This is a genomic window from Halomonas sp. M1 (assembly GCF_029581375.1).
GTDB lineage: Bacteria > Pseudomonadota > Gammaproteobacteria > Pseudomonadales > Halomonadaceae > Vreelandella.
Genome location: NZ_CP121119.1, coordinates 1,669,436 through 1,727,106 on the forward strand (window position 1 = coordinate 1,669,436; position 57,671 = coordinate 1,727,106).

Below are 57,671 nucleotides of genomic sequence, written 5' to 3' on the forward strand. Positions count from 1 at the left end.
TGGCTGGCTAATCGGCCCACGGGAGTTAGAAACCTGGCGGAAACCATTTTCGCCCCATGCAAGCGGCATCACACCGCGAGACTCAATCGCTTCAAAGACCATATCCCCCGCCTCACCGCCGGTAACTGCATCGACGGCGGCCTCATCGGGGATAAAGAACGGTAAAGAGAACAGGTTGAGTTCAGGCACCTGGGGGGACCAGTTGATGGTTGACCCTACCGCCGCATCAATCAACCCCGAGCGCATGGCGGAAAACTCGCGGGTTTGATCCCCCGATACCAGCTGAGAGTTCGGGTAGACCCGCAGGGTGAGGTCACCACCGCTACGCTCCTCAACCAGCTCGGCCCACTTTTCAGCGGCCTGCCCCCAAGGAAAAGCGTCAGACAAAACCGTGGAAACCGAGAGTTCACGAGCGTGGGCAGAAAGTGAGGCAGAAAGCAGTGCCACACCGGCCAAGCCAGCGGTGAAGCGAGCCATAGAGCGTGTCAGCGTCATTGTATTGATCCTTTTTTGATTTTTATGGGGCCTTGCTATTTTTTATCCTGCTCAGCTTACGTTAACAGGCATCGCCCGCTAACCCAGGAGCGCTCCATTGTAGGCACTCACGTGGTGAAAGAAAGCGCTTGATGCGCCTTTTAACCATCAACTTTTGGTGCAAAGGACGCCGAGCGTTACGGTGTCGAACGCTTGCTGCTAAGCTACGCGACTCACTTTTTATAACTACAGGGACATTAACGTGCCACTACGCGACCTGTTGCTCAGCCTGTTGGTTATCACTATTTGGGCGCTGAATATTATTGTCATTAAGGTGGGGGTGGCAGAACTTCCGCCACTATTAATGACCACATTGCGCTTTATGTTGGTCGCTGCGCTGCTGGTGCCCTTCTACCCCGTTGCCCGAGTTCAGCTGCCTTTTTTACTGCTCCTTTCGGTGACGTTTGGCACGTTTCACTTTGCACTTTTGTTTATTGGCCTGGGGCAGGCAGAAGCGGGCACAGGGGCGCTGCTGGTACAAATGGGCACGCCCTTTGCGACGCTGTTAGCGGTGGTCTTTCTTAAAGAGGCTCTGGGACCAAAACGTATCGCTGGGCTGCTGCTCTCGTTTTCGGGGATCGTTGTGCTGGCCGGCGGGCCCACGTTACCCACCCCCCTACCCTTGGCCATTTTACTGTTAAGTGCTTTTGGCTGGGCGGTATCGCAACTGTTGATCAAACGCGGGCCACCCATCGCACCGCTTGCATTGGCAGGCTGGGTGGCGCTGTTTGCAATACCCCAGGTAGCACTAGGGTCGTGGCTATTTGAAAGCAACCAGTGGCAGGCGATGCAGCAGGCAAGTTGGTTAGGCTGGGGAGCAATGATTTACACCGCCGTGATGTCGTCTATTGTGGCCTACGGGATTTGGTATGGGCTGCTGCGGCGTCATCCGGTTAATCGCGTGGTGCCGATGACACTGCTTATCCCCGTACTCGCAGTTGGCCTGGGTGCGCTACTCATGGGCGATAGCTTAGGGTTTCACAAACTTGCTGGCGGCGGTTTAGTGGTTGCCGGCATCGCGCTCATCGTGTTGAACATCGGTAAGCGCCACCCGGCCAAGGTGGCATAATCACCAGCGCCACTTAACTACTCAGGACGACAGAACCCTGCCAGGGCAGGTACGGACACACAGTCGCCCACTTGAATGCCGCGCTCGGCAAAGTAGCCTGCATTTACCTCAAGGGCAGAGTAATAGGCTGTCCCTGCTGGGTAGGTGGGGCACTCACGCGGCGCCTCAGACTCACAGGGCTGCATGGTGTTAATCGCCACAATGCGCCCTTCACCGTCTATATAAGCAATATCCAGCGGAATCAACGTGCGGTACATCCAGAATGCGTTGCCCGCTGGCTGTTCGCTCTCGAAGCGAAATAGCATACCCCGGGTTTCCGGCAAATGTTCACGCCCCATTAGGCCACGCTGGCGCTGGGCGGTGGTTTCCGCCACTTCCACATCCAAGCGGTGAGGGCCTTCCCGGCTATGAATAGCGAGCGGCAAGGTGGTGGCTTGGCTGTTTTCTGCCGCCCAAGCGGAAAGCAGCGGTAGCGGCAGGCTGGCGGCCAGAGAAACGCCGAGTGACGTTTTTAGCAACTGGCGACGAGTTAGGGTCATAACAGGTTCCTTTTGTTGTGCGGCGCCACGTGTGGACGATGTTCCGGCATAAGGTGTATCCCTTCCGCCAGGAGTGACACATGCACGTGCTCTTCCAGGGTTAGCTGGTTACGCCTGGCTGCATGCGTTGCGATGTCGAAACGTAGCATATCGCCGTTTGAAACTCTTAACGCTATCGACGTTATACCGCCAAGCACCACCATTTCACATACCGTCGCCGCAACGGGATTTTCACGCTCTCCATGGGATGGCCGTCCCCGCCGGTGCAGCACGATATCCGATGGCGGCAGGTACCAGGCAACACGCCTGCCCACGGCAAGCGACTGGAGCTCTTCGCCTACCTCCAGCAGCCATTCGCCCCACTTGAGACGGCGCTGACCATGCCAGTCCACGACCTCTCCCTCAAAGATATTATGACGATCAAGCAAACGCGCCACTAGCGGGGAGGCTGGCCGTCGGAAAAGCGTTTCAGGCGCGCCCTGCTGTAAGCTTGTGCCGTTGTGCAGCACGCAGATTTGGTCTGCTAGCGCCGCGGCTTCTTCTAAATCGTGCGTCACCAGCACAATGGGAATGGGTATTTGCTGGCGCAGCAGCGCCAGCTCTCGCTGCAGGCGGCGCCGCGTGACCTGATCTACGGCCGAAAAAGGCTCATCAAGCAGCAATGCCTGCGGCTCCCGGGCAAGCGCCCGGGCCAGCGCCACTCGCTGACGCTGGCCGCCGGAAAGTTCATTGGGAAAGCGTGCCTCCAACCCCTCTAAACGCACCTTGCTCAACCACTGTGTTGCATGAGCATAGCGCCGGGGCTGGGGCAGGTGGCCAAGGGCGAGTTGAACATTATCCAGCGCACTTAAATGAGGGAACAGCGCGTAATCTTGAAATACCATGCCGATCTGACGCTGCTGGGGGGGCAGCGAAATCCGCTTGCCGCCTACCCGCTCAGATGTTGAAAACCATGTACGCCCGGCGCAAGTCACCTGACCTTGTTTAGGCTGATAAAGCCCAGCAATGGTGCGCAGCAGCGTGGTTTTACCGCTGCCAGAGGGCCCTACCAGCGCCAGCAGTTCCCCGGGTTCGCAGCTAAACGTCGCATTGAGCGGTATTGGGCCGCTTTGTTGGGCAGTTACCGTTAGTTTAGCCACGCGCCCACCTACGCTTGCCTGCAAGGCCATACACCAAGCCCAAGGTGGTGAGGGACACGAACAATAACAGCGCCGACATACGCGCCGCGCCCTGCTCGTCAAATGCCTGCACACGGTCGTAGATAGCAATGGCTAAGGTGCGGGTTTCACCATCAATGGCGCCCCCGACCATCAAAATGACGCCGAACTCACCCAGCGTGTGGGCAAAGGTTAAGGCAGCGGCGGAGAGAATACCTGGCCACACTAACGGCAGCTCAATACGCCAGAGGGTTTGCCAGGGGCTAAGGCCGCTACACCAGGCAGCTTCGCGCAGATTAGCGGGCACGTGTTCAAAGGCTCGTTGAATAGGCTGAATGGCGAAGGGAAGATTAGCAATGAGCGACGCTAGCAGGATGCCGCTAAAGGTGAAGTTTAATCCGCCCCCGGTAAGCGTTGCCCATACGCTGCCTAATGGCGCGTCACGGCCAAACTGCTGCAGTAAATAGAACCCCAGCACCGTGGGTGGCAGCACCAGCGGCAGCGCGATAAGTGCTTCGCATAACCCTTTACCACGAAACCTAGCCGTTGCCAGGGCGCGACCTGCCCATATTCCGACGGGAAGTAAAAACAGGCACGTTAAGGCGGCCAAACGAAGCGAAACAGACAGTGCCGACCAATCCATTACTCGGTACTAAAGCCATGCTGCTTGAGAATCGCCAGCGCTTCGTCTTCTTGTAGCCAGGCATAAAAGGCTTTCGCCACCTCTCCCGCTTGGCGGGTTAGCACCATGCGTTGGCGTAACGGTGCATGCCACTCCTCAGGGATCAGTACGTACTCACTGCGCTGGGCAAGGGCTGGGGCTAACGCCAGCGAATAAGCCACCAAGCCACCTCGGGCATCGTCTGCCAGCGCAAACTGAGCCGCTTGCGAGACATTCTCACCCAATACGCGAAGTGGCGCGACCGGCTCCCATAACGAGGCATGGCTCAACGCCTGCTGGGCGGCAACGCCGTAAGGCGCATGTTCAGGGTTCGCCAAAGCGATACGCTCGCGCGTGCCGTTAGCACTGGCGGCTATGGCTTGCTCGACGCCTGCTAACGGGGCGGTTTCATCAGGCAAATCGCCACGCTGTGAACGCTGTAGCCATACTAGCCGGCCAATGGCGTAAATGGTGCCCTCATCCAGGGTATGTCCCTCCTGATGAAGCGCAAAGACATAGGCTTCATCAGCAGAAAGATAGAGTTCAAAGGGTGCCCCTTGGGCGATTTGACGACGGAAGTTACCCGAGGAGCCAAAGTTGAGCCTTACGTCTGCCCCGGTCTGCGCCTTAAACCGCTCCGCTGCTTCGGTGAGCGCAAACTGTAGATCAGATGCCGCCGCGATTATCGGCGGCTGCGCACCGGCCAATGCCGGTGTGCTAAAGAGCATAAAAAACGCCAGCAGGAGCGTGCGCATAAGATTACGCCTGCGCTTGCGCAACGTGGAACTCAGTGATGGCCATTACCTTCATGGTATTGGTTCCCCCATGGGCATTCATGTGGTCGCCACGGGTAAGAATCACGTAGTCACCGGACTTTGCCACCCCTTGTTTCACTAACAGGGTAAGCGCCTGGTCGTTGAGTTCCGTGGCACTCATTTCAGATGTATCAAAGGGAAGTGATACCACGCCCCGGTAGAGCGCCATACGCCGCTGGGCGATAGGGTTATGTGCCAAGCCAACAATGGGCAGGCCCGAGCGGATGCGGGAAGCAATGAGCGGCGTATAGCCAGACGAGGTCATACACGCAATGGCTGTGATGCCTTCCATGTGGTTCGCCGCGTACATCGCAGAGAGCGCGATGGTTTCATCAGGCCGAGAAAAGCCCTCATGCATACGGTGGCCCGATTCTTGAGCAGTTTTTTCACGCTCAGCACCTAAACATACCCGCGACATGGCTTCTACGGTTTCCAGCGGATAGTCACCGGCGGCCGTTTCCGCTGAGAGCATGACGGCATCGCTGCCGTCCAACACCGCATTGGCCACGTCAAACACTTCGGCGCGGGTGGGCAGCGGCGCTGAGATCATGCTTTCCATCATTTGCGTGGCGGTAATGACCGCGCGGTTCAGCGACCGCGCACGCTTGATCATGCGCTTTTGTACGCCGACCAGTTTGGCATCGCCAATTTCAACGCCTAGATCACCTCTCGCCACCATTACTGCCTCAGAGGCTTCAATAATGCCATCCAGGGTAGCGTCGTCTGCTACGGCCTCGGCGCGCTCTACTTTAGCCACTAAGCCAATCTCTTTGCCTTCTTCGCCCAGCAGGCGGCGCGCTTCGTGCATGTCTTCAGCGTGGCGCGGGAACGAGATAGCCAAGTAATCGACGCCAATTTCAACGGCGGTTTTTAAGTCGATTTTATCTTTTTCGGTTAATGCCGGCGCAGACAGCCCGCCACCCTGCTTATTGATGCCTTTATGGTTGGAGAGCTTGCCACCTACCACCACGCGGGTATGCACCTGCTGACCTTCAACGTGGGTCACGTCAAGCACCACACGCCCGTCATCTAACAGGAGGCGGTCACCGGCAGTAACATCTTGCGAAAGTGTTTTATAGTCACAGCCCACTTGGTGGATATCGCCAGCATCACTATCCAACGACATATCCAGAACAAACGGCTCGCCTTCTTTTAGCACTACCGCACCATCCCGAAAGCGTGCGATACGAATTTTAGGGCCTTGAAGGTCACCTAATGCGGCTACGCTACGGCCAAGTTGGGCGGCAATTTCTCGCACTCTCACCAAACGGCGGCGATGATCCTCGGCGGTGCCATGGGAGAAATTCAAACGCACAACATCCACACCCGCCGCGAGCATGGCCTCAAGCACTCCTTCACGGTCGCTTGCTGGGCCAAGGGTTGCGACAATTTTAGTGCGACGAATCGTAGAGAAGTGCAGTGCGTTCATAGCGTTCCAACCATGCAAATTAACGTTTAATGACCTTAGCTTATCAGTTTAACGCGCTATACATGACAGTTATGAAACATTCCCTAAGCGCTACACCTAGTGCTGGGCTACTCAGCCATATGCTGGTCGCTTAAGAGCGGTGCTCATTCTTTCCCAGGCACCGATGGTATTGCACTCTTCATCCACTATATTGGTCATGTTAACTACCGCGATAGGTAGAGTACCCATAAGGCGAGAGCAATAGCGGTACGTGGTAGTGTTGGCTGGCATCCACAACACCAAAACGCAGTGGAATAACATCCAAAAAGCGCGGTTCTTGAGCAGCGACCCCCTGGGTACGTAAATAGTCACCTGCGTGGAACACTAGCTCGTACTCACCCGATGTAAATGCATCGCCTTCAAGAATAGGCGTATCACAGCGGCCATCGTTGTTGGTAACCGCACTGCCTAGATGTTCGCGGCTATCGCCAAAAAGACGAAACACTTCAATCGTAATGCCCTGGCCAGGCTGCCCCTTAGCGGTATCAAGCACATGGGTGGTTAAACGTCCCATAAGCCACTCCTTTGAAATGAGTTATTAAGATTATTTACTAGTCTTGACCTATCGGTCAAAGAGTACAATTGCTACTATTTATTGTATACAGTAGCTCCATCATAAAACGCTTCGGAGAGTTTTTGTGCCTACATCCCCCTCGCCTACTCTTTCACCTGCGCCGAGCATCTGCAGCCTAGAAAACTTTACCTACCATTACGGCGATATTTATGAGCACTCACCGTGGGTGGCAGAAGCCGCATGGGCAAAGGGGCTAAGCGAGACGCATGATGCCCCCGACGCACTTGCAGATCTAATGGGACTGATGCTGCAGCAGGCTTCCCCTGAGCAGCAAATTGCTGTCATTCAAGCGCACCCAGATTTAGCCGGCAAAGCTGCACTGGCAGGGGAGCTGACCGAAGACTCCAGCCGGGAACAGGCAGGTGCCGGATTAGATCAGTGCACACCTGAAGAATTTGCTCGCTTTGAACAGCTCAACGCCGCGTATAAAGCTAAATTCGGCTTCCCGTTTGTTATCGCTGTTAAAGGGCTTGACCGCCATGCGATCTTGGCAGCGTTTGAGACTCGCTTACACAATAATTTAGCGCAGGAGCGAAAAACCGCCATTGAACAAATTATTCGTATCGCTCGTTTCCGGCTAAGAGCGCGAGCCGAGACAACGTAGCAACGCATTAAAGGGTAGAAAGCAAAATAGCGAACCGCCGCTTTGTAAAAGCAGTGTTGTAAGAACAGCGTTAAAAAAACGTATATCGGTAGGGCCTGCCGAGGTGTACTAAAAACTGTACTAAAATCACCACTGGTTATTAACACCTTTAACTATGCATACGCGCAGCTACTTTAAAATAGATTTATTCTATCCAAAAAAATACCGCGCCAAGGGCGCGGTATTTTCAGCTTAAAGCTGCGGCGGTTTACTGCTTAACAGCTTCAACCGCTTTTTTAGTATTCTCTTCAGTCATTTTCTTACTATCTTCCATAAAGCTTTGGCTGATAGAAGTGACTTTCTCAGAATCGCCTTTCATACGCTCCATCAGGTCAGAAGCCGTTTTTTGCTGGCTTTCCATGGCTTTCTTAAAGCCTTCCGCATCTTTAACGTCTAGCCAAGTGCGCGCCTGCGCGACCGTCATGTCTGAGTATGCACGCGCCGCATCTAACTGAGCATTGAGAAGCAACTCATAGTAATCAAGCGCTGCCAGAGTATAAGAGCGCATTGGCGTTAAGAATGCGGACTCAAGCTGCTGGTTAGTTTTTTCGACTGTTTTATTCATTAGGTAGTCTCCTTAAGCGTGTTAACGATTCAATGCGCCGTTGCAGGCGGTTTATGGTTAGGCGTTTGCCTTTACTACCTACAAAGCTAGCAGTGCTTTTTGTGCAGCGCAACATGATTTTTATCATGCGTTCACAAACTTGCCACTGCGAATCAAAAAGCTGCTCAATAACTACCTATTACCCACTATAAAACAGTACGTTAAAAAAACTTATCAATTAACCCAAAAAGAAGCATAGCGGGCTATCTTAAAACCCAACTCCCGCACTTTAGGTCGCCTAGTACAAGTCACGCACGGTTATGGCGTTACCCGCTATACCGTCGTGCACATTAAGCATGCGCGTAAACCACACATCCACCGGGTCACCGGTCTCAACCAACGCTTCTAATGAGACCGTGTAGGCCCACATCAAACTTCCAAATAACAAGTAGTCGGCTCCACTTGGGGCTTCACCGTCCAAATACGGGCTCTCTCTTAATAACTCGCGCACTGGGGCAAGCGCCTGTTTAAGCTGCTGGCACCCCTGCTCTGGCTGATGCACCTCTTCTAAACGCGCACCGAAACGGGCCTCACGAGTCTCGCGAAAATAGGCGCGGTCATCAGGGTGAATAGCGTTCAGTAAGTCCATCGCTACTATTCGGAACAGTGCCGGAGTAACGCTACGCTCAACGAAGAGTTTAAAAAACAGCACGCGCTGGAAACTAGCTCCTTCACCCAGCACAGGCGCTTCGGGATAAGTGCGGTCTAGGTAGCGCATAATTTCAAAGCTATCGGTAACCACCGTATCGCCATCGGTGAGGACAGGCACCTTGTCGTAATCAGCAAAAGCGAGCACGTCCTTTTCAAGAAACCGCCAGGCGACGGTCTCAAACGATAATCCTTTATGGGCTAGCGCCATACGCACCCGCCAGCAATACGGTGAAAACCGCAAACGCTCATCGCGGCCACATAAATCGTAAAAAGTAATTGCCACTGTCAGAAACTCCGTAAAGTTGGTTGTAGTTATTAAAAGTGCTACAGCTGATAACAATGAGCGTAAGCCACTCATGACGCAAGCAAGGCTATACTGATCTTTTAACTGGCAACTGTACTGTCTATTAGTCTAATGACCTTGTCAGAATTATTTTTTCTAAAAATAATTAAAAAAACAATTAAAACAACAGGATAGAAAAACAAAAGCGGTGCAAACCTTCATATAAAACACGCATCACTCTGGTAAGACCAATTTTCCAATGTAGTCATTCTCTCAACCTAAACGTATCTTTCACACTGACCCAACCAGTATTGCAGTGGCAGGCTGGTCGGCTACTGCGGAGCATACCAAATAAATAACAAGGGGCCGTTCCTCCCATGAATGAAACTACACTTGCACTCCTGGCATTTCTGCCGCTGTTGCTAGCAGGTATTTTGCTCATAGGCTTTAAAATACCTGCCAGAATAGCGATGCCGATTGTCTTCCTTACCGCTGCGATTATCGCTCTGACCGCTTGGGATATGTCGTTCAGCCGCGTGGCCGCTTCGACCGTCCAGGGTTTGATTCAGACCGCGGGCCTGCTGTGGATTATTTTTGGCGCTATTTTGCTGTTGAATACGCTAAAACATTCCGGTGGCATTACCGCTATTCGTAACGGTTTCTCGGGCATTAGCCCTGACCGCCGCGTGCAGGCGTTAATTGTTGCTTGGCTGTTTGGTTGCTTTATTGAAGGCGCTTCAGGCTTCGGCACACCAGCCGCCGTAGCAGCACCGCTTATGGTAGCGCTTGGCTTCCCCGCTTTAGCAGCGGTGGTTGTCGGCATGATGATCCAATCAACTCCGGTTTCATTTGGCGCCGTGGGCACTCCCGTTATAGTAGGGGTAGGCAGCGGGCTTGACCGTGCTGGCATTACCGCTCAGCTAGAAGCGACGGGGTCAAATTGGGAAGTGTATTTGCAAACGGTAACCAATGGCGTTGCTATTACTCACGGCATTGTGGGTATTTTGATGCCACTGATTCTCGTGCTGATTATGGTGCGCTTCTTTGGTGCTAATCGCTCGTGGAAAGAAGGTCTTTCCATTGTGCCTTTCGCTATCTTTACCGGTTTCGCTTTCGTTATACCCTACACGTTGGTTGGCGTTTTCTTAGGGCCAGAATTCCCGTCAATGATTGGCGCGATGGTGGGCTTAGCGATTGTGGTACCTGCAGCACGTAGAGGCTTCCTGCTGCCCAAAGATACGTGGGACTTCCCGGAATCTTCTTCTTGGCCCGATGAGTGGATCGGTAACCTGCAGATCAAGCTGGATGACGTAGCAGGCAAAGCGCCGATGTCTACGCTGAAAGGCTGGATTCCCTACGTACTCTTGGCGGTTTTCCTGGTGGCTTCACGCACCGTCGAGCCGCTGCGCAACGCGCTTACCTCTGTCAACCTGAACTGGGCTAACATCTTCGGTGAAACGGGCGTCAGCGGCGGCTTGCAGCCTCTGTACCTGCCAGGCGGCATCATCGTTGCTGTGGTCATAGTGACGTACTTCTTGCACAGAATGAATCCACGCCAAATGGGTGCAGCAGTATCAGAGTCCACCAAGACGATTCTCGGTGCTGGCTTTGTACTGATTTTCACCGTGCCAATGGTGCGCATCTTGATCAACTCTGGTGTTAATGGGGCTGACCTGGTTTCCATGCCAGTAATGATGGCTCAGGCGGTTGCTGACAATGTCGGCGGTGTCTATCCGTTCTTTGCGCCTGCGGTAGGTGCTATGGGCGCCTTCATTGCCGGTTCAAACACGGTTTCTAACCTGATGTTGGCAGAGTTCCAGTTTAACATTGCGCAATCGCTGGGCCTCTCTACAGCGATGATGGTGGCACTCCAGGCAGTGGGTGCGGCAGCGGGTAACATGATTGCAATCCATAACGTTGTAGCCGCCTCAGCCACCGTTGGCTTACTTGGCCGCGAAGGCGCGACGATTCGCAAAACCATTATCCCGACCATCTACTACTTGATCTTCACCGGTATCATTGCGCTCATCGCGTTCTATGTCATAGGCGTTACCGACAGGCTTATGTAAATAGCCCGAGCTAATAAACAAGGCTAATAAATCGATAGCGTACTTCCCACACCCCAGGCCTAGCCTGGGGTGTGGCGTTTTAAGGGTAGATGAGAACGGTTAGTCGATACGCTTTAGGGTTGTCGCATGTTGCTGACCGCGCATCACATAGCTTTGCGCATTCAACTTCAGCCCTTCTATTGCTTCTGCAGAAAGCTCTCGCACTACTTTGGCCGGCGAGCCAACAATCAGCGAATTGGGAGGAAATACCGCGCCTTCCTTGATAAACGCCCCCGCCCCTACCAAGCTGTTTTCACCAATGACGGCACCATTTAGCACCACCGCCTGAATACCTATCAAGCAACCATCACCTACCGTGCAGCCATGCAGCATCGCCTGATGTCCCACCGTGACGCCCTTGCCGATTTTAAGCGGGTAGCCTGGGTCAGCATGGAGCACTGCGCCATCCTGGATATTGCTCTCTTCGCCTACTTCCAAATGATCGCTATCGCCACGCAGAACTGCTTGATACCAAACGCTTGAGCGCGCCTTGAGAGTCACTTGCCCAATCACATCAGCCGTATCGGCGATATACACATCATCATGAATATCGGGCGTTAGCTCGCCAAATTGATAAATTGCCACATTACACTCCTTTTATTAGCTGGCACCCACGGCCATTACGGATGAAACCCTAATGCATAGCTACCACTGCTCTAAGCGCATTGCCGAACGTTCGAGACGGTCATGCTCTGCCTCTACCTCGCGCAGCAGCTCACTGATGCTGGTCAGATGCTCTAACGCGATGCGCCTTGCCTGCTCTGCATCGCCGCTAACCACCGTATCATGCAAGTTGGCATGCTGCTGATTGATCATCTCCCTGGGGCCAGGGCGATGGTAAAGGTGCTTCACCGAGGCAAAGACGGAGCTCAGCAGTAAATCAGTTAGGCTCTGCAGCGTATGTACCAGCACCGGGTTATGGGAAGCTTGAGAAATTGCCAAATGGAAAGCGTGGTCAAGCCGGGCCAACTGCTCGACATCGATGCCGTCAGGTTGAGCGGCATACTCGGCTAACTCTCGGTAGCGACGAGTAATCAGTACGCGGTCCATAGACGTGCCGCGCCTGGCGGCCAAATAGGCGGACTCGCCTTCCAGCAAGGCACGCACCTCCAGCAAGTCAAACAGCGTGCGCGGATGGTCACGAAACAGATGCATCAGAGGGCTTTGCTGATGCACCGGCAGTAGCGACGCCACCGTTGAACCGTGCCCCTGTCGCGTATTAATAATGGCTTTACTGCGCAGAATTCTTAATCCTTCGCGCAGCGATGCGCGAGACACGCCCAAGCGCTCACATAAGCGCCTTTCCGAAGGCAGCAGTTGGCCGGGGCGAAAAACGCCTTCTAGAATTAACTCCTCAAGCTTAGCGGCCACATGCTCGGGGGTGCGCCGCCCCATAGGAATATCGTCACTGCTTACGACCACTGATTGCTCCTTTAGCCATCCCTTCACACCCCTTAGGGTCAGACCACATTGCAATAGCCACTGGCTAACGAAGACGCCAAGGCGATGAAAGCAACTAGAAGGGGGTTAGCTATCGACTAATTACTGGTCAGACCATTGCACCACAACCTAGACAGGCGCACAAAAAAAGCTCAAATTGGTCGGTAGGTATAACAATGCCGCTGTTAGTCTGTGGCCATTACTTCTCATGATAAAAAGCTAGGATGTCGTTATGAATATCCTTTTTGACGAACGCCTCGATGGGGAATTCGTCCACCGTGACAAAGCTGAGGTGCTTAGCGACCTGCAAAGCGCCGTTCCCTCCTTGACTCTGCTTCACCGCGAAGAGGATCTACGCCCCTTCGAGTGCGATGGGCTAGCCGCCTACCGTGTGCTACCTATGCTGGTAGCGATGCCCGAAAATCTGGAGCAAGTTGAAGGTCTTCTGAAACGCTGCCACGCGCTAAGCGTGCCGGTTGTCACCCGCGGGGCAGGTACCGGCCTTTCAGGCGGTGCTCTTCCGCTTGAGCACGGCGTACTGCTAGTGATGTCGCGGTTTAATCAAATTATTAAGGTAGACCCCGATGCACGCCTGGCCCAAGTACAGCCTGGCGTACGCAATTTAGCCATTTCCGAAGCAGCGGCGCCTTACGGGCTGTATTACGCCCCCGACCCCTCCTCGCAAATTGCCTGCTCCATTGGTGGTAACGTCGCTGAAAACGCCGGCGGCGTTCACTGTTTAAAGTATGGTCTCACGGTACATAACGTTATGCGGGTCGATGTGTTAACCATTGAGGGTGAGCACATGACATTGGGGTCTGAAGCACTGGATGCCCCAGGCTTTGATCTGCTCGCACTGATGAATGGCTCAGAAGGCATGCTAGGGGTAGTCACCGAAATTACCGTCAAGCTGCTACCTAAGCCTGAAACCGCCAAAGTATTGATGGCGAGCTTCGACGATATTGAAAAAGCGGGTCAAGCAGTAGGTGACATCATTGCCGCAGGCATCATCCCCGGCGGCCTGGAAATGATGGACAAGCTGGCTATCAAAGCCGCAGAAGACTTCATCAAGGCGGGCTATCCCGTTGAGGCAGAAGCGATTCTACTCTGCGAGCTGGATGGCGTTGAAGCCGATGTAGACGATGATTGCGATACCGTGCGCCGAGTATTAGAGAAAGCGGGCGCCACGGATATTCAGCAGGCGCGCGATGAAGCCGAACGCGCCAAGTTCTGGGCAGGCCGCAAGAACGCCTTTCCCGCTGTCGGCCGCATGTCGCCCGACTACTACTGCATGGACGGCACTATCCCTCGCCGGGAACTGCCGCGGGTACTTAAAGGTATTGCCGCCCTTTCCGAAGAGAGCGGCCTGTTAGTCGCCAACGTCTTCCACGCGGGTGACGGCAATATGCACCCACTGATTCTGTTTGATGCCAACAAAGAGGGTCAACTAGCGTTAGCGGAAGATGTAGGCGGCAAAATTCTTGAGCTTTGCGTGGCCGCCGGTGGCTCAATTACCGGCGAGCATGGCGTAGGACGAGAGAAAATCAATCAAATGTGCAGCCAGTTCCAGGCCGATGAAATTAGCGTTTTCCACGCCTTAAAAGCCGCATTTGACCCTAAACGCCTGCTGAACCCAGGGAAAAATATTCCTACCCTGGCGCGCTGCGCCGAGTTTGGCGCTATGCATGTGCATAACAATGAGTTACCGCACCCGGAGCTACCGCGCTTCTAAGGCGGCGCCTAGTTATCACCATCACTAGGAAAATAATCATTAGGAATCACCATGACCGAACTAGCGATTAACGCTGCCGACCAGGACATTGCTGCCGAGCTGTGCGAACAAGTGCGCAGCGCCTACGCTGAGCGAACGCCGCTGCGCATTGTGGCGGGCGACTCCCGTGCCTTTTATGGTCGCCCGGTAGAAGGTAAAGCACTCAACATAGCCGCCCACAGCGGCATAGTGTCGTACGACCCCGTAGAGCTGGTGGTGACTGCCCGCGCGGGCACACGCTTAAGTGCACTCAACGCAGCACTTGCTGAACACAATCAGATGCTGGCCTTTGAACCGCCCATGTTCAGTGAGGCCAGCACCATCGGCGGCGCCGTGGCCACCGGGCTCTCAGGCCCACGCCGACCCTGGGCAGGCGCTGCACGTGACTTTGTGCTGGGCACCCGGGTGATCACCCAAGAAGGCAAGCTACTGCGCTTTGGTGGCGAGGTAATGAAAAACGTAGCGGGTTACGACCTGTCGCGCCTGATGTCCGGCGCCCAGGGCACGCTCGGGGTGCTAGCGGATATCTCATTTAAGGTACTGCCAATCCCCAACGCCAGCCACAGCCTTCGCCTTACCATGGGGCTAGACGACGCGCTGAACAAACTCTCAGAACTTGGCCGTCAGCCGTTACCCATCACCGCCGCCGCGTGGCGCGCAGGTGAGCTATTTATTCGCCTAGAAGGCGGTATAAGCTCTGTTAACGCCACTCAAGAACGGTTAGGTGGCGAAGCTCTTTCCGCAGAATTTTGGCAGCAGCTGCGCGATCATCAGCACGAATTTTTCACCCTTAGCGAAGGGCAGGCGCTGTGGCGGTTATCACTACCGCCCCACACCCCCCGTTTGGCGCTAGATATAGCTGAGGATGACATTTTCTATGACTGGGGCGGCAGCCAGCGCTGGGTGAAAACCCATCTCGACGCAGACACCCTGCGCGCGGCTTGCCACGCCGCAGGCGGACACGCCACTTGCTATACTCCGCACGCCAATGGGGGAGCAGAGTCGCCGTTTACTCCGCTCAACTCAGTGGTTGAAAAGTACCATCGCAACCTGAAGGCGGAGCTGGATGCCCATGGCATTTTCAACCCCGGTCGTCTTTATGCGGCGTTTTAATCAGGAGAGCTGACATGCAGACGAATTTTACCGACGCGGACCTTCAAAAACCGCATATTCAGGAAGCTGAGCGTATTCTGCGCACCTGCGTGCACTGCGGTTTTTGCAACGCCACTTGCCCCACTTACCAACTGCTGGGCGATGAGCGCGATGGCCCCCGTGGGCGCATCTACTTAATGAAGGAACTCCTTGAAAGTCGCGATGACGATGATCAAGTCACCGAAGAGACACGCCTTCACTTAGACCGCTGCCTCACCTGCCGCAACTGTGAAACCACCTGCCCTTCTGGGGTTGAGTACCACAAACTGCTCGATATTGGCCGTGCTGAAATTGAGCGCCGTGTGCCACGCTCGGCCCCAGAGCGCGCCCAGCGTTACGCCCTGCGTAAAATGCTGGTGGAACCCAAGCGCTTCAAAGCACTGCTAAAATTAGGGCAAACCTTTAAGCCACTGGTACCAGGCAAACTGCGCAGCAAAATGCCCCCCGCCCCCGTGGATGCTGGCCAGCGCCCCGATAGCCAGCGCCATGAGCGAAAAGTGCTGATATTAGAGGGCTGCGTTCAGCCCGGCCTTTCGCCCAACACCAACGCGGCCACGTCACGCCTGCTGGATCGTCTGGGCATTAGCGTAACGCCCATCAGCGAAGCTGGCTGCTGCGGAGCCATCGATTTTCACTTGAATGCTCAAGACGATGGCCGCGCTCGCATGCGCACTAACATCGACGCCTGGTGGTCCCATATTGAACAGGGCGTAGAAGCGATTGTGCAAACTGCTAGCGGCTGTGGTGCTTTCGTCAAAGAGTATGGTGACATGCTCAAAGATGACCCCACGTATGCCGATAAAGCCCAAAAGGTCAGCGCGCTGGCTAAAGACATCGTTGAAGTACTGCGCGACGAACCGCTGGAGCAACTCAAGCTTAAAGAGCACCAGCGCCTAGCCTTTCACTGCCCCTGCACCCTACAGCATGCGCAAAAGCTCAACGGCGCAGTTGAGGGCGTACTCAGTAAACTAGGCTTTGCACTCACACCCGTCAAAGATAGCCATCTTTGCTGCGGCTCAGCAGGCACTTACTCGGTTACCCAGCCGGAGCTAGCTACCCAATTACGGGACAACAAGTTAAATGCGCTGGAAGCAGGTAACCCAGAAGTCATTGTAACTGCTAACATTGGCTGCCAAACACACCTTGCCAGCGCCAACCGCACCCCGGTTCGCCACTGGGTGGAAGTGGTTGATGCCGCGCTGGTATAACCGCTAACTTATTCTGCCGTGACAGCCACGCCTGGCTGGCTGCGCGGCATTCCTCCCCTTAATAAAAAGGAGTTTTTCATGCAAACCAAATCAATTCTCGGTCAAGCTGACGTCATTACCGTACTAGACGCCGCCCAGAAAGAAGCTGACAGCAACGGCTGGCCCGTTACCATTGCGGTTACCGACGACGGCGGCCACCTTCTGGCACTACGCCGTTTAGATGGCGCCGCTCCTTTTAGTGCTGATGTTGCCACGCAAAAAGCACGCAGCGCCGCACTTGGCCGCAAAGAAACCCAGGTTTTCGAGGAGATGATCAACGGCGGCCGTACCGCGTTTATTTCTGCCCCGCTTCAGGGCTTGTTATCAGGCGGTGTACCCATCACGGTAGATGGCCATGTGGTGGGCGCTGTAGGCATTTCCGGCGTTAAGCCTGACCAGGATGTGCAAGTTGCCAAGGCAGGCGTGAGCGCGATTGCCTGAAGCTAGCGTGCAGCCTCTATGCTGCACGCAATAACCGTACGAAATTAAACTGCACGCAACAAAAAGCCCGGATCGATGATCCGGGCTTTTTTAAATTCGTTCGGCCTTAGCCGATGTATTAACTGCAACACAAGTGCAACTTGAATGGCGGACCGGACGAGACTCGAACTCGCGACCTCCGGCGTGACAGGCCGGCATTCTAACCAACTGAACTACCGGTCCACATCAAGGCACTAGAACCATTTAATTGCGAAAAATGCTTTTAAATGGTGGGCGGTACTGGGTTCGAACCAGTGACCCCCAGCTTGTAAGGCTGGTGCTCTCCCAACTGAGCTAACCGCCCAAAGTATTTAAGCAAGTATGCTTAACACTTCAATTTCTTACGTTATCGTGGCGGACCGGACGAGACTCGAACTCGCGACCTCCGGCGTGACAGGCCGGCATTCTAACCAACTGAACTACCGGTCCACTTAACGACAACTAATGACAATACAGGCTGATGATGGCGGACCGGACGAGACTCGAACTCGCGACCTCCGGCGTGACAGGCCGGCATTCTAACCAACTGAACTACCGGTCCACTTCTACATCAATTAGTACTGCTTTACGCTTCCAGGCACCAAATAAATGGTGGGCGGTACTGGGTTCGAACCAGTGACCCCCAGCTTGTAAGGCTGGTGCTCTCCCAACTGAGCTAACCGCCCGCTGGTCACGTGGCGCTGCATTCTACAGAAGCATGGCCGGATGTCAATACATCGTGTTTAAATCTTTTGATTCAAACCAATACGTTGCTCACCCTGCCGCTACCGTGTGGTGAGCGCGGACGAAGGATGCCGCATGAATGGCTGCTTCGTCAATCAAAACCGTATGTTTTAACCCAGAAGCGCGGCGCGGCTTAAAATCGTGATCCCCATCCTGTAGCCACATTAGCTGGGCAGTGGCGGGGAGTGAGTAACCGGCCACCTCTCCCGCACTACCAAACGGGTCCCGCTCGCCCTGGAGAATCAACATTGGGCAGCTAATAGACGAAAAGTGCGTCACGCGAAGCTTCTGGGGCTGCCTGGGCGGGTGAAAAGGGTAACCTGCGACAACAACACCAGGGCATCCACTTTGACTGTTTGCATGCCCACTCGTGAAAGCCTCACTGGCAAACATAGAGGCAATACGGCCGCCCATTGACTTCCCACCGACCCACAGGGGAGTTTCCCCTAGCGGATGCAGCAACTCATACCAAGCGCTAAAGTGGGCCAGGGTTTGCTTAACAGGGGGTGGCGGGCGGCGTCTTCCTTGCTCGTAAACTTGCTGCATGTAAGGGAAATCAATCGCCAGCACCTGCAATCCATGGCCTGCCAACGTCGCGACAAATTGACGCATAAAATCTGACAAGTGCCCGGCACCCGCGCCATGAGCAAACAATATTCGACCATATTTTGGAATGCCCGAAATCGCTAAAGGCCCATAACCACCCACTATAAACCGCTGTTTAGTGCCGTTACTAATGACACTGGGCAACTCATCTGGCCCAATGTTAACGAAACCCAACTTAGCGTAAAGAGACACCATGCACTCCTAGTAATTCCGTGTTATTCCAATTGGCTTGTTCAGCTTGAGGCGCTGCTGCGCTAGAATCGCGACTGGATCTTGACCTGCATCATCAAGCGGGTGGCCGCATCCGTGCAAAATGCCACGGGTTACCCCCTAACCGCGTTCGATGGGAACATGAAATGAGCACAGCACTGGAACACCCGACCTATAACTACAAGGTGGTTCGGCAGTTTGCGATTATGACCGTTGTGTGGGGCATCGTAGGTATGACCGTTGGTGTCATCCTTGCCGCACAGCTGGTTTGGCCGCAACTGAACCTCGGATTACCTTGGACGAGCTTCGGGCGTCTACGCCCGTTACACACTAACGCCGTAATTTTCGCCTTTGGTGGCTCGGCGCTATTTGCGACATCGTACTACGTTGTTCAGCGCACCTGTCAGACACGCCTTTTCTCTGACAAGCTTGCCGCATTTACTTTTTGGGGTTGGCAGGCGGTCATCCTTTCTGCCGTGGTCACTTTGCCGCTAGGCTATACCACGACCAAAGAGTATGCAGAGCTTGAGTGGCCAATCAATATTTTGATTGCCGTTGTCTGGATTAGCTACGCGATTGTCTTCTTAATGACGATTAAGAAGCGAACCACGTCGCATATCTACGTGGCTAACTGGTTCTTTGCTGCGTTTATTATTACGGTTGCCGTGCTGCATATCGTCAATAATGCCGCCATCCCGGTCACCCCAATGTACTCCACGTCTATTTACGCAGGCGCAATAGATGCCATGGTGCAGTGGTGGTATGGCCATAACGCGGTTGGCTTTTTCTTGACTGCAGGTTTCTTGGGCATGATGTACTACTTCGTACCCAAGCAGGCTGAGCGGCCGATCTACTCTTATCGCCTCTCCATCGTCCATTTTTGGGCGCTGATTATGATTTACATGTGGGCAGGCCCGCACCACCTCCACTACACCGCGCTGCCCAACTGGGCGCAGTCGCTGGGTATGATTATGTCGATCATTCTGCTGGCACCCTCATGGGGCGGCATGATTAACGGCATGATGACCCTGTCAGGTGCTTGGCATAAATTGCGTACTGACCCTACCCTGCGGTTCCTGGTCGTGGCGCTTTCGTTCTACGGCATGTCGACCTTTGAAGGTCCGATGATGGCGATTAAGACCGTTAACGCGCTCTCTCACTATACTGACTGGACCATTGGTCACGTACACTCTGGCGCGCTTGGCTGGGTTGCCATGATCACCATTGGCTCTATGTACCACCTGATTCCTCGCCTGTTTGGTCGCACTGAAATGCATTCCATAAGTCTGATCGCAGTGCACTTCTGGCTAGCCACTATCGGCACCGTACTCTACATCGCTGCCATGTGGGTGAACGGCATCATGCAGGGCTTAATGTGGCGTGCAATTAACGCCGATGGCACCCTGATGTACACCTTCATTGAATCGGTTGAAGCCAGTGGCCCCGGCTACTTTGTTCGCTTGATTGGTGGCCTCTTCTGGATCGTAGGCATGCTGCTTATGGCATATAACGTTTATATGACCGTGAAACGCCGCGAAGCTATCAGCCAACCAGCGCCGCAAGCCGCTTAAATCGGGGAAGTTGAGACCAATGAAACACGAGATTGTCGAAAAGAACGTTGGCCTGCTCGCCGTGTTGATCCTGGTTGCGATCAGCTTTGGCGGCTTGGCTGAGGTGGTTCCACTGTTCTTTCAAAAAGACACCACCGAACCTGTTGAGGGGCTACGCCCCTTAACCGCGCTGGAACTGGAAGGGCGTGATATTTACCGTCGTGAGGGCTGCGTAGGCTGCCACTCGCAAATGGTGCGCCCTTTCCGTGCAGAAACCGAGCGTTACGGCCACTATAACGTTGCCGGTGAGGAAGTGTACGAGCACAACTTCCTGTGGGGCTCTAAGCGTACTGGCCCAGATCTAGCACGCGTCGGTGGCCGCTACAGCGATGATTGGCACCGTGCACACATGTATAACCCCCGCGATGTGGTGCCAGAGTCTATTATGCCGGCTTACCCTTGGCTGTTTGAGCGCACCCTTGATGGCGACGCTACCCCAGCTAAAATGCGTACCCTGCGTCGACTAGGCGTGCCTTACACTGATGAGGACATCGCCACGGCTACTGCAGACGTTCGAGGTCAGCAGGAAATCACTGCGCTGGTCGCCTACCTGCAGCAACTAGGAACTGTGCTTGAGGGCACTCGCTAAGCTATGGATACGGGAACTTTCCGCGGTCTTATTACGCTGTTTTTGATTATCGCTTTTATAGGCATTTTTGTTTGGTCCTACTCAAAGCGACGTAAACCAGACTTTGACGAAGCAGCTAACCTGCCATTCGCCGACGACAGTGATAAGCAACCAGCCAGTGATCAGCATGCTTCGCCTGATCGCGAAGCAGATTCCCGCCACGACAGGGGAGATAAAAACAGATGAATAATTTATGGGGTGACTCCCTATCCAGCTTCTGGAGTGCCTGGATTATTGTCATCACGCTGGGCACTATCGCTCTAAGCGTTTGGATTTTAATGTCTAACCGCCGTACCGATAAGATTCCAGACGCTGACGGCAATGTTGAGACTACAGGTCACGCAGCTGATGGCATTGAAGAGTACGACAATCCACTACCTAAGTGGTGGTTCCAGCTATTTGTTCTAACGGTTGTATTTGCGCTCGGGTACTTGGTTCTTTACCCAGGACTGGGTAACTACGCTGGCATTTTGGGCTGGTCCCAGGAGAGCCAGTGGGAACAGGAAGTGGCCGACGCTCAGGAACGCTTCACGCCAATTTTTGCCCAGTATCAGGAAGTCCCTATTCCTGAACTAGCAAGAGATGACGATGCCATGCAGGTAGCAGAGCGTATTTATCAGAATAACTGCGCTGTATGCCATGGTTCCAACGCTCAGGGTGGTTACGGCTTCCCGAACTTGACCAATGACGACTGGCTGTACGGTGGAGAGCCTGAAAATATTCTAGCCACCCTGAACCATGGTCGTAACGGTCTGATGCCCTCGTGGCAGCAGCTAGGTGAGAATAACATTGAGAACCTCACCCAGTACGTTCTAGCGTTATCCAGCCTAGAGCATGATGCTGAGCGAGCTGACAGCGGTGAAAGCACTTATATGGCGGTTTGTGCGGCTTGCCACGCGCCTAATGGCACCGGCAACACTGCGCTCGGCGCGCCCAACCTGACCAACGATATCTGGCTCTATCAAGCGCCTGGCCAAAGCGTTGCAGATTCGGTTCGTCAAACGCTACGTAATGGCCGTAATGGTCACATGCCAGCACAGGCTGCCTATATCGGTGAAGAGCGTGTTCACTTAGTAGCCGCCTATGTTTACAGCTTACGGTTTAACGACTAAACATCGCTAAGCTGTTTTAAAAGGCTGATTAAAGGGGGTGCGGTTACATACCGCACCCTTTCTTCATCCACAACCCGATACACTATTCATCGCTGAATGTTATCTGGTTGACAGCTGATCCCCGTGCTGCCATCTATTCCTGCCTTGTGAGCTGCGATCATTGCCATGGAAAAAATACCTAGCCGCGATATAACGCCACCGACTGTTGGGCATCATACCCCGGGGAAAAGTGAAACCCAGGAAATGTACGCCAAACGCCGCCACATTTACGTGCGCGAAATTAAAGGCCTGTTTCAAAAGGTTCGGCGCAGCGCTAACTGGGCGCTCATGCTGGTATTTTTCTTACTCCCATGGATTAACTGGGGCTCCCGCCCGGCTATTTGGTTTGATTTGCCCGGCCGTGAATTTCATATCTTTGCCGCAACGTTCTACCCGCAAGAGTTTGTCCTACTGTCGTGGCTGCTGATTATCTGCGCCTTTGGGCTGTTTTTTATTACCGTCTTTGCAGGGCGTGTTTGGTGCGGCTACACCTGTCCACAAAGTGTCTGGACGTTTCTGTTTATTTGGCTTGAGCACCGCATTGAAGGCTCCAGAAACCAGCGTATCAAGCTGGACAAGCAGCCGCTTACCGCCAATAAGGCGTGGCGTAAAGGGGTTAAGCATGCTGCCTGGCTGCTGATCGCTCTTGCTACCGGCATTACCTTTGTCGGCTACTTCACCCCCATTCGCACGCTGGTTATCGAACTCCCCTCCCTGGAAGCCCACGGCTGGTCTTACTTCTGGGTGGGCTTCTTTTTAGTGTTCACCTACCTAAATGCAGGCTGGCTGCGCGAACAGGTGTGCATTTATATGTGCCCCTATGCACGCTTTCAGTCGGTGATGTTTGATCGCGACACGCTCATCGTTTCCTACGATGAAGCACGCGGCGAACCGCGTGGTAGCCGCAAAAAATCACTTAGCCATACCCAAGCTAGAGAAGCGGGCTTTGGCGACTGTATTGACTGCGACCTGTGTGTTCAGGTGTGCCCAACGGGCATCGATATTCGTGATGGCCTGCAGTATGAATGCATCACCTGTGCGGCGTGTATTGATGCCTGCGATAGCGTCATGGATAAAATGGGCTACCCTCGGGGGTTAATTCGCTACACCACTGAAAATGCGCTGGAGGGCAAAAAAAGCCATATTTTACGCCCTCGCCTGCTTGGCTATTTTGCTGCGCTCGTCGTGATGGTGGCCGCATTTGCCTGGGCGGTTAACGACCGTATGCCGCTAGGTTTCGACGTTGAGCGCGAACGTACCCAGCTTTACCAAACCACGCGGGATGGGCGCATTAGCAATGTGTATAGCTTGAACATCCGCAACTTAGACAACCAAGACCATACGTATCGCTTAAGCGTATCGGGGCTACCAAGCCTTGCGCTAGACGATGTCGTGGTAAGCGTCCCCGCGGGCGACTCTCGCCTCCGGGTAGTGACTGTACTCGTAGACGCAAGTGATCTAAGTGAGCCGAGCCACCCCATTATATTTACTTTACAAGCCCAGCAGGACGAGCGTATACGCATTGAGCGTGAAGCACGCTTCCTAGGCGACATCAGGAGATAAAGGCACCATGTCCCCCCAGAGCGTTACCCCATGGTATAAGCAAGTTTGGCCCTGGTTTTTACTTGGGCTTTTAGGTGTTTCTATCTTTGCCAGTAGCACACTCGCTGTCATGGCGATACGCACATCCGATGGTTTGGTCCAAGATGACTACTACGAGCATGGCCGAGCCATTAACGTGGTCATTGCTAAGCAGGAGCGCGCGCGTGAATTAAACCTGAGCGCAGAGCTTCGTATTGACCCGCTCACCAGCGATATCGTTCTTGACCTCGACGGTGACGTGCATCCTGACACGCTATATTTGAAACTGATCTTCCCTACGCAGGATGATCGCGATCAGCAGTTTGTGCTTGAGCATGTCAGAGAGGGGCGCTATCTCGCCCAAGGACCCGATAACTTGCGCTACCGTTGGTACTTGCAGCTACAGCCAGACGAAGAGGATGCCGATTGGCGCCTCATCGGAGTAGCACGCTTTCCTGATGAAAATAGCATTGCCCTACTACCCGGAGGACGTTCTGAAAGCGAATGAGCACTACCTTGACGTCCTCTAGCTGCTACCACTGCGGCAATCCGGTGCCCGCAGGGGCACCGTGGCAAATTGCCCTTGATGAAACTACCCATCCGCTTTGTTGCCCCGGCTGCGAAGCAGTAGCACATGCCATTGTGGATGGGGGGCTGGAAAGCTATTACCGCTACCGCACCGAGCTACCTGAGCGCCCTGATGAGCGCCAAGCCACCAAAGCAGAAACTTGGTCGGTATTTGACGACCCCGGCCTGCAGGCACAGTTTGTGCACGCAGATGGTGACGAGGGGTTTGTTAGGGCGACATTAGCGGTTGAGGGTATTACCTGTGCTGCTTGTGCTTGGCTAATTGAACACCGCCTGAATGCCCTTGAGGGCGTAGGATCCAGCGCGGTAAATTTGACCCATCATCGCCTGCGAGTGAGCTGGGATCCAAACGTTGTCAAGCTATCTCAGCTATTCGCCGAGCTGGCGGCAATTGGTTACGACGCCCAGCCCTACGAACCTGATCAAGCCCAAGCACGTCTTCAACATGAAGAGCGGATGAACGTACGCCGTCTGATTGTCGCCGCAGTGGGCATGATGCAGGTCATGATGTTCTCCATCCCCATCTATGTCGCAGGGCCTGGCGAAATCAGCGCGGATTTTTATGCGCTTTTCCACTGGCTCTCATTTGCCCTAGCAACGCCCGTGGTGCTTTTCTCAGCACAGCCTTTTTTTCGCAATGCGTTGCGCGATCTTAAAACCGGCGTGCTGGGTATGGATGTGCCGGTCTCACTCGCCATTGGTGGTGCCTACTTAGCCAGCAGCTATGCGGTGCTGTTTGATGTAGGAGAGGTGTATTACGACTCGGTTGCCATGTTCACCTTTTTCCTGCTGTTTGGCCGCTATGTAGAAGGCCGCGCCAGACGACGCAGCGGCCACAGTGGCAACGCGTTAAGCGGTGTTTTGCCGGTTTCCGCCACGCGTCTTGAAGCCGATGGCAGCGAGCGGATTCTGCCTGCTAGCGAACTAACAACAGGCGACCGAATACTCATCAAACCCGGCCACGGCGTGCCCGCCGACGGTATTATCGAAGAGGGTGAATCTAGTCTCGATGAGTCCATGCTGACCGGGGAGTACTTGCCAGTCACGCGGCGCGTGGGCGATAGCGTCACCGGCGGCAGTCAGAATATGGAAAACCCGCTGGTCGTCACCGTTACCCATGCGGGTGGTGAAGCACGCGTGGCGAGCATTGTAGATTTAACCGACCGCGCCTTTGCCAGCCGCCCAAGGCTTGCGCAAATGGCCGCACGTATGGCGCATCTCTTTGTTTTGCGCCTGCTGGTAGTGACGGCCTGCGTTACCCTTGCCTGGTGGTACATCGATCCATCAAGAGTGCTATGGATCATGCTTTCAGTGCTGGTCGTCACGTGCCCCTGTGCGCTGGCCCTGGCGACCCCTACTGCCTTAACCGCTGGCCATGGTCAGCTGCGCAAACGCGGTGTACTAATCACCCGCGCCGATGCCATGGAGTCGCTCTCGAACGTTACTCGGGTTATTTTCGACAAAACAGGCACGCTGACCCGGGGCGAAATGCACCTCACGCAAACAACTCCGCTTGCTGGCCTTTCCACTGAGCTGCCCGAACTCAGCGCTGAGCGAGCCAGGGCGATTGCCGCAGCATTGGAAGCCCATTCAGAGCACCCTATCGCTCGGGCATTCCGCCCTTTCCGCGATGCCACGCTGCAGGCTCATCACGTACAAAGCCATACCGGCTCTGGCTTAGAAGGCACGCTAAACGGTTCTACTTGGCGCCTAGGGAAACCGGACTTTGCCTGTAAAACGGCTATTGCACCGCCCGGCCCCGGGCAGTGGCTGCTGCTGAGCGAAAATAGCGAGCCGCGCGCATGGTTTAAACTGCATGATGGCATTCGTGATGATGCAGCCCAAACGGTGGCCGCTCTCCAGGCCCGAGGGTTAACGGTTGAACTTCTTTCTGGGGATACCCAAGAGGCGGTTGAGAGCCTCGCCCAGCAGCTCAATATCACCACCTGGCATGCGGGCAGGTCACCCGAAGGAAAACTTGAGCGACTACGCGAGCTACAAGCCCAAGGCGAGTGTGTCGTAATGATTGGCGACGGCATCAACGACGTGCCCGTCTTAGCGGGTGCTGACGTGGCGATTGCCATGAACGGCGCCACGGATTTAGCCCGCACGCGCGCCGATGCGGTACTTCTCAGTCCCCGTTTGATGCGGATATATGACGCTATCGAGATTTCCGGAGCCACGCGCAAGATCATGCGACAAAATATGCTGTGGTCAGTCTGCTACAACTTCTCAGCACTGCCACTGGCCGCCATGGGCCTGATACCACCATGGCTTGCCGCTATTGGCATGTCGCTTAGTTCTCTGGTAGTGGTGGGTAATGCGCTGCGCCTGTCACGCTGGCGTACCCAATCGGCTCCACTGATAGCCCCTACTCATCCGGTGAACGCATGACAATTCTTTATCTGCTTATTCCTCTATCGCTTATCTTACTCGGCCTCGCCGTCTGGGCGTTTTTTTGGGCGGTTAAGCACGACCAGTTTGATGATCTTGAAGGGCCCGCCTACCGCGTTCTGTTCGATGACGATGAGAATGACTTAACTAAGGAGCAGCGCGACGAGCGTAAAATAGCGTCTCGTAAACAGGCTAAATCAAACGACTCAGAACCACCGCCATGAACCCAACAGGGTTAGATTTACCACCGGTCATGGCGGCTTTTGTATTTGGTTTGATGGGGGGTGCTCACTGTATCGGCATGTGTGGCGGCATTATGAGCGCACTGACCTTTGCTGTACCGCCAAGCATGCGCCACCCCGCCCGTATGGGTGGCCTTTTACTAAGCTATAACGCTGGCCGCATTCTAAGCTACATGGTCGCAGGCGCCCTAGTGGCGGCGCTGGGTACGCTTATTTCGCTTTCTCCCACCGCCCGCATTATGCTGCAAGCGTTTGCCGCGCTCATGCTGATTTTAATGGCGCTGTATATTGCCAACTGGTGGAAGGGTCTGCTTAAGGTCGAAGCCATTGGGCGACACCTATGGCGCTATATAGAGCCGCTAGGGCGGCGTTTGATGCCCGTTGTGCACCTTCCCCAGGCATTTACCCTTGGCGCGCTATGGGGCTGGCTACCCTGCGGCCTTGTCTACTCCATGCTGGCCTGGAGCCTCGCTATCGCCGACCCACTCCAAGGTGCACTGCTGATGGGCGCCTTTGGTTTAGGCACCCTACCAGCGCTGCTGGCCACCGGCTTGGCTGCCCAGCAGCTTAGCCAGCTAATACGCCATCCGGCCACTCGTAGCATCGCTGCACTGACTATTATTGGTTTTGCGGTATGGCAGCTATGGGCGCTGATGGGTCATGGCGCCCATTAACGCCCTGACGCGTATACCTTGATGCAGCTCAACGCTTTCATGGTTTGCTTGTTCTAGCATTTAGCAGCGTTTAAGCCTGTTTTTCTCGGCATTAACACCTGTGATCCCCTATTGCTTTTGATCTTGCTATTCAAGCTTGGTGCAAGCCTTGCTTTTAAACCCTGGAGCGCCTTCCATGCCTGCACATGCCACTGCTGCCGTTTCACACCCTACACTTGCAGCGCCTCCGGCCACAGCCTGGGATGAAGCGCTGCTTCGCCGCTACGACAAAAGCGGCCCCCGTTACACTTCTTACCCAACCGCGCTCGCTTTCAATGAGCAGTTCACCGCAGATGATTTTACCCAAGCGCTTGAGCGTAGCAATCAGAGCCAGCGACCGCTATCGCTCTATGTGCACGTGCCTTTTTGCCGCAAAATTTGCTTTTACTGTGCCTGCAATAAGATTGCTACCAAAAACACCCAGTTGGCAGAGCCGTATCTCTCTAGACTCGACCGTGAAATGGTTCTCACCGCTCGCCACCTAGATACTAAGCGCCCAGTACAACAGTTGCACTGGGGCGGTGGGACACCGACGTTTCTCTCGCTTGCACAAATGAGCGACCTGATTGACCGTTTAGACGCTCGCTTTGGTTTATCCATGTCGCCTGATCGTGATTACGCCATTGAAATTGACCCGCGGGAAGCCGATGTATTTACCCTACGCCACTTACAGTCACTCGGGTTTAACCGGCTGAGCCTTGGCGTACAGGATTTAAACCCACGGGTACAAAAAGCGATTAATCGTGTGCAGCCACGAGTGCTCACTGAAACATTAATGGATGAAGCCCACCGTCTAAGTTTTCGCTCACTTAATCTCGATTTGATCTATGGCCTGCCCTTTCAAACCGAGCAGAGCTTTGCCGACACACTGCAGCAGGTTATTGAGCTAAACCCTGCACGGTTATCAGTGTTTAACTATGCCCATATGCCCACTCGCTTTGCGCCTCAGCGACGTATTAATGAGGAAGACTTACCAAGCGCCGATGAGAAACTCGCTATTTTGCATACTACTATTGAGATGCTTACCAGCGCAGGCTATGTACACATTGGTATGGATCATTTTGCCCGACCGGATGATAGCTTGGCGGTGGCCCAGCGCAACGGCTCACTTCAGCGTAATTTCCAAGGTTACTCCAGCCATGCTCAGTGTGATCTGATAGGGCTAGGCGTCTCAGCCATTTCTCGCGTGGATGACGTTTATGCGCAAAACCCAACCTCTCTTGAACACTTTGAAGCAGCACTAGATCAAGGTAGGCTAGCAACAGTAAAAGGTTTAAGATTAAATCAGGACGACCTAATACGGCGAGACGTTATTGAACGCTTAATGTGTGATATGCGAATTGATCTAGCAGCGGTAGGCCAGCGCTGGGGAATTGATGCTGCTGACTACTTTTCTCCCGTTCTTGAGCAGCTTCACGCGGCAGAACAGGACGGCTTGCTGATACGTGACGGCCTCTCTTTGAGCGCCACACCCACAGGCCGACTGCTTATTCGTCATCTTGCCATGGCCTTCGATGCTTATTTATCCGGCCAGTCGTCTCAGCGTTATTCAAAAATTATGTGACCCTATTGAGGCGCTCTTGCCTGGCGCCTATCATGGCAAATGATAAACGGAGAATTACATGCCTCACCAAGCCAGCCCCCGACGTTCACTGCTGCAAGAAGCACGCTGTCAAACCTGCAGCCTTAGTTCGTTGTGCCTACCGCTGGCCCTTGAGCTTGAGGACATGGGGCAGTTTGACGCTATTATCCGCCGCCGGGCACCGCTTAAAAAAGGTGAGCCGCTGTTTCGCCAGGGAGACCCGTTTACCAGTGTGTATGCCGTTCGCTCGGGTAGCCTTAAACAGGTCACCAGCGAAGGTAATGGCAACGACCAGCTTACCAACTTCTACCTGCCCAGCGAGCTGGTGGGGTTAGACGGCATTGATGAAAACTATTACCCCGGCAGCGTTATTGCCTTGGAAACCACGACCGTTTGTGAAATCCCTTTCGACCGCTTGGATACACTCTCTGAAGAGCTTCCCGAACTACGGGGACAGCTCTACCGGAGCATGAGTAAAGAGCTGAAAGATGACCGCCGAATGATGCGCCTGCTATCACGCAAAACCGCCGACCAGCGACTCGCTAGCTTCTTAATCACGCTCTCAGACCGCTTTCGTCGGCGTGGTTACTCCCCCTACAGCTTCCGGCTCTCTATGTCCCGGGCGGATATGGGAAATTACTTGGGCCTCGCGGTAGAAACCGTCAGCCGTATTCTTAGCCGTTTCCAGCAACAAGCCGTGGTAGCCGTGTCAGGGCGTGAAATTAATATCCTCGACATGCAGCGGTTAATTATCTTGGCCGAAGAGGACGAGCAGATCGCTACCCCACGTTAAATGCTTGAATGCGCCCGGCCATCAGTGCTGCTTGTTTGCTTTCAAGGTTTGCAAAATCAAATAGCTGGCGGTCGGCAAGCTGGGAGGGGGCCACATTCGTCACCGCTTTAAACATGCTTTCCAGCCGCCCAGGATGCTTCTTATCCCACTCTGCCAGCATATCTTTAACGACCTGACGCTGGAGGTTGGGCTGCGAACCACACAGGTTACAGGGAATGATGGGGAACTCCATTAGCCGGGAGAACTCGGCAATATCCGCCTCTTTGCAGTAAGCAAGCGGACGAATGACGATGTTTTTACCATCATCAGAGAGCAGCTTAGGCGGCATAGCTTTTAAAGTCCCGCCAAAAAACATATTTAAAAACAGCGTTTCTAAAATATCTTCCCGGTGATGACCCAAAGCAATTTTGGTAGCACCAATCTCTTCAGCAAATCCATACAGCGACCCTCTACGCAGTCGCGAACAGAGTGCACACGTGGTCTTTCCTTCTGGTGTTTTCTCTTTCACCACCGAGTAGGTGTCCCGCTCTAGAATATGGTACTCCACCCCCTGCTTATCCAAATACTGCGGAAGGATGTGCTCTGGAAAACCCGGTTGCTTCTGATCCATATTCACCGCCACCAGTGAGAAGTTAACCGGGGCGTTGCGCTGCAAGTTGCGCAAAATCTCAAGCATGGTGTAGCTATCTTTGCCACCCGATAGGCACACCATCACCCGGTCGCCTTCGCCAATCATCTGATAATCGATGATTGCGTTACCCACCTCGCGACGCAGGCGTTTTTGCAACTTGTTGAATTCACGCTTCTGTTTTGCGTCTTGGGTGTCGGGTAGGGCTTGCTGGCTGGCCGCTTGGGCGGCATCGATGGTCGCCGGGTCAAAATAATCAAGAGATTGCATGGTATAGGCACTGCCGCTGGTAGAAAAAGCAGCGGCCATTCTAACAATACTCGACAGCTCCACCCAACAGAAACCCAGCGGGTTTAAGCCACCTGGGCAGTCTCACGCTGCAAACGGATATACAGCAGCGCACTCGCAGCAGCCTCACTTAGCACCCCGTGGCTGTTCATTGCGGGCAGTTGCCATCGCTCTAGCGCCTCGCCCAAGTCGTTGCCGATATCTACCTGGGGGTGTAAACGTCGCAGCTGGCGATGATGAAGCTTGGCGACATCCACCTGCGCATTGGGCAAACCGAAGCCAAGCGCCTCCTTGAACTGCATATTTAGCTGATCAAGAGAGCGATCTATTTGCCAGCCTATTAAGGGCCGGTTGCCAATAAATTCAGCCAGCGCCCCGAGATTCTCTGCATTGGGCGATAAAGCGACTGTCGTACCATAAACGTGTTGATGGCGCCTAAGCGTAGCGGCATTTGCGCTACGGGTGTTCGCTATCGTGGCAACCCAGGCTCTGCTGGTTTGAACATGGCGCTGGCTCAGCACCACTGCTGCCACGCTAATCACCGGGTGCTCACCTGCAGAGGCATAACACGCAAGGGCCACCTGCTCTTCCCCCATATAGGGCTGGAATAGCCATGCATAGGGAGAGCCAACACACCGGCGGCGGTCGCTTTCTCGCTGCAGGAGGGTGCGCAGGGAGCCGCTGAATAGCGACACGTGTCGATCTAACCATCGCATGCCGCTCACGAATACTCCAGATGATATCGGTGGGAAAGGCGCTGTTTGAAATCTTTAACAATATGCATCGCTTCGCGAAGCAAATCGCGCTCAAGGGAGGAGAGTTCCTGCACGACCACACGGTTAGTGCGCGTACCGGACGCACCATCCAACTCTTGAAGCTGCTGTTTTAGCCGCAGCTCTGTAAACAGCGCTAATGCCTCCCCCAAATCATCGGCGAAGCGACGATCCAACCGGCCATCCGTCGCTAGGGCATCTAAACGATCCAGCGTCGACGTTGCCTTAATCCGTCGCTCAAGCGCCATAGTGCGCACGCCATGCACAATCGGAAAAATGCCGCCTTTTTTTATATCAATACCGTGTTGGGGCTTTTTCAGCGAGCCAAAGAGCGTCAGCGGCGTCGAAAAACGCAAGGCCGTTCTGGCAAAGTAAGAGAGCAGCAGCTCGTCTCGGGAGCAGCGCTCAAAGAGTTCTTCCCGCACGCTCTCTAGTAACGTGGGATTCCCACCCACTGCGTGGGCATCAAGCAGAATCGCCAGCTTCATCAAGCTATCGCCATCCCGGGCACTGGCCCACTTCACAATATTTTTTTTCCATTGAGACACTGTCCCGACCCACTCGGGGTTAGACACCATAATGTTGCCGGGGCACGGCGGGTAACCTAATTGAATAAGCGTTTTCGTCAGCGTTTGCATTTGCTCGGCCACGTCAGGCCACTGACTGTCATCCGCTAAAATCAGACCATTATCCTGGTCTGTTTTGAGAATTTGCTCGCCACGCCCCTCGCTTCCCATCACCATCATGCAGCTATCGTTATGGTGAGCTTCATCAACGGTAAATGACCAGGCTTTACTCATAATGCGCCCATTGAGCGCGGCTAAGAGGTCCATCGCAAAACGTAACTTGACCCCTTGGACCATTAAGGCTTTTACCAGCTCAGGGGTGCGCTGACTTGCCGTTGCCAACGCCTCTAAGTCATTCGCTTGCTCAATTTGAAGGCTAACCACATAGCTACGACTGGAGAAGTAGCTCAGCACATCGGTTAGCTCGACAACCCCTTTGAGTGCCTCTTGCTCCACCACCACAACCCGCGCCACCTTGTGGCGTGTCATCAACACCAGGGCTTCAAAGAGGTATTGATCTGGCGTCACAGTCACCAGGGAAAAATGGGCTACCTCCTCAACGGGCGTAGCATTCGTGCAATTGCCAAGCACCAAGCCATTCAGCAAATCCGTTTTGGTAACCATCCCATGCTTGCCCTGGGTCTTGACCAGCAGGCTGTCGGCATGGCTGTCGTTCAGCTGAGCAACGGCACTAGCAATATCGGCCGTCGCCTCCATTAGCAACGGTTCACGCATACACTCACTTACTTTAGCGAGCATAAAGCCGGCCATGGTGACGCCACCTTCCGCGCGCTTTTCACTCAGCAAGCGCGTCTTGTGGGAAAGCGTCTGCTTAAAGAAGTTTTCGAAGTCAGGATAATGGCGACATAGCTGCAAAAACAGCGCTTTGGGCATGATGTAGCACAGGCTTTCTTGCTCGGCCTGAAAACGGTAACGGCTTTTACCATTTAGAATACTGATAGCACCGAACAGATCGCCCGCCGTGTAGTGGCCGATGCGCGCGCTAGACGCTGGCAGCGTAGGATCAATCTCGGCAACTTCGCCCTTATGGATGAGAAACATGGACTCACCCGCCTGCCCTGTTTCTAAAATAATCTCATCTCGGTCAAAGTAGGCTAGGTCTACTCCACGGCGAACATAATCACGCCCCTCTTCATCCAGCAGTGTAAACGGCAGCTGGGACAGCTCAACCTCTACCATGCGCGACCTCACTCTACTAAAGGCAAATAAAGTACCCTACGACGCTGCAACCTAATTACCTAGCGACCGCACCCGCCTGGCCACTCTCCTTTTTCACTAGCGCTTCTTTGCCAGCATTTCTTAACTCTCATACCTTTAAACAAGCTAAAACTATAAAATGACCATATAGATTTCACCTACTCACTTTCTTATACCTTTAGCTATGCCGCTAACGTCGAATCGACGTTTTATTAGCGACTAAAGTAGCGCCTTATTGCAACAACTTCGACACTAAGAAAAACCTTTTTTTAAGGTAGCAAACATTGCTTTTAAGCGAGCCATAGACCATCGTCCTATCATGTTTAAATGAATATCAAAAAATAACAAAAAAACTAGAAAAAATAGGCATTTCTGCGTATAAAAACGTATGCAAAAGCGCTCACATAGCTACCTGATACCAAAGTCTGGGATTTATTTTTTGCATTTATTGACCAGTATTACCGGTGAAGCAGTCGGGGTTCTCAAATTCACTAACCAAATGCTTTACCAGGTGCCAATTAAATCGCTTAACTTGGCTCAACGTGGTCACTCTTGGTTAGCGTTTAAAAAGGGGAACACTGCAAGAATAATTGAGCGGCGTGCCTCGCAAAGCTGACACGTCACTTTTAATAAAAAGCAGTTTCCCTCGTGCGATTGCCCTGATGAATCACACGCTACTTTGAGTTCACTTTCCAACCCTAAAAATCACAAGTGGAGAGCAACACAATGGCAGACGACAAAACCAATGCTGCTGAATACTGGAAAGCCAACGTCCGCTTAATTTTCGGATGCCTAGCGGTTTGGGCGTTCGTATCTTATGGATGCGCTATCCTCTTTCGCCCACTGCTGGCGGGCATACCTGTTGGCGGAACTGACCTGGGTTTCTGGTTTGCACAACAGGGCTCAATTTTGACTTTCATCGCTTTGATCTTCTTCTACGCCTGGAAGATGAACAAACTTGATGAAAAATTTGGCCTTGGGGAGTAAGCCAGCATGAGCCAGTTTGCAATTAACTTACTATTTGTTGGCGCCTCCTTTGCGCTCTATATCGGGATTGCGATATGGGCGCGAGCCGGCTCCACGAAAGATTTCTACGTCGCCGGCGGCGGCGTTCACCCGATCACCAACGGTATGGCCACGGCTGCCGACTGGATGTCAGCGGCATCGTTTATCTCGATGGCAGGCCTGCTAGCCTCCGGCGGTTATGCCAACTCTAGCTTCTTGATGGGCTGGACCGGCGGCTACGTTATCCTTGCGATGCTACTTGCTCCGTACCTACGCAAGTTCGGCAAGTTTACCGTGCCCGACTTCATTGGCGACCGCTTCTACAGCAACACCGCCCGGTTTGTGGCGATTGTCTGCTTGATCGTAGCTTCAGTGACGTACGTTATCGGTCAAATGACCGGTGCTGGCGTTGCGTTCTCACGCTTCCTGGAAGTCAGCAATACTTGGGGCATCTGGATTGCGGCACTGATCGTCTTCCTATATGCCGTATTTGGTGGCATGAAAGGCATCACTTACACCCAGGTAGCGCAGTACGTTGTTCTGATTATTGCCTACACTATTCCGGCAATTTTCATCGCCATGCAACTTACCGGCAACCCAATTCCAATGTTCGGTATGTTTAGTACACATACTGAATCCGGCGTGCCGCTATTGGAAAAACTAGATGAAGTCGTAGTTGCTCTTGGCTTTCAAGATTACACCGCCGATGTCGACAACAAGCTGAACATGGTGCTGTTTACCCTGTCGCTGATGGTTGGTACTGCCGGTCTACCCCACGTAATCATTCGTTTCTTCACGGTGCCTAAAGTAGCTGATGCACGCTGGTCTGCTGGCTGGGCGCTAGTGTTTATTGCACTGCTGTATCTCACCGCACCTGCGGTTGGCTCCATGGCACGCTTGAACCTAACGACAACTATCTACCCAGATCTTGCTGGTCAGGTAGAAAATGTCGAAGAAGCGCTACAGTCATCCATTCAGCACGGTGAAATCACGACAACAGATGCTCAGGGCTACGCACTGGCCGAAGAGTGGACCAATCACCCCGATGTGCCTGAGTGGATGGTAACGTGGGCTGAAACGGGTCTGATTCAGTTCCGCGACCTCAATAATGACGGCCGCATTCAGATGTACAATGACAATGCAGACTTCTCAGAACTCGGTTGGTCTGGCAGCGAGCTAGAGGTCAACAACGACATCATGGTACTTGCTAACCCCGAGATCGCTAACCTGCCGGGCTGGGTAATTGGCTTGATTGCAGCAGGCGGTATTGCAGCGGCGCTTTCAACCGCGGCAGGCCTATTGCTGGCTATCTCGTCCGCTATTAGCCATGACTTGATCAAAACCATGATCAATCCGAAGATCTCTGAAAAAGGTGAAATGCTTGCAGCACGTATTTCCATGGGTGGCGCGATTCTGCTGGCAACCTACTTGGGCCTAAACCCACCAGGGTTTGCAGCACAAACCGTAGCACTGGCCTTTGGTATTGCGGGTGCCTCACTGTTCCCAGCGCTGATGATGGGTATCTTCTCTAAGCGTATGAACAGCAAAGGTGCTATTGCAGGTATGCTAGCGGGCCTTATCACTACCTTGCTATATATCTTCACTTACTTGGGCTGGCTGTTTATTCCAGGCACCAATATGCTGGCCAACACGCCGGATAACTGGATCCTGGGTATCTCCCCGCTCTCCTTTGGTGCAGTAGGTGCGATGATCAACTTTGCGGTTGCATTTGCAGTCTCCAGCGCAACGGAAGAGCCTCCCCAGGAGATTCAAGACCTGGTGGAAAGCGTCCGCTATCCGAAAGGTGCTGGTGTAGCGATTGATCACTAAGTCATAATCATTCCTTCTATAAGGCATACTGCCCATAGAGACGTGGAATGACAGCTTGCCATCGGGCTTCCTCAGGGAAGCCCGATGGCTTTTAGAAAGGATATTTTATGATTTGGCACTTAGTAGCCGCGGTCTTTTCCGGCCTGGCCGCTGCGGGTATTGGTTTATTACTTAGAACATTGAGCGGCAAACGTCTTCCAAAGTGGATCGTACCCGTCTTTGGTGGCTTAGGCATGCTGGGATATCAGGTATCCACGGAGTACAGCTGGTTCGAGCACAAGCAAGCGCAACTGCCTAGTTCAGCAGAGGTCGTCGCCAGCGAAACCAGCAGTGCCGTTTGGCGGCCATGGACGTTTGCTTTTCCTATCACCACGAAATTTACGGTTATTGACCGCGATAGCGTCCATATCAGCGAGTCGCCGACACGGGTTGTAGAGTTCATGTTGTATCAGTTTGAACGTCATCATGTTGATGCAGTGACGGTTCAAGGCTACTTACTGAATTGCTCATCGCGTGAACTAGTGCCCATGGATACGGTGGCTGGCGAACTAGATACGCACTCTATACGTATCTTGCGCGAAGATTCAGGCATTTATACGGCGCTATGCCGCTCCTAAATGCTCAAGTAATCACATAGAGGTATTACCGTACCCACTGACGCTGTGGCGATTTTCCCCTAAACTGAGCTCTTTTAACCTCTAAAACAGGCGCTTTTCTTTTTTTAGGCAAGCGCTTTGGATGTCGAGAGCGTGTATTTACTACGTAGGGTAGGTTCTTTCGCGCCAGCTTACGGCGAGTCATGAATCTGACCGAACCCGTCTAGCGGGCTAGTGCTTGTGGGGAATTATATGTTTCATGGCGGAACCCTGATTGCCGTATCGCTGCTGTATATCGCAATTCTGTTTGGTATTGCTTGGTTTGGCGACCGCCACGCTCGCACCCACGGAGCCAGCCGCCGCCGGCCAATCATCTACAGCTTGGCGTTGGCGATTTACTGCACCTCCTGGACGTTTTACGGCGCAGTTGGCCAAGCAGCCACTGCTGGTTGGTCATTTGCCAGCATTTTTGTCGGGCCGATCCTGACTTTTCTGCTGTTCTGGCCGGTATTGGCCAAGATGATCCGCGTGGCAAAGCATCAGAACGTCACCTCAATCGCCGACTTTATTGCTTCCCGCTACGGTAAAACCCAATCCCTTGCCGCTTTTGCCAGCCTTGTCGCCCTGATTGGTACCCTGCCCTATATCGCGCTTCAGCTTAAAGCCGTCGCCACCTCGTTTAGCGTGCTGACCGATGCACAGGACATTACCCACACCCCGCTCTTTGGCGATACTGCCTTTTACGTAGCGGTCGTGATGGCGATTTTCGCTATTCTGTTTGGCACACGCCATACCGACGCGACGGAACACCATGAAGGGCTCATCCATGCGGTAGCTTTTGAGTCGCTGGTAAAACTCGCGGCATTTCTTGTGCTAGGCGCGTTTGTCACATGGGGCATGTTTGGTGGATTAGGTGAACTCATGGCCCATGCGGAAAGCCAGCTCGAACTGCAGCGCCAGTTGGCTAATCAGGATTTCGGCCAAAGCTTTTGGGCACAAACCCTACTCGCCATGCTGGCAATTCTCTGCCTGCCACGCCAATTTCATGTAGCGGTCGTCGAAAACATCCACCCAGACGATGCCAATAAAGCACGCTGGCTGTTTCCACTCTATTTGCTCGCCATTGCGTTTTTCGTGGTGCCGCTCGCCGCCGCGGGTCTACTGCTGTTCTCTGAAAGCGGTGTAGAACCAGACACCTACGTGTTAGCACTTTCAATGGCGTCAGGGCACGAGTGGTTGATGCTGCTAACGTTTATTGGCGGCTTTTCCGCTGCCACCGGCATGGTCATTGTCGCGGCAGTAGCCGTTTCTATCATGATCTCAAACGAGATCGTCATTCCGGCCCTTTTCAGGTTGCGTTGGTTTGATACCAAAGCCCGTGACTATGGCCGACTCGTGTTACGAGCTCGCCGCTTGACCATTGTGGCCGTGCTAGCAATGGCTTACGGCTTTTACCACCTGATCGCCGAATTCACATCGCTGGCGTCTATTGGCATGCTCTCTTTTGCAGCCGCCGCTCAATTTGCGCCCGCGTTGATAGGCGGGCTTTACTGGAAGCGGGGCAACCGCTTAGGCGTTATTGTCGGCATGAATGCAGGCTTTGGCATTTGGGCCTACAGCCTTCTCATGCCAGCCATGATTAGCGCTGGCGTCCTACCCTCGGACTGGTTAGCAGGCGGCCCTTTGGGACTGACTTGGCTATCACCCACGGCGCTGTTTGGCCTAAACCTAGGCGACTCCTTTACCCATGGGGTAATGCTCTCACTGGGCGTTAACCTGTTTTGCTACATTTTTGTTTCACAGATTACTTCTCAGCGCGTGGTGGAGCGTATCCAGGCGTCGCTGTTTGTCGATAGCGTCGAAACCCGTCAAACCTCGGTTAACCGCCCCTGGACGGGGGCCACCACGGTAGGCGACTTAAAAGTGCTTTGTGAACGCTTTCTAGGTGCTGGCCAGGTTGATCGCGCCTTTGAAGATTATGCACGCCGGGCAGGTAAACCGCTGGACGAAGGCACCCGCGCTTCGATTGACGTTATCCAGTTTACCGAGCGTTTTTTGGCTTCGGTCTTAGGCGCCTCCTCGGCGCGGATCGTTGTCAACTCAGCGCTTCAAGGACGCGGCATTGGGATTTCTGATGTTATTTCCATCGTTGATGAAGCCTCCCAGGTACTGGAATTTAACCGAGCCCTGCTCCAGGCCACTATTGAGAATATCAATCAAGGCATTAGCGTTGTTGACCAGAACCTCAGGCTAGTCGTGTGGAACCAGCGATATTTAGAGTTATTCCGCTTCCCTGACCATTTGATCCGGGTAGGCGCACCCATGGATCGCATTTTCCGCTATAACGCCCACAGCGGCGAGTACGGCCCAGGCGATCCCGAAGAACACGTTCAACTGTTGATGGATAATATTCGCGATGGCCAGCCCCACCGCTACGTGCGCTACCGCCAGGACGGCAGCGTACTGGAGGTTCAGGGCAACCCGATGCCCGGCGGTGGGTTTGTCTATACCTACCAAGACATCACCCAGCAAAAGCGTATCGAAGAGGCGTTGATCCGCTCTGAAAACAATATCCGCATTTACACCGACAATGTGCCCGCGTTAATCGCCTACTTCGATAAAGAGTGTCGCTACCTCTTTACTAACCGTGCCTACGAGCAGGCGTTTAACATTGATCGTAATGCTGTCATTGGGCGACGCTATGAAGACGTACTGCCCGTAAAGCAAGCCGAAGAGCGCCTACCTTGGGTGAAACGCGCACTGGCAGGAGAGCGTGTCAGCTTTGAAGTCTCGATGCGCGTTAACGATGCAATGCGCTATATGTTGGTGACCTATACGCCCCACTTTGGCGATAGCCAGTCGATTCTAGGTTTTTTTGCGCTTTATCAAGATATTACCGAGCGGCGCCAAGCTGAAATTGCGCTTAAAGAAACCAACGAAACCCTCGAGGAACGCGTACGTGAACGCACCCAGGCGTTGTCTGAGGCGAACGCGGCGCTACGTCAGGAGAACCGCGTGCGTGCGGAGGCCGAGCAGGCACTACGCCAAGCCAAGCAGCTAGCCGAAGATGCAAATGCCTCTAAAACACGCTTTTTGGCCGCCGCCAGCCACGACCTGCTGCAGCCACTAAACGCTGCACGCTTATTTACCTCTGCGTTAATGCAAAACGTTACTACTAGCGATACCCAGCGCATCGTCGGGCATATTGATAATTCTCTCCAGGCCGCTGAAGAGCTACTCGGTACTCTGCTGGATATTTCCAAACTAGACGCTGGCGCGCTCACTCCCCGGCGCAGCCACTTTGCCCTAGCGGATATTATCCGCCCGCTGCGCGCTGAGTTTGAGGTGATGGCTGATGACCGTGGTTTGGATCTCAACGTCGTGCCGACTCAACAATGGGTCGACTCTGACCCGCAAATGCTGCGGCGTATTGTGCAAAACTTCCTTTCCAACGCGATTCGCTATACCCAGGAGGGACGGGTCTTGCTGGGCTGCCGTCGCTACGGAGACCGCCTCTCTATTGAGGTTTGGGATAGCGGCCCCGGCATTCCTGAATCTAAACTATCGGAAATCTTCCAAGAATTTCGCCGCTTGGATCAGGTATCGCGCCATAAAGAGAGTGAAAAAGGATTGGGGTTAGGGCTCTCCATTGCCGACCGTATGAGCCGGGTGCTCGACCACCCCATTAAGGTACGCTCCTGGGAAGGTGTCGGCACCGTTTTTGCAGTCAGCGTGCCTATCGTGGCAGCACGTGAAACGGTACCCACCGATCAAGAGCCTCAGGGGCGCCGTGGTGGCAATAAGCTGGCGGGTACTCGCATTATATGTATCGACAACGAAACGTTAATACTTGAAGGCATGACCGCCATGCTCAGCGGCTGGGGGTGCGAAGTGTTTACCGCCACCAGTATTGGCGGGGCTAAATCGATCCTGCGCAATATGGATGGCGACCCCGACGCGATACTGGCCGACTATCACCTGGATAACGAAGTGACGGGCCTGATGGCGCTGGAAGCCCTCAGCGATCGGCTTACGAGCGCCGTACCAGGGATTGTGATTACAGCTGACCGCACCGAAGCGGTAGCTGAAGAAATTAAGCGAGCGGGCTATCAGCTGCTCTTGAAGCCGGTTAAGCCTGCAGCGCTACGTGCCCTGTTAACACGCACGCTTCAAGCTAGCCGAGCCGCGAACTAGATGCATAGCAAGCATCGAACAATAGCCAGTGATAGCTCTCTTTATTAACGACAGCGCCGCGCTTATGTTGCCATAAGCGCGGCGCCAAACAACTACCTAAAGCGTGTTACGACTCGACTTTGGGCGGTTCTACTTCAAGTTTTTGCGCGGCGATAACCGCCTGAGTGCGCGAGTGCACGCCCAGTTTACGTAAAATAGCGGTCACGTGGGCTTTAATCGTTGCTTCAGAAACGCTCAACTCGTAGGCGATCTGCTTGTTCAACAGGCCTTCGGTTAACATATTGAGCACGCGAAACTGCTGTGGCGTTAGCGAAGCAATCGCTTCAGCAAAGCGCGACTCTTCCTCACTGGTCTCTTCCAATACATTGGCTAACGCTTCGGGCAGCCATACCTCACCCTGCAGAATCTCTCCTACTGCTTCCGCGATTAGCTGTAGAGAGGAAGACTTAGGAATGAACCCAGACGCACCATAGTCGATAGCACGACGCACGACGTAGGGCTCATCGCTTCCCGATACAACGGCGACCGGAATATCCGGCATCTGGCCACGCAGCTGAATCAAACCTGAGAAGCCGTGGGCGCCAGGCATATGTAAATCCAGCAAAATCAAATCGGCATCGGGATGGCGATTCACAACTTCATTGGTGGCCGCCATCGTATCGGCTTCGACAATCTCAGCCTGAGGGGCCAACTGGCGTAACGCCTGGGTGAGCGCTGCACGAAACAGTGGATGGTCGTCAGCGACGATAAACTTATGGGCTACTGCCATGGATATTCCTCCGGTTCCTCGAGCAGCGGGGTTGCCTGCCGCCGCGACGCTAGGCTCTTACGGTTGAAGCATGGTACCCCATGGGCTTCGTCATGCCCAAGCATCACATGCACAATTTGTTATCTGTCGGTTATCCAACTAAAAACAGCAGTGCCGGCTCCACGGCCGGCACTGCTACGAATTAGCGTATTGAGACTGATACAGCATAGCAAACGCTTAACTCTGTTGTTGAAAAACATATCTGTTGGAAGACATGGTCGTTGGAAAACATTGTCGTGGGACAACAATGTCGTTGAAAAGCATGCCCCTGCCGCTAACCGACAGGGGCACTCAGCGCTACTGATTAGCGCGATGCTCAATCAGGTCATCAACTACCGACGGGTCTGCCAGTGTGCTGGTATCCCCGAGGCCGTCGCACTCATTAGCGGCAATCTTGCGCAGAATACGACGCATAATTTTACCTGAACGCGTTTTGGGCAAACCAGGCGCCCACTGAATGACGTCCGGCGAGGCAATGGGGCCGATGTCTTTACGCACCCATTGCGTTAGCTCTTTTTTCAGTTCGTCAGTAGGATCGACATCGCCATTCAAGGTTACGTAAATGTAGATGCCCTGGCCTTTAATATCGTGTGGGAAGCCCACGACCGCTGCTTCAGCTACCGCAGAGTGCGCGACTAGCGAGGACTCGATTTCAGCGGTACCCATGCGGTGGCCCGAAACGTTGAGAACGTCGTCCACGCGGCCGGTGATCCAGTAGTAACCATCCTCATCACGGCGGCAGCCATCACCAGTAAAGTACATGCCATCGTAGGTTGAGAAATAGGTCTGGACATAACGCTCATGGTCGCCCCAAATAGAGCGCGCCTGGCCTGGCCAGGAGTCCAGAATGACGAGGTTACCCTCGGCGGCACCTTCTAGCTGATTGCCCTCATTATCGACCAGCGCTGGCTTCACACCAAAGAAAGGTACCGTGGCTGAGCCTGGTTTTAGATCAATGGCGCCAGGCAGCGGCGCAATCATGAAGCCACCGGTTTCCGTCTGCCACCAGGTATCCACGATAGGACACTTCTCGTTACCAATGACGCGGTAGAACCACTCCCAGGCCTCCGGGTTGATCGGCTCACCTACCGAGCCCAACAGACGCAGCGAGTCGCGCTTGCTCGAATCCATCACGTTATCGCCATGGGCCATCAGGGCGCGAACGGCGGTGGGCGCGGTATAAAGAATATTGACCTGGTGCTTATCGACAATTTCACCCATGCGGCCATGGGTTGGGTAGCTCGGCACCCCTTCAAACATCAACGTAATCGCCCCGTTAGCAAGCGGGCCATATACAATATAGCTGTGACCTGTCACCCAACCCACGTCAGCCGTACACCAGTAAACTTCGCCTTCTTGGTAGTCGAAAACGTATTGGTGAGTCATCGCAGCGTACGTAAGGTAGCCACCAGTAGTGTGCTTCAAACCTTTTGGCGCGCCGGTAGAACCAGAGGTATACAGAATAAACAGCGGATCTTCCGCGCCCATGGCTTCCGCTGGGCACTCGGTGGACTGCTTGTCGACTAGCTCATCAAACCAAATATCACGGCCTTCCTGCCACTCGATATCACCACCGGTACGCTTAACAACCAAAACGTTTTTACAAACGTCGGTGCCGTCGCGCGTCAGCGCCGAGTCAACGTTCTCTTTCAAGGGCACATGCTTACCACCACGTACCGACTCATCGGCGGTAATCACCAACTTAGAATCAGCGCCAATGACCCGCTGAGCAACGGCATCAGGAGAGAAGCCGCCAAATATGACAGAGTGAACGGCACCAATACGGGCACACGCCAGCATCGCCACTGCTGCCTCGGGGATCATCGGCATATACAGCGTAACGGTATCGCCTTTCTTAATACCCAGCGACTTCAATCCATTGGCTAGCTGATTGGTGCGCTCATACAGCTCACGGTAGCTAATGTGTTTAGAGTCGTTGGGATTATCACCTTCCCAAATAATCGCAGTTTGATCGCCGCGTTTTTCTAAATGGCGATCCAGGCAGTTAGCAGTGACGTTAAGCTGGCCATCTTCAAACCAGCGGATATCGACATTCTCACGTGCAAAGGAGGTGTTTTTGATCTTAGTGGGCGCTTTAATCCAGTCGAGTCGCTTGGCTTGCTCGGCCCAGAAGCCTTCCGGGTCGTCCATCGACTGTTGATACATGGCTGCATATTTATCTTTGTCTGCCCATGCGCTGGCGGCGAAGCTATCGCGTACCGGATAGACGTTTTTATGTTCGCTCATGAAATTGCCTCTGTCCGTGAAAATGCTCTCTCTGGAAAATGGTGTCGGCATTATTATTGGTCGCACCGACCCGTTTAATATTTACCTAGCATAAACCTACCTGAGCAGGCTTCCTCTTAGACATTGGTATTAACATTTTTAATATAAAAAACAAAAGGTTAAAACTGATCCGAGGTTAATCAATAGTGCAGTAGACCAAGGTCTGAGCACAATCACGACAACGATAACGGCGCCCCTTTAACACTAAAGAGTGACGCCTAGCGGTAAAATAGTGAGATTGGCAATGACACCTGTAATGATAAGGCCGAACCTGTGAGTGCTTAATATCAAACTGATGGGTCACTTTCGGCTCTAAACCAAACAGATCACGCATGACAGACTTCCACTCGCGGCCATGGGGCTTTAAACGCGGTCCATTTGCCAAGTGAAAGACTAGCCAGTGTGCCATTTCATGAGGGATGACGTCGTCAAAAAAGGCGCTGCGGTTACCTTCTAACAGTACTGGGTTGAAGCGAAGCCCCCCTTTCCCCAGGTGCGCTTGGCCTGCTGAGGCACCTTTTAGGTCAAACCATACCCGTGGTGCAGGCAGTTCTGGATAAACTTCCCGACAGCGCCCTAGCGCTTCGTGCACCCGTTCTTGGGCTGCGCTGTGCAACGCCTGAGCCGATAAGGCCGCCAATTGCTCTGCAGGCCAAGGGGGCAGTGGTGAGGTCTTCATTAGTGATAAACTAGCCATTAATAACGTTGCAAACGATTGTTACCGATCAGCATCTTTTTCACAAAGACGACTTTATAAAACGAGGCTCCCCATGGCAGAGCGCAATAACGTGCCAGCAACAGATTCGCCCGACAACGCCCCGCCTCAGCCGCTGCTTGAGGATGACCAGCTGGATAGGCTGGATGACTTTTTAGATTCCGAGCAGGTAGGCGAAGATGCGCTTGATCTGATTTCTGCCCACGGTTTTTTAGTGGCCCTGGCCGTGGCGCCAAGCGAGCTGCCGCCCGCCCAGTGGCTAGCCGAGCTGTTTCAGGGTGAGCCTAACTATCGCGACGAGGCAGAACGCGACGACATTATTCACCTACTAACACTGCTGCGGGATAACGCGATGGCAGTGCTTGAGCAAGGCGGCTTACCCGAACTGCCCTTTGAGCTTACCTTGGATGGTCTACCCGCTGAAGAGACGCCGATTGGCGATTGGTGTGCTGGCTTTATGGAAGGCGTCTTCAGCGATGAGAGCGCCTGGTTCCAAGATGACGAGGAAGCGGCGGCCACCCTGCTGCTACCTTTCATGCTGCTGTCCGGGCTATTTGAAGATGAGCCCGACATGGCAGAAATGGCGCAGGATCAAGCCAACCAAGAGGCCTTAGTTGCCCAACTACCCGAGCTAGTGCTTGACCTCTACCTGCACTACCGTGTGCCGCCAGAAACCACCAAACCCAAGCCGCGCAAGAAAACCCCAGCCAAAGGCAAAAAGCGCAAGTAAGCCTTTGAAAGCTTTTATTTAAGACGGGTGACCATGGCATTCAACAGGCCATAGATCCACTCACGGGCGCGCTGCCCCCAAGGGCGCGCGGCCCAAGCAGCAGCATCCACTTCCTGACTGACGGCAAAATTACGCTCAAACAGCGCACCTACGTCATTGGCTGCCGTTTCGGATTCCAACTCTTGGTTCGCTTCAAGATTCCAATGCAGGTTCCAGTGATCGAAGTTGCATGATCCCACGCTGACCCAGTTATCAACCAGCACAAACTTAGCGTGGATAAAAGTGGGTTGGAATTCAAAAATTCGCACGCCTGCTTTGAGGAGCGCCTGATAGTAACGCTGCCCGGCGTAGCGCACGCCGGGGTGGTCATGCTCGCTGCCTGGCAGTAGCAAGCGAACATCGACTCCTCGACGAGCCGCGCGGGCAAGTCTGCGTCGCAGCGAAAAAGTGGGCACAAAATAGGGGGTACAGAGCCACAGGCGCTCGCTGGCCTCGCTGACTCGCCCATACAGTGAGTGACGAATGGCCTGATAGCGATACCCTCTGGCCGACACTACCCGCCCCTTAACACCATCAGCATAACGTTCAGGCGCCCGCTGAGTAACAAGCCCTGCTGTCGTTAAATTGCCTTTCTCTGCCCGGGTTAATCGTGAGCGCCATAGGCGGCGAAATAACTTTTCCCAATCCGCCACTACCGGGCCTTCCATACGCACCGCAATTTCGTACCAAGCATCCAAGAACTCATCCACCGCCCCAAAGCCACCGGTAAAGGCAACCTCACCGTCTACCACCACAATTTTTCGATGATCACGGCTTAAGTTACGGGCTAGGGAATGAAAGCCTATAGGGTTGAAAAGGCGTAGCTGGATACCTGCCTGCTGCAAACGGGTACGCTCCGGGCGACCCAAGCCCATGGCACCATAACCATCCAGCAATAGATAGACTTTCACCCCCCGCTGAGCGGCACCAATAAGCGCATCACATACTTGGTCGGCAAGCTTACCCGACTCCATGAGGTACAGCTCAACCAGCACGTAGTATCTTGCCTGGCTGACTGCATCAAACATGGCCGGCAGAAAGCACGACGCCTCCGGCAGCAGGGTAACGCGATTCCCTTCTCGCCACACATGCTGCATACAAGCTCCTTTTTTTGAGTAAATGAATGTTAGCGGGTTAGCGAACGGTGCACATAAAGATCGTAGCGACTGGTTTTCCCTTCAAGGGTATGCTGAGGAGCAGGCCCGGCAATAGGTGGCGCCTTGCGGGGCCGCTTAACCACGACACGATGTGTCGCTACATCAAGCGCGGCTTCCAGCAGCCGAGGGGCGTCATCATCATCACCCGCCAGCTCACGAAACAGGCGCATCTCTTTTTTTACCAATGCGGACTTTTCCCGGTGGGGAAACATCGGATCAAGATGGATAACCTGCGGGTCGAAACTAGCACTAGCCACAAGCTCGGCCAGGGTATTGGCTGCGTCACCATGGCGCAACTGCATGCGCGCCGCAATAGAGGCGGTCTCTGCCGCTTGCGCCGCCCTAGCAAGGCCATCGTGAAGCAGCGCGGCTATCGCCGCCACCCGCTCGATTAGCAGCACCTGTGCACCTAAACTTGCTAGCACAAACGCATCCCGCCCTAGCCCCGCAGTGGCATCCACCACGCTAGGCGTTACGCCTTTGGCTAAGCCACAGGCTTTAGCCACCAGCTGCCCCCGGCCGCCCCCAAACTGACGTCGATGCGCGGCTTTGCCTGTGACAAAGTCAACGCTGAGCGGCTTGCCATACTGCCCTTCACTGCCTACAAGTGCTAACTGGCCTTCGTGCTGGGCTAATGTAAGCCCCGAAGGTAGCACCAACGCTTCAGGCAGTGCGTGCCATTCGTCAGACCTCATGCAGGCTTTTTCCAAGCCACATCGTTACGTAGATAAACCGGCTGAGCTTCGTGGGCCGCCTGCCCCAAGCCAGCCTCCAGGTCACGCATCCCAAGCCATGCCATCTCTTCGGCTCGCGGCTCAAGATCATTAAGGTGCTGAGTCATGCTTGCTTGGACCTCGGCAGTGAACTGCTCCCATAAGGTAAACCCTGAACCAACGCCTACCCAGTCGGTTTCACCTGGGGGCAGGTGCACCCTTTCCGGCGCCAATACGGCCTCATCACTTTGACGGCTGACGCTATCGTTTAAACAGTGCCAGGTAGCCACATAGACTTCACCCATCCGCGCATCGAGCGCTGTAACAAGATGACGGAAGTGATAGCGACGATGGGCCTGCAAGGCTAAGGCTTCCAGCGTTGAAATCCCCATCAGCGGGCAATCTAAACCAAATGCTAACCCTTGGGCGGTGCCTGCTGCGATGCGCAAACCCGTAAACGAACCGGGTCCCCGCCCAAACGCTACCGCATCTAGCTGCTGGGGAGAAACTTGCGCCTCTGCTAATACGTCATCCACCATGGGCATCAGTCGGCGCGTGTGGGCACGCGGGGTTAGTTCATACCGCGCTATACATTCACGCTGCGATCCCTGCTGGCGTATTAGCGCGGCTGAGCAGGCGCTAGAGGAGGCATCCAGCGCGAGTAGGAGTGATGGCATAGCAGTGTCGCACTCAGTAGAAATAGAGGGGCATTATACCTCTGCACAGCCTTAACGACGATGGCCCGCATAAAGCGGGCCACCAGCTGACTCTCAAAGGGCAGGTATTGCTTAATTTAGCGCTTCTTTTACTTGGCGAGTAATATCATTAACGCTGCCAATCCCCTCAACACGGTGGTACTGGGGAGCGGTTTGTGGATCTTCTTTGGCCCACTGCTGATAGTAGTCGACTAACGGAGCAGTTTGGTCATGATATACCGATAGGCGATTACGCACGGTGGACTCTTGATCGTCCTCACGCTGAATCAGCATCTCACCCGTGACATCGTCTTTACCCTGCTCTTTAGGCGGGTTGTGCTCAACGTGATACACGCGTCCTGATGCCGGGTGTACGCGGCGACCGGCTAGGCGGTTAACAATCTCTTCATCGGGAACCGCAATTTCCAGCACGTGGTCAAGCTTAACGCCGCCTTCTTTCATGGCGTCGGCCTGAGGAATCGTGCGGGGGAAGCCGTCGAACAGAAAGCCATTGGCGCAGTCGGGCTGGCTAATGCGCTCTTTAACCAGATCAATGATGATGTCGTCTGATACCAGACCACCGCTATTCATAATCTCTTTTACTTTCAGGCCCAGTTCAGTGCCATCCTTGATAGCCGTACGCAGCATATCCCCGGTGGAAATTTGGGGAATCTTATACTGCTCACAAATAAACTGAGCTTGAGTTCCCTTCCCCGCGCCGGGGGCACCCAACAGGATTAAACGCATGGCACTGCTCCTTGAATGATGGCAATAGAATAAAATTATAAGTCGACAATAACCGTGCCTTTCAGGCGACACAACTCTCCAAAAGCCTGAGAGACGCTTTTTTAATATTTTTTTTAACGAAAACAGTAAAGTGGAGGCTCCTTGTACTTTGGTAACCCCTACTTTTCTGGCAAATCGGGTGGCTATAAATACATGCGGCGCCCTAGTGGGCGCCGCATGTAACTTGCTTCATAAAACGTTTACAGCAATAACCGCCGAATGTCGGTTAACACATCCGCCAGGAGGGCGGTAAAGCGCGCCGCATCCGCACCGTTAATGGCCCGGTGATCGTAGGAGAGCGACAGCGGCATCATTAAACGCGGCTGGAAGGTGCTGCCATCCCAGACCGGTTTCATCTGCGCTTTCGACACGCCTAAGATGGCTACTTCCGGCGCATTAACAATCGGCGTAAATGCTGTGCCACCAATCGAGCCCAGGCTCGAAATGGTGAAGCAGCCACCGGTCATGTCATCACGCTTAAGTTTCTTGGTTTGCGCCTTCTTGCCTAGCTCCGCCATCTCCTTAGCAATCTCAACCAAGGATTTTTTATCGGCGTTACGCACCACGGGCACCATCAGGCCGTCCGGCGTATCCACCGCGATGCCGATATGCACGTAGTTTTTCCACACAAGGGTTTCACCATCGCCTTTAAGGCTGACGTTGAACTGGGGGAACTTACGCAGCGCAAAGGCACAGGCTTTGACCATAAACGGCAGCGGCGTGAGTTTTGCGCCCTGGGCTTCTACTTCGGCCTTCATGGCTTTGCGGAAGGCTTCAAGCTCGGTAATGTCGGCTTCGTCAAACTGGGTCACGTGGGGCACGTTGAGCCAGCTGCGATGCAGGTTTGTCGCCCCTGCTTTAAGCAGGCGACCCATCGGCTTCTCTTCCACCTCACCAAACTGGCTGAAATCGACTTCCGGGATCGGCGGGATACCAGCGCCACCGGTGGCAGCTGCCGCGCCAGGCTGTGCTTTACCTTGGTTGGCAATAGCCTGCTTCACATAGGTCTGCACATCCTCTTTAACCACGCGATCTTTTGGCCCACTCGGTTTGACGAGCTCCAAGTCGACACCCAGCTCACGGGCCAGCATACGCACCGCGGGCCCTGCGTGTACCAGCTTGCCATCACGTGGCTTATGGGCCGCCATCTGCGCTTCCGGGCTAGGCGTTCCCGCCGGAGACTCAGAAGGTTTAGCGCTCGATTGACGCGAGCTGCTTGGCGAGGCCTTATCTGGTGCCGCTTTTTTGGATGCCGCTTTTGTGGCACCCGCCACTTCCATATAGCCGATCACATCACCTTCAGAGACGGTGTCACCCTCTTTTACGGTTAGCTCAATCAGCTTACCTTTGTAGGGGCTAGGCACGTCCATGGAGGCCTTATCAGACTCCAAGGTGATCAGCGGGTCTTCTTCGTTGATCTCGTCACCGGCGGCCACGCCGATCTCAATAATCGGCACGTCAGCAGAGCCAGAAAGATCCGGCACGCGAATCTCTTTGCGCTCTGGCTCGCCGCTAGCGGCTTCTTCTGGCTCGTCATCCTGCTCAGCCGCTTGTGGCTCGCTGCTGGCTTGGCTGGATGTCTGCTCATCAGCAGCATCTTCTGCGTCGTCACCTTCACCGGCGATTTCCATCTTGCCGATGACATCGCCTTCGGAAACGGTATCACCTTCTTTGACGGTGAACGCCACGATCTTACCGCTGTAAGGACTCGGCACGTCCATGGAGGCTTTGTCAGACTCCAGGGTGATCAGGGTGTCTTCGGCATTAACCTCATCGCCTTCGCTGACCGCGACTTCGATAATTTCAACGCTGTCAGAGCCGCCCAAGTCCGGCACTTTAATATCAACCGTTTGCTTACCACCGGCTGCTTTTTTAGCCGCAGGCTTCTGCTCTTGAGAGGCTTCTTTAGGTGTATCTTCTTTTACTGGCGCGTCTTTAGGCTGGCTATCAGACGAAGTCTCTTGCTTCTCTTCGCCACCGCCTTCAACTTCCAGCTCAACGATGTCGTCGCCTTCGGAGACGGTATCGCCTTCTTTGACCAGCACTTTAAGCACCTTGCCGCCTTTTGGGGCCGGTACATCCATGCTGGCTTTGTCGGATTCCAGAGTGATCAGGGTGTCTTCCGCTTCAATGACGTCGCCTTCTGACACCGCAATCTCGATGATTTCGACATCGGTATCCCCACCGATATCGGGAACTTTGATGATTTCGCTACTCAAGGTCGCGCTCCTTCCAAATCGGATCGAGCCGGTGGGCAAACGCCCACCGGGCAGCAGTTTAGCTAGTCAGTGGGTTAGGCTTGTTGGCATCAATACCGTACTTCTTGAGTGCTTCACCTACCTGCTTACGATCAATCTCGCCACGATCAGCCAGCGCCTTCAGTGCTGCTACCGTTACGAAGTAGCGGTCAACTTCGAAGAAGTAACGCAGCTTCTCGCGGGTATCCGAACGACCAAAGCCATCGGTACCCAAAACAGTGTAGTCACCCGGTACCCAAGCGCGCACCTGATCCGCATACAGCTTCATGTAGTCGGTGGAGGCAATGACCGGGCCATCGCGGCCTTCCAGGCACTTCGTGACGTGGGGCTTGGCGGCCTCGTCATCGGGGTTCAAGAAGGCTTCACGCTCCAGCAGCAGCGCTTCGCGGCGCAGCTCGTTAAAGCTGGTGACGCTCCAAATGTCAGCACCAATGCCCCAGTCGTTGGCCAGAAGCTCGGCGGCCGCTTCGACTTCGCGAAGGATGGTGCCGGAGCCCAGCAGTTGAACGCGACCTTTGTCACCCTGGGTTTCTTTGAGCAGGTACATACCTTTGACGATATCGTCGGCGGGTACGTTTTCCAGTGCGGGGTGCTCGTAGTTTTCGTTCATCACCGTCAGGTAGTAGAAGCAGTTCTCTTTGTCAGTGAACATGCGCTTCAGACCATCCTGAACGATAACCGCCACTTCATGGGCATAGGTCGGGTCGTAGCTACGGCAGTTGGGGATGGTCGATGCCTGAATCAGGCTGTGACCATCCTGGTGCTGCAGGCCTTCACCGTTGAGCGTGGTGCGCCCGGCAGTGCCACCGACCATAAAGCCACGCGCCTGCAGGTCGCCGGCGGCCCAGGCCAAATCACCAATGCGCTGGAAGCCAAACATCGAGTAGTAGATGTAGAACGGCAGCAGCGTCACGTGGTTGTTGCTGTAGGAGGTCGCCGCAGCGATCCAGGCAGACATGGCGCCCGCTTCAGTAATACCCTCTTCAAGGACCTGACCTTTTTGGTCCTCGCGGTAGTACATGATCTGGCCTTTATCCACCGGCTCATACTTCTGGCCTTCAGCGGTATAAATACCTAACTGACGGAACATGCCTTCCATACCAAAAGTACGCGCTTCATCAGGGATGATCGGCACGACCAGCTTGCCAAGGGCCTTATCCTTCACCAAGCCATTGAGAATCCGCACAAACGCCATGGTGGTGGAGACTTCACGGCCTTTCGAACCCACCATTTGCGAGGCAAAGGTTTTATCTTCAAGGGCCGGTATTTCCAGCGCGTCAAAATCACTACGGCGGCTGGGCAGGTAGCCATTCAAGCGCTCACGCTGCAGGTGCATGTACTTAAGCTCGGGGGAGTCCTCTTCCGGCTTGTAGTAGGGCACGTCTTTAAGCTGTTCGTCGGTGAGCGGAATGCCAAAGCGATCGCGGAATTTACGCAGCGCCTCGTACTCCATACTCTTAACCTGGTGCGCTTCGTTGGCGGCTTCGCCATCGCCGCTGCCCATACCATAGCCTTTAACGGTATGCGCCAGAATGACCGTGGGTTTGCCGTTGGTCTGGTTGACCGCCTCATGGTAGGCCGCGTAGACCTTGAACGGGTCGTGGCCACCACGGTTGAGCTTCCAGATATCCTCATCGGAGAGGTCTTTGACCATTTCTTCGGTTTCGGGGTACTTGCCGAAGAAGTGTTCACGGGTGTAAGAGCCGCCGTTGGCCTTGTAGTTCTGGTACTCGCCGTCGACCGCTTCGTCCATGCGTTTTTGCAGGACGCCCTTTTTGTCCTTCTCGAACAGCGGGTCCCAGTGACGGCCCCAGACCACCTTGATCACGTTCCAACCGGCGCCGCGGAACACGCCTTCGAACTCGTCCATCACGCGGGAATTACCGCGGACCGGGCCGTCCAGGCGCTGCAGGTTACAGTTGATCACGAAGATCAGGTTGTCGAGATTCTCACGGCCCGCCAGCGAGATGGCGCCCAGGGATTCCGGCTCGTCGCACTCGCCGTCGCCCATGAAGCACCAGATCTTGCGGTCGTGCATGTCTTTCAGCTCACGGTGATGCAGGTACTTCATCACGTGGGCTTGGTAGATCGCCTGAATGGGGCCAAGGCCCATGGAGACGGTGGGGAACTGCCAGTAGTCCGGCATTAGCCACGGGTGCGGGTACGAGGAGAGGCCATCGCCGTCAACTTCGCGGCGGAACTTGTCCATCTGCTCTTCCGACAGGCGCCCTTCCAAGTAAGAACGCGCATAGATGCCCGGCGCCACGTGCCCCTGGATGTAAATCAGGTCGCCCGCAAAGTCATCCTTAGCGGCGCGGAAAAAGTGGTTAAAGCCAACGTCATAAAGCGTTGCTGATGACATGAAGCTGGCAATGTGGCCGCCCAGACCCGGGTTAGCGCGGTTATTACGAATGACCTGGGCGATGGCGTTGTAGCGAATCAAAGAGCGGATACGACGCTCCATGAACAAATCGCCAGGCATCGGTGCTTCGCGATGAACCGGAATCGTATTGCGGTGCGGGGTCGTCACCGAGAAGGGTACCGTCATCCCATCCCGGCGCAGGCGATCCGCCAGGCGGGTCATCAGGTAACGGGCACGATCTTCGCCCTCACGATCCAGTACCGATTCCAAGGAGTCCAGCCACTCCGTGGTTTCGACTGTATCGAGATCTTCTCTTGTCTCCAGACTCATAGAGGTCTCTCCGAATGACGATAAATGACAATGAGCCCCGCTAACCCAAGGGGCCTGGGGCGGCTGCGGTGTTTAGCCACCACAAGCCAATAAACAGCCGACGCATGTGCGTCGTGCAGGGATTTTCGTTCTACATTCAATAAGCTACATGCTTTTAAATGTAGTAAAGCTACAAAAATGTCGTAAAAGTTAGCCTTTTGTATATGCGAAGATACCGCAAAGTAGGCACTCTGCCAATTCCAACACAAGGGAAAAATCCATCGAAAACAAACTACTGCACCGCAACATAAGAAAAAAACCATGCTTTAGTCGCAGACTGTTGCCGCTCAAAAATGTAGCCAAACTACCGTTTTATTTACTTGCAGGTGAAGTACTTAATTAATTCTCCACTTTCCTAAGCACATTTACTAACCAACGTTACAGCAAGCTCTTTGGGCCTAGCTGCTGATAAAAATAAGCCCAATCAAACGCTGGCCCAGGATCCGTTTTTCGTAGCGGTGCGACATGCGCATGGCTGGTAATGCGCGACCGATCCAATAATGGGTAGCGCGACATAAGCCAATGGGTCGCGGCCACCAGCGTTTGATACTGTGCTTGGGTGAAAGGGGTTATGTCATCCCCTTCCAGCTCTATTCCTACTGAGAAATCATTTAATGCAGTTCGCCATTCATGTTGGCGCCTATCCCACCAGCGTGAACGCCCGGCATGCCAAGCGCGCTGATCCGTATCAACAAACTGCACACATTGACCATCGCGACGAATTAAAAAATGCGCAGAAACGCGCAGGTGGGCAATCTCAGCAAAAAAGGGGTGCTCATCAGGTATTAATTGATTGGTAAACAGCGCTTCAATAGCACCACCGCTAAACTGGCCTGGAGGAAGGCTAATCGCATGGACTAACAGTAGCGATACCTCGTTGGTTGGTCGGGCATCGCAGTTTGGCGACGCCACCTGCCTCGCCGATCCCCAGCCGCCGCCAATGGCTTCATTATTCATCACGGGCACACGCTCCTCTACGTTGACGCTTACTTTCACTATAATGCGGTTCACACTTGATGACGCCCAGAGAATCCACCATGCATTATCAAAACGCACTTGCCGAAGAGATCCGCTCCAGCGCTGCGCACCTGCTAGCCGAAGACGTTGGCCCAGGCGACATTACCGCGCAGTTAATTCCAGAGAACCAGTGGGCCACGGCAAAAGTGATGTCCCGAGAGGCAGCAGTGCTATGCGGCGTTGCTTGGGTGGATGAAATATTTCGCCGTTTAGATAGCCGCGTCACCCGGCGTTGGCAGGCGGCGGATGGCGACCAGCTCGTTCCAGAGCAGTACTTTTTAGAGCTGGAAGGGCCCGCCCGTAGCCTGCTCACCGGCGAACGCGCAGCGCTTAATGTGCTGCAAACGCTCTCGGCCACGGCAACAGCAACACACCGCTACGTCGACCTGATTAAAGGCACTGGCGTTCGTTTGCTCGATACCCGAAAAACGCTACCCGGCATGCGCCTTGCGCAAAAGTATGCCGTCACTTGTGGCGGCGGTCATAATCACCGTATCGGCTTGTGGGATGCGTTTTTGATCAAAGAGAACCACATTGCTGCCTGTGGTGGCATCCAAGCCGCCGTTGCTCAGGCCCGCAAGCTGGCAAGCGATATTCCAGTAGAAGTCGAAGTGGAAACCTTTGAAGAGCTTGACCAAGCATTGGCCGCTGGCGCCGACATTATTATGCTCGACAATTTCGCCTTGGAAGACCTGCATGTGGCGGTGGAGATTAATGGCGGTCGAGCAACGCTGGAGGCATCAGGCAATGTGGATGCCACGACGCTAAAAGCCATTGCTGAGACAGGTGTAGACTGCATTTCCAGCGGCGCACTGACCAAAGACGTGAAGTCCATCGACCTTTCCATGCGCATTACCCAAACCTTTAACGTCTAAGCACCTTAAGTTTCCACCGCGTTTAACTGTTTCGTCATGCGGTAACGCTTAAGTAACTCACCGCTACGCTCTACCCACTGCTCGCCGTGGTCGTTAAATCCTCGGCGAAGCAAGCGCTCATAGAGTACCAAGCTGGCTTCGATTTCAACGTGGGACTGGCCCTGCTCCAACAGAAAACGCTCGGCGTGAATAAGCAGCGTGGTGCCTATCCCCTGCCCAGCCAGCGAAGGCCATACATACAGTGTTTCGATACGCCCGGTGGTTAAATCCAGTTCTAAAAACCCCACACAGCGCCCGTCACAGGTAGCCACTAACGTGGTGTAAAGCGCTTGACGGGCAGCCCAAGCACTCGCTTCACGGGGCAGCGCATTCGCCCAGGCACGCCGCTCACCCAAATCATAATGGGTAGCAGCTCCCTGCATTACTGCGTGATAAAACACCTCGGCTTGGTCAGCAGCATCCCGCGCCAAAGCTGCGCGATACACAACACGCGTATTCGAGGCAGGCGCTTTAGACTCTTCGGTTTTCGTCATGCGTTACCTCTGAACTGTTGAACTATCGTTCGATGCGTCATTCAAGCAGGCTTAGGCCAGCAGGCTGCTTTATACTACGGCCACTACTTTTCAATCTACTCTAACAAAAGGCAGTGTGATGGATGATGGCCCGCACAGCGAACATTTTTCGATCACGCCAATCGGCCACATCGAAAGTGACTATCCCGATAAGTTCGGCGTGCCCCGCCAGCCAGGGTTAGCACCCGCTGCAGAGGCACACCTAGTGCTCACCCCGCCGTTCAACGACCCGCTAGCCGTGCGTGGCCTAGAGGCGTTTAGCCATATTTGGGTATCCTTTATTTTTCACCAAAGCCCCACACGCTGGACACCCTTAGTGCGCCCCCCTCGCTTAGGGGGGAACCGTAAAGTCGGCGTATTTGCCAGCCGTAGCACCCACCGACCTAATCGATTAGGCCTTTCGCTTATCGCACTTACAGGAGTCGATACGTCCCACGGGGTGCGTTTGCAACTTGAAGGCTGCGATTTAGTAAACGGCACCCCTGTAGTGGATATTAAACCCTACTTGCCCTGGGCAGAGGCGCGGCCCGATGCAAGAGCAGGCTTTGCGCCGCATGCACCCGACCTACTTCCGGTTCACTTCAGCCAAGCAGCAAAGGAAAGCCTTGCAGCCCGTGCCGATAGCGCTTCACTCTATGCCTTAATTGAACAGGTACTAGGACAGGACCCACGCCCCGCCTACCAGCGCGACGCACACAGCGAACGACTTTACGGCGTGCGCCTACGCGATGTAGATGTGAAGTTCCGCGCTGTTATAAATCCAGCGCTTCAAAACTCAGCCAGTAGACACTCAGATGTTAACAACCCAGGTATTAAAAACGCCGATATTAAAGACTTAGGTTCTCAAAATTCAGGTTCTCAAAATTCAGGTTCTAAAGACTTAGATGCTAAAAACAGTGCCACCACCTTAGAGGTGGTGGCAGTTGACACATTTCCGAGTTAGCGGGGGCTATGCGGGAAAGGTAATCCCCAAACGGCGACCTACTTCCTCGTAGGCTTCGATAACGCCGCCTAGTCCTTGGCGAAAGCGGTCTTTATCCAGCTTCTCACGGGTATTGGCATCCCACAGGCGGCAACCATCTGGCGAGAACTCGTCGCCCAGTACAATCTCGTCTTTGAACACTCCAAATTCAAGTTTGTAATCCACTAGCAGCATGTCGCCGTCAGCAAACAA

The 57,671-nt window shown here is 54.1% G+C and carries 52 protein-coding genes and 5 tRNA genes (2 of these 57 running past the window's edge); 25 read left to right on the top strand and 32 right to left on the bottom strand.

Going from position 1 to position 57,671, the window contains the following annotated elements; genetic code table 11:
- A protein-coding gene (locus P8S54_RS07515; protein ID WP_281443895.1) for a DctP family TRAP transporter solute-binding subunit crosses the window boundary here: on the bottom strand, window positions 1-495 show its beginning. 516 nt of this gene lie to the left of the window's left edge; only the first 495 of its 1,011 coding nucleotides appear in the window; it begins with the start codon at window positions 493-495; its stop codon lies beyond the left edge, outside the window.
- Between the two features lie 241 nt (window positions 496-736).
- Between P8S54_RS07515 and P8S54_RS07520 the strand changes: the two genes are divergently transcribed.
- A complete protein-coding gene (locus P8S54_RS07520) occupies window positions 737-1,603 on the top strand; it encodes an EamA family transporter (protein ID WP_281443896.1) in 867 nt (288 codons plus the stop codon).
- Window positions 1,604-1,620: 17 nt separating this feature from the next.
- Here the strand turns inward: P8S54_RS07520 and P8S54_RS07525 are convergent, their stop codons facing one another.
- The 6 genes from P8S54_RS07525 to uraH form a co-directional block, all read right to left on the bottom strand.
- Complete coding sequence (locus P8S54_RS07525; RefSeq protein ID WP_009095983.1) at window positions 1,621-2,142, bottom strand: DUF192 domain-containing protein; 522 nt, start codon at window positions 2,140-2,142, stop codon at window positions 1,621-1,623.
- On the bottom strand, window positions 2,139-3,281 hold the full coding sequence (locus P8S54_RS07530; RefSeq protein WP_281443897.1) for an ABC transporter ATP-binding protein: 1,143 nt from the start codon (window positions 3,279-3,281) through the stop codon (window positions 2,139-2,141). Before P8S54_RS07530 ends, P8S54_RS07525 begins: the two co-directional genes overlap by 4 nt.
- A complete protein-coding gene (modB, locus tag P8S54_RS07535; protein ID WP_009095979.1) occupies window positions 3,274-3,942 on the bottom strand; it encodes a molybdate ABC transporter permease subunit in 669 nt (222 codons plus the stop codon). Before modB ends, P8S54_RS07530 begins: the two co-directional genes overlap by 8 nt.
- Window positions 3,942-4,715 (bottom strand): molybdate ABC transporter substrate-binding protein, encoded by a 774-nt coding sequence (gene modA, locus P8S54_RS07540; protein WP_281443898.1) that lies wholly within the window; start codon window positions 4,713-4,715, stop codon window positions 3,942-3,944. The genes modB and modA overlap by 1 nt, the downstream gene beginning before the upstream one ends.
- 4 nt (window positions 4,716-4,719) lie before the next feature.
- Window positions 4,720-6,204, bottom strand: a complete 1,485-nt coding sequence (pyk, locus tag P8S54_RS07545; RefSeq protein WP_281443899.1) for a pyruvate kinase — start codon at window positions 6,202-6,204, stop codon at window positions 4,720-4,722.
- Window positions 6,205-6,403: 199 nt separating this feature from the next.
- Window positions 6,404-6,757 (bottom strand): hydroxyisourate hydrolase, encoded by a 354-nt coding sequence (gene uraH, locus P8S54_RS07550; protein ID WP_281443900.1) that lies wholly within the window; start codon window positions 6,755-6,757, stop codon window positions 6,404-6,406.
- Between the two features lie 124 nt (window positions 6,758-6,881).
- Between uraH and uraD the strand changes: the two genes are divergently transcribed.
- Window positions 6,882-7,421, top strand: coding sequence for a 2-oxo-4-hydroxy-4-carboxy-5-ureidoimidazoline decarboxylase (gene uraD, locus P8S54_RS07555; protein ID WP_281443901.1), 540 nt, complete (start codon window positions 6,882-6,884; stop codon window positions 7,419-7,421).
- Window positions 7,422-7,668: 247 nt separating this feature from the next.
- On the opposite strand, the gene P8S54_RS07560 is transcribed toward uraD, so the two are convergent.
- The gene (locus tag P8S54_RS07560; protein WP_281443902.1) at window positions 7,669-8,025 is read right to left on the bottom strand and encodes a phasin family protein; all 357 of its coding nucleotides are present in this window, start codon (window positions 8,023-8,025) and stop codon (window positions 7,669-7,671) included.
- A 277-nt stretch (window positions 8,026-8,302) separates the two neighbouring features.
- Entirely contained in the window at window positions 8,303-8,998 is a 696-nt protein-coding gene (locus P8S54_RS07565; protein WP_281443903.1) for a glutathione S-transferase N-terminal domain-containing protein, read from the bottom strand.
- Window positions 8,999-9,375: 377 nt separating this feature from the next.
- Between P8S54_RS07565 and P8S54_RS07570 the strand changes: the two genes are divergently transcribed.
- Window positions 9,376-11,067 carry an L-lactate permease gene (locus P8S54_RS07570; protein WP_281443904.1) on the top strand — a complete coding sequence of 564 codons (1,692 nt, stop codon included), beginning with the start codon at window positions 9,376-9,378 and terminating at the stop codon, window positions 11,065-11,067.
- A 99-nt stretch (window positions 11,068-11,166) separates the two neighbouring features.
- On the opposite strand, the gene P8S54_RS07575 is transcribed toward P8S54_RS07570, so the two are convergent.
- Both P8S54_RS07575 and glcC read right to left on the bottom strand, forming a co-directional pair.
- Window positions 11,167-11,691, bottom strand: coding sequence for a gamma carbonic anhydrase family protein (locus tag P8S54_RS07575; protein WP_281443905.1), 525 nt, complete (start codon window positions 11,689-11,691; stop codon window positions 11,167-11,169).
- Between the two features lie 60 nt (window positions 11,692-11,751).
- Window positions 11,752-12,528, bottom strand: coding sequence for a transcriptional regulator GlcC (gene glcC / locus P8S54_RS07580; protein ID WP_281443906.1), 777 nt, complete (start codon window positions 12,526-12,528; stop codon window positions 11,752-11,754).
- Between the two features lie 250 nt (window positions 12,529-12,778).
- On the opposite strand from glcC, the gene glcD reads away from it, so the two are divergent.
- From glcD to P8S54_RS07600, 4 genes are all read left to right on the top strand, one after another.
- A complete protein-coding gene (gene glcD, locus P8S54_RS07585) occupies window positions 12,779-14,278 on the top strand; it encodes a glycolate oxidase subunit GlcD (RefSeq protein ID WP_281443907.1) in 1,500 nt (499 codons plus the stop codon).
- A gap of 51 nt (window positions 14,279-14,329) precedes the next feature.
- Complete coding sequence (gene glcE / locus P8S54_RS07590) at window positions 14,330-15,430, top strand: glycolate oxidase subunit GlcE (protein ID WP_281443908.1); 1,101 nt, start codon at window positions 14,330-14,332, stop codon at window positions 15,428-15,430.
- 14 nt (window positions 15,431-15,444) lie between these two features.
- Complete coding sequence (glcF, locus tag P8S54_RS07595) at window positions 15,445-16,677, top strand: glycolate oxidase subunit GlcF (RefSeq protein ID WP_281443909.1); 1,233 nt, start codon at window positions 15,445-15,447, stop codon at window positions 16,675-16,677.
- Between the two features lie 78 nt (window positions 16,678-16,755).
- Window positions 16,756-17,157: a heme-binding protein gene (locus P8S54_RS07600; protein WP_009095954.1), complete on the top strand. Its 402-nt coding sequence runs from the start codon at window positions 16,756-16,758 to the stop codon at window positions 17,155-17,157.
- 145 nt (window positions 17,158-17,302) lie between these two features.
- Here the strand turns inward: P8S54_RS07600 and P8S54_RS07605 are convergent.
- From P8S54_RS07605 to P8S54_RS07630, 6 genes are all read right to left on the bottom strand, one after another.
- Window positions 17,303-17,379, bottom strand: a tRNA-Asp gene (locus P8S54_RS07605).
- Between the two features lie 45 nt (window positions 17,380-17,424).
- Window positions 17,425-17,500 (bottom strand) — tRNA-Val (locus P8S54_RS07610).
- Between the two features lie 48 nt (window positions 17,501-17,548).
- Window positions 17,549-17,625 (bottom strand) — tRNA-Asp (locus P8S54_RS07615).
- A gap of 35 nt (window positions 17,626-17,660) precedes the next feature.
- Window positions 17,661-17,737, bottom strand: a tRNA-Asp gene (locus tag P8S54_RS07620).
- Window positions 17,738-17,785: 48 nt separating this feature from the next.
- Window positions 17,786-17,861: transfer RNA gene (locus P8S54_RS07625), tRNA-Val, on the bottom strand.
- An 88-nt stretch (window positions 17,862-17,949) separates the two neighbouring features.
- The gene (locus tag P8S54_RS07630) at window positions 17,950-18,720 is read right to left on the bottom strand and encodes an alpha/beta fold hydrolase (protein ID WP_348651276.1); all 771 of its coding nucleotides are present in this window, start codon (window positions 18,718-18,720) and stop codon (window positions 17,950-17,952) included.
- Window positions 18,721-18,881: 161 nt separating this feature from the next.
- Between P8S54_RS07630 and ccoN the strand changes: the two genes are divergently transcribed.
- From ccoN to fnr, 11 genes are all read left to right on the top strand, one after another.
- Window positions 18,882-20,306: a cytochrome-c oxidase, cbb3-type subunit I gene (gene ccoN / locus P8S54_RS07635; RefSeq protein WP_009095947.1), complete on the top strand. Its 1,425-nt coding sequence runs from the start codon at window positions 18,882-18,884 to the stop codon at window positions 20,304-20,306.
- A 19-nt stretch (window positions 20,307-20,325) separates the two neighbouring features.
- On the top strand, window positions 20,326-20,934 hold the full coding sequence (gene ccoO / locus P8S54_RS07640; RefSeq protein WP_009095946.1) for a cytochrome-c oxidase, cbb3-type subunit II: 609 nt from the start codon (window positions 20,326-20,328) through the stop codon (window positions 20,932-20,934).
- Between the two features lie 3 nt (window positions 20,935-20,937).
- The gene (locus P8S54_RS07645; RefSeq protein ID WP_281443910.1) at window positions 20,938-21,159 is read left to right on the top strand and encodes a cbb3-type cytochrome c oxidase subunit 3; all 222 of its coding nucleotides are present in this window, start codon (window positions 20,938-20,940) and stop codon (window positions 21,157-21,159) included.
- The gene (gene ccoP, locus P8S54_RS07650) at window positions 21,156-22,085 is read left to right on the top strand and encodes a cytochrome-c oxidase, cbb3-type subunit III (RefSeq protein WP_009095941.1); all 930 of its coding nucleotides are present in this window, start codon (window positions 21,156-21,158) and stop codon (window positions 22,083-22,085) included. The genes P8S54_RS07645 and ccoP overlap by 4 nt, the downstream gene beginning before the upstream one ends.
- A gap of 165 nt (window positions 22,086-22,250) precedes the next feature.
- Entirely contained in the window at window positions 22,251-23,687 is a 1,437-nt protein-coding gene (ccoG, locus tag P8S54_RS07655) for a cytochrome c oxidase accessory protein CcoG (RefSeq protein ID WP_281443911.1), read from the top strand.
- Between the two features lie 7 nt (window positions 23,688-23,694).
- Window positions 23,695-24,213 carry a FixH family protein gene (locus tag P8S54_RS07660; RefSeq protein WP_281443912.1) on the top strand — a complete coding sequence of 173 codons (519 nt, stop codon included), beginning with the start codon at window positions 23,695-23,697 and terminating at the stop codon, window positions 24,211-24,213.
- Entirely contained in the window at window positions 24,210-26,687 is a 2,478-nt protein-coding gene (locus P8S54_RS07665) for a heavy metal translocating P-type ATPase (RefSeq protein WP_281443913.1), read from the top strand. The genes P8S54_RS07660 and P8S54_RS07665 overlap by 4 nt, the downstream gene beginning before the upstream one ends.
- A complete protein-coding gene (gene ccoS, locus P8S54_RS07670; protein WP_281443914.1) occupies window positions 26,684-26,911 on the top strand; it encodes a cbb3-type cytochrome oxidase assembly protein CcoS in 228 nt (75 codons plus the stop codon). The genes P8S54_RS07665 and ccoS overlap by 4 nt, the downstream gene beginning before the upstream one ends.
- Window positions 26,908-27,603: a sulfite exporter TauE/SafE family protein gene (locus tag P8S54_RS07675; RefSeq protein ID WP_009095929.1), complete on the top strand. Its 696-nt coding sequence runs from the start codon at window positions 26,908-26,910 to the stop codon at window positions 27,601-27,603. The genes ccoS and P8S54_RS07675 overlap by 4 nt, the downstream gene beginning before the upstream one ends.
- A 175-nt stretch (window positions 27,604-27,778) precedes the next feature.
- Window positions 27,779-29,206, top strand: coding sequence for an oxygen-independent coproporphyrinogen III oxidase (hemN, locus tag P8S54_RS07680; RefSeq protein ID WP_281443915.1), 1,428 nt, complete (start codon window positions 27,779-27,781; stop codon window positions 29,204-29,206).
- A 58-nt stretch (window positions 29,207-29,264) separates the two neighbouring features.
- Complete coding sequence (fnr, locus tag P8S54_RS07685; RefSeq protein WP_281443916.1) at window positions 29,265-30,017, top strand: fumarate/nitrate reduction transcriptional regulator Fnr; 753 nt, start codon at window positions 29,265-29,267, stop codon at window positions 30,015-30,017.
- Here fnr and ttcA read toward each other — a convergent pair.
- From ttcA to P8S54_RS07700, 3 genes are read right to left on the bottom strand one after another with little or no spacing between them, the layout of a single operon-like run.
- Window positions 30,004-30,954, bottom strand: coding sequence for a tRNA 2-thiocytidine(32) synthetase TtcA (ttcA, locus tag P8S54_RS07690; protein ID WP_281443917.1), 951 nt, complete (start codon window positions 30,952-30,954; stop codon window positions 30,004-30,006). The genes fnr and ttcA overlap by 14 nt on opposite strands.
- A 44-nt stretch (window positions 30,955-30,998) precedes the next feature.
- The gene (locus P8S54_RS07695; protein WP_035539806.1) at window positions 30,999-31,649 is read right to left on the bottom strand and encodes a DNA polymerase III subunit epsilon; all 651 of its coding nucleotides are present in this window, start codon (window positions 31,647-31,649) and stop codon (window positions 30,999-31,001) included.
- 5 nt (window positions 31,650-31,654) lie between these two features.
- A complete protein-coding gene (locus P8S54_RS07700) occupies window positions 31,655-33,472 on the bottom strand; it encodes a putative nucleotidyltransferase substrate binding domain-containing protein (RefSeq protein WP_281443918.1) in 1,818 nt (605 codons plus the stop codon).
- 744 nt (window positions 33,473-34,216) lie between these two features.
- On the opposite strand from P8S54_RS07700, the gene P8S54_RS07705 reads away from it, so the two are divergent.
- The 4 genes from P8S54_RS07705 (at window position 34,217) to P8S54_RS07720 (ending at window position 41,115) form a co-directional block, all read left to right on the top strand.
- On the top strand, window positions 34,217-34,477 hold the full coding sequence (locus tag P8S54_RS07705) for a DUF4212 domain-containing protein (RefSeq protein ID WP_009095916.1): 261 nt from the start codon (window positions 34,217-34,219) through the stop codon (window positions 34,475-34,477).
- Window positions 34,478-34,483: 6 nt separating this feature from the next.
- Window positions 34,484-36,325, top strand: coding sequence for a sodium:solute symporter family protein (locus P8S54_RS07710; protein ID WP_009095915.1), 1,842 nt, complete (start codon window positions 34,484-34,486; stop codon window positions 36,323-36,325).
- 107 nt (window positions 36,326-36,432) lie between these two features.
- Window positions 36,433-36,942, top strand: coding sequence for a hypothetical protein (locus P8S54_RS07715; RefSeq protein WP_009095913.1), 510 nt, complete (start codon window positions 36,433-36,435; stop codon window positions 36,940-36,942).
- Between the two features lie 231 nt (window positions 36,943-37,173).
- Window positions 37,174-41,115 carry a NahK/ErcS family hybrid sensor histidine kinase/response regulator gene (locus P8S54_RS07720; RefSeq protein ID WP_281443919.1) on the top strand — a complete coding sequence of 1,314 codons (3,942 nt, stop codon included), beginning with the start codon at window positions 37,174-37,176 and terminating at the stop codon, window positions 41,113-41,115.
- Window positions 41,116-41,221: 106 nt separating this feature from the next.
- On the opposite strand, the gene P8S54_RS07725 is transcribed toward P8S54_RS07720, so the two are convergent.
- From P8S54_RS07725 to P8S54_RS07735, 3 genes are all read right to left on the bottom strand, one after another.
- Window positions 41,222-41,884 (bottom strand): response regulator transcription factor, encoded by a 663-nt coding sequence (locus P8S54_RS07725; protein ID WP_009095908.1) that lies wholly within the window; start codon window positions 41,882-41,884, stop codon window positions 41,222-41,224.
- A 336-nt stretch (window positions 41,885-42,220) separates the two neighbouring features.
- Entirely contained in the window at window positions 42,221-44,170 is a 1,950-nt protein-coding gene (acs, locus tag P8S54_RS07730) for an acetate--CoA ligase (RefSeq protein ID WP_281443920.1), read from the bottom strand.
- Between the two features lie 175 nt (window positions 44,171-44,345).
- Window positions 44,346-44,888 (bottom strand): SprT-like domain-containing protein, encoded by a 543-nt coding sequence (locus tag P8S54_RS07735; RefSeq protein ID WP_281443921.1) that lies wholly within the window; start codon window positions 44,886-44,888, stop codon window positions 44,346-44,348.
- A gap of 91 nt (window positions 44,889-44,979) precedes the next feature.
- Between P8S54_RS07735 and P8S54_RS07740 the strand changes: the two genes are divergently transcribed.
- Window positions 44,980-45,654 carry a YecA family protein gene (locus P8S54_RS07740; RefSeq protein WP_281443922.1) on the top strand — a complete coding sequence of 225 codons (675 nt, stop codon included), beginning with the start codon at window positions 44,980-44,982 and terminating at the stop codon, window positions 45,652-45,654.
- 14 nt (window positions 45,655-45,668) lie between these two features.
- Here the strand turns inward: P8S54_RS07740 and P8S54_RS07745 are convergent, their stop codons facing one another.
- From P8S54_RS07745 to ampD, 7 genes are all read right to left on the bottom strand, one after another.
- A complete protein-coding gene (locus P8S54_RS07745; RefSeq protein ID WP_281443923.1) occupies window positions 45,669-46,790 on the bottom strand; it encodes a phospholipase D-like domain-containing protein in 1,122 nt (373 codons plus the stop codon).
- A 29-nt stretch (window positions 46,791-46,819) separates the two neighbouring features.
- Window positions 46,820-47,545, bottom strand: coding sequence for a class I SAM-dependent methyltransferase (locus tag P8S54_RS07750; RefSeq protein WP_281443924.1), 726 nt, complete (start codon window positions 47,543-47,545; stop codon window positions 46,820-46,822).
- Window positions 47,542-48,240, bottom strand: a complete 699-nt coding sequence (gene tsaB, locus P8S54_RS07755; protein ID WP_281443925.1) for a tRNA (adenosine(37)-N6)-threonylcarbamoyltransferase complex dimerization subunit type 1 TsaB — start codon at window positions 48,238-48,240, stop codon at window positions 47,542-47,544. The genes P8S54_RS07750 and tsaB overlap by 4 nt, the downstream gene beginning before the upstream one ends.
- Before the next feature lie 111 nt (window positions 48,241-48,351).
- Window positions 48,352-49,005, bottom strand: a complete 654-nt coding sequence (gene adk / locus P8S54_RS07760) for an adenylate kinase (protein WP_009095896.1) — start codon at window positions 49,003-49,005, stop codon at window positions 48,352-48,354.
- Between the two features lie 239 nt (window positions 49,006-49,244).
- Window positions 49,245-51,263 (bottom strand): pyruvate dehydrogenase complex dihydrolipoyllysine-residue acetyltransferase, encoded by a 2,019-nt coding sequence (gene aceF, locus P8S54_RS07765; protein WP_281443926.1) that lies wholly within the window; start codon window positions 51,261-51,263, stop codon window positions 49,245-49,247.
- A 58-nt stretch (window positions 51,264-51,321) separates the two neighbouring features.
- Complete coding sequence (aceE, locus tag P8S54_RS07770; RefSeq protein ID WP_281443927.1) at window positions 51,322-53,994, bottom strand: pyruvate dehydrogenase (acetyl-transferring), homodimeric type; 2,673 nt, start codon at window positions 53,992-53,994, stop codon at window positions 51,322-51,324.
- 417 nt (window positions 53,995-54,411) lie between these two features.
- Complete coding sequence (gene ampD, locus P8S54_RS07775; protein WP_281444078.1) at window positions 54,412-54,990, bottom strand: 1,6-anhydro-N-acetylmuramyl-L-alanine amidase AmpD; 579 nt, start codon at window positions 54,988-54,990, stop codon at window positions 54,412-54,414.
- An 80-nt stretch (window positions 54,991-55,070) separates the two neighbouring features.
- Between ampD and nadC the strand changes: the two genes are divergently transcribed.
- Entirely contained in the window at window positions 55,071-55,925 is an 855-nt protein-coding gene (gene nadC / locus P8S54_RS07780; RefSeq protein WP_281443928.1) for a carboxylating nicotinate-nucleotide diphosphorylase, read from the top strand.
- Between the two features lie 5 nt (window positions 55,926-55,930).
- On the opposite strand, the gene P8S54_RS07785 is transcribed toward nadC, so the two are convergent.
- The gene (locus tag P8S54_RS07785; RefSeq protein WP_281443929.1) at window positions 55,931-56,458 is read right to left on the bottom strand and encodes a GNAT family N-acetyltransferase; all 528 of its coding nucleotides are present in this window, start codon (window positions 56,456-56,458) and stop codon (window positions 55,931-55,933) included.
- A 118-nt stretch (window positions 56,459-56,576) separates the two neighbouring features.
- Here P8S54_RS07785 and tsaA point away from each other — a divergent pair, with 118 nt between their 5' ends.
- Window positions 56,577-57,440 carry a tRNA (N6-threonylcarbamoyladenosine(37)-N6)-methyltransferase TrmO gene (gene tsaA, locus P8S54_RS07790; protein WP_348651277.1) on the top strand — a complete coding sequence of 288 codons (864 nt, stop codon included), beginning with the start codon at window positions 56,577-56,579 and terminating at the stop codon, window positions 57,438-57,440.
- 6 nt (window positions 57,441-57,446) lie between these two features.
- On the opposite strand, the gene purC is transcribed toward tsaA, so the two are convergent.
- On the bottom strand, window positions 57,447-57,671 hold the 3' portion of the coding sequence (gene purC / locus P8S54_RS07795) for a phosphoribosylaminoimidazolesuccinocarboxamide synthase (RefSeq protein WP_009101963.1). 492 nt of this gene lie beyond the right edge of the window; the window shows 225 of its 717 coding nt (coding positions 493-717); the start codon falls outside the window, past its right edge — the gene reads right to left on this strand; its stop codon occupies window positions 57,447-57,449.

Bases quoted from the DNA above. Each gene is read 5' to 3' on its own strand.
- adk (WP_009095896.1), bottom strand. From the start codon at position 49,005: ATGCGTTTAATCCTGTTGGGTGCCCCCGGCGCGGGGAAGGGAACTCAA.
- P8S54_RS07750 (WP_281443924.1), bottom strand. From the start codon at position 47,545: ATGAGGTCTGACGAATGGCACGCACTGCCTGAAGCGTTGGTGCTACCT.
- P8S54_RS07665 (WP_281443913.1), top strand. From the start codon at position 24,210: ATGAGCACTACCTTGACGTCCTCTAGCTGCTACCACTGCGGCAATCCG.
- pyk (WP_281443899.1), bottom strand. From the start codon at position 6,204: ATGAACGCACTGCACTTCTCTACGATTCGTCGCACTAAAATTGTCGCA.
- P8S54_RS07735 (WP_281443921.1), bottom strand. From the start codon at position 44,888: ATGAAGACCTCACCACTGCCCCCTTGGCCTGCAGAGCAATTGGCGGCC.
- P8S54_RS07695 (WP_035539806.1), bottom strand. From the start codon at position 31,649: ATGCGATGGTTAGATCGACACGTGTCGCTATTCAGCGGCTCCCTGCGC.
- P8S54_RS07740 (WP_281443922.1), top strand. From the start codon at position 44,980: ATGGCAGAGCGCAATAACGTGCCAGCAACAGATTCGCCCGACAACGCC.
- P8S54_RS07705 (WP_009095916.1), top strand. From the start codon at position 34,217: ATGGCAGACGACAAAACCAATGCTGCTGAATACTGGAAAGCCAACGTC.
- ccoN (WP_009095947.1), top strand. From the start codon at position 18,882: ATGAGCACAGCACTGGAACACCCGACCTATAACTACAAGGTGGTTCGG.
- glcF (WP_281443909.1), top strand. From the start codon at position 15,445: ATGCAGACGAATTTTACCGACGCGGACCTTCAAAAACCGCATATTCAG.
- modA (WP_281443898.1), bottom strand. From the start codon at position 4,715: ATGCGCACGCTCCTGCTGGCGTTTTTTATGCTCTTTAGCACACCGGCA.
- ccoP (WP_009095941.1), top strand. From the start codon at position 21,156: ATGAATAATTTATGGGGTGACTCCCTATCCAGCTTCTGGAGTGCCTGG.
- tsaA (WP_348651277.1), top strand. From the start codon at position 56,577: ATGGATGATGGCCCGCACAGCGAACATTTTTCGATCACGCCAATCGGC.
- hemN (WP_281443915.1), top strand. From the start codon at position 27,779: ATGCCTGCACATGCCACTGCTGCCGTTTCACACCCTACACTTGCAGCG.
- P8S54_RS07675 (WP_009095929.1), top strand. From the start codon at position 26,908: ATGAACCCAACAGGGTTAGATTTACCACCGGTCATGGCGGCTTTTGTA.
- P8S54_RS07720 (WP_281443919.1), top strand. From the start codon at position 37,174: ATGTTTCATGGCGGAACCCTGATTGCCGTATCGCTGCTGTATATCGCA.
- P8S54_RS07630 (WP_348651276.1), bottom strand. From the start codon at position 18,720: ATGGTGTCTCTTTACGCTAAGTTGGGTTTCGTTAACATTGGGCCAGAT.
- glcE (WP_281443908.1), top strand. From the start codon at position 14,330: ATGACCGAACTAGCGATTAACGCTGCCGACCAGGACATTGCTGCCGAG.
- P8S54_RS07525 (WP_009095983.1), bottom strand. From the start codon at position 2,142: ATGACCCTAACTCGTCGCCAGTTGCTAAAAACGTCACTCGGCGTTTCT.
- nadC (WP_281443928.1), top strand. From the start codon at position 55,071: ATGCATTATCAAAACGCACTTGCCGAAGAGATCCGCTCCAGCGCTGCG.
- P8S54_RS07645 (WP_281443910.1), top strand. From the start codon at position 20,938: ATGGATACGGGAACTTTCCGCGGTCTTATTACGCTGTTTTTGATTATC.
- P8S54_RS07560 (WP_281443902.1), bottom strand. From the start codon at position 8,025: ATGAATAAAACAGTCGAAAAAACTAACCAGCAGCTTGAGTCCGCATTC.
- ccoO (WP_009095946.1), top strand. From the start codon at position 20,326: ATGAAACACGAGATTGTCGAAAAGAACGTTGGCCTGCTCGCCGTGTTG.
- P8S54_RS07710 (WP_009095915.1), top strand. From the start codon at position 34,484: ATGAGCCAGTTTGCAATTAACTTACTATTTGTTGGCGCCTCCTTTGCG.
- glcD (WP_281443907.1), top strand. From the start codon at position 12,779: ATGAATATCCTTTTTGACGAACGCCTCGATGGGGAATTCGTCCACCGT.
- aceE (WP_281443927.1), bottom strand. From the start codon at position 53,994: ATGAGTCTGGAGACAAGAGAAGATCTCGATACAGTCGAAACCACGGAG.
- P8S54_RS07745 (WP_281443923.1), bottom strand. From the start codon at position 46,790: ATGCAGCATGTGTGGCGAGAAGGGAATCGCGTTACCCTGCTGCCGGAG.
- P8S54_RS07725 (WP_009095908.1), bottom strand. From the start codon at position 41,884: ATGGCAGTAGCCCATAAGTTTATCGTCGCTGACGACCATCCACTGTTT.
- fnr (WP_281443916.1), top strand. From the start codon at position 29,265: ATGCCTCACCAAGCCAGCCCCCGACGTTCACTGCTGCAAGAAGCACGC.
- P8S54_RS07700 (WP_281443918.1), bottom strand. From the start codon at position 33,472: ATGGTAGAGGTTGAGCTGTCCCAGCTGCCGTTTACACTGCTGGATGAA.
- uraH (WP_281443900.1), bottom strand. From the start codon at position 6,757: ATGGGACGTTTAACCACCCATGTGCTTGATACCGCTAAGGGGCAGCCT.
- P8S54_RS07785 (WP_281443929.1), bottom strand. From the start codon at position 56,458: ATGACGAAAACCGAAGAGTCTAAAGCGCCTGCCTCGAATACGCGTGTT.
- P8S54_RS07660 (WP_281443912.1), top strand. From the start codon at position 23,695: ATGTCCCCCCAGAGCGTTACCCCATGGTATAAGCAAGTTTGGCCCTGG.
- acs (WP_281443920.1), bottom strand. From the start codon at position 44,170: ATGAGCGAACATAAAAACGTCTATCCGGTACGCGATAGCTTCGCCGCC.
- ttcA (WP_281443917.1), bottom strand. From the start codon at position 30,954: ATGGCCGCTGCTTTTTCTACCAGCGGCAGTGCCTATACCATGCAATCT.
- ccoG (WP_281443911.1), top strand. From the start codon at position 22,251: ATGGAAAAAATACCTAGCCGCGATATAACGCCACCGACTGTTGGGCAT.
- ccoS (WP_281443914.1), top strand. From the start codon at position 26,684: ATGACAATTCTTTATCTGCTTATTCCTCTATCGCTTATCTTACTCGGC.
- P8S54_RS07600 (WP_009095954.1), top strand. From the start codon at position 16,756: ATGCAAACCAAATCAATTCTCGGTCAAGCTGACGTCATTACCGTACTA.
- P8S54_RS07570 (WP_281443904.1), top strand. From the start codon at position 9,376: ATGAATGAAACTACACTTGCACTCCTGGCATTTCTGCCGCTGTTGCTA.
- ampD (WP_281444078.1), bottom strand. From the start codon at position 54,990: ATGAATAATGAAGCCATTGGCGGCGGCTGGGGATCGGCGAGGCAGGTG.
- modB (WP_009095979.1), bottom strand. From the start codon at position 3,942: ATGGATTGGTCGGCACTGTCTGTTTCGCTTCGTTTGGCCGCCTTAACG.
- P8S54_RS07715 (WP_009095913.1), top strand. From the start codon at position 36,433: ATGATTTGGCACTTAGTAGCCGCGGTCTTTTCCGGCCTGGCCGCTGCG.
- tsaB (WP_281443925.1), bottom strand. From the start codon at position 48,240: ATGCCATCACTCCTACTCGCGCTGGATGCCTCCTCTAGCGCCTGCTCA.